The organism is Methanobacterium sp. (assembly GCA_039666455.1).
Taxonomy (GTDB): domain Archaea; phylum Methanobacteriota; class Methanobacteria; order Methanobacteriales; family Methanobacteriaceae; genus Methanobacterium_D.
Genome location: JAVSLW010000041.1, coordinates 1 through 40,621, shown reverse-complemented (window position 1 = coordinate 40,621; position 40,621 = coordinate 1). Strand labels below are relative to the sequence as shown.

At 34.5% G+C, this 40,621-nt stretch carries 44 protein-coding genes; 18 read left to right on the top strand and 26 right to left on the bottom strand.

Going from position 1 to position 40,621, the window contains the following annotated elements:
* Window positions 1–495 precede the first annotated feature (495 nt).
* The 3 genes from PQ963_10350 to PQ963_10340 are packed head-to-tail and all read left to right on the top strand — an operon-like array spanning window position 496 to window position 1,909.
* On the top strand, window positions 496–927 hold the full coding sequence (locus PQ963_10350; GenBank protein MEN4030059.1) for a spore germination protein GerW family protein: 432 nt from the start codon (window positions 496–498) through the stop codon (window positions 925–927).
* A 49-nt stretch (window positions 928–976) separates the two neighbouring features.
* Complete coding sequence (locus PQ963_10345; GenBank protein MEN4030058.1) at window positions 977–1,564, top strand: DUF2953 domain-containing protein; 588 nt, start codon at window positions 977–979, stop codon at window positions 1,562–1,564.
* Window positions 1,565–1,567: 3 nt separating this feature from the next.
* A complete protein-coding gene (locus PQ963_10340) occupies window positions 1,568–1,909 on the top strand; it encodes a hypothetical protein (protein ID MEN4030057.1) in 342 nt (113 codons plus the stop codon).
* A 13-nt stretch (window positions 1,910–1,922) separates the two neighbouring features.
* Here the strand turns inward: PQ963_10340 and PQ963_10335 are convergent, their stop codons facing one another.
* Window positions 1,923–2,414 carry an Lrp/AsnC family transcriptional regulator gene (locus PQ963_10335; protein MEN4030056.1) on the bottom strand — a complete coding sequence of 164 codons (492 nt, stop codon included), beginning with the start codon at window positions 2,412–2,414 and terminating at the stop codon, window positions 1,923–1,925.
* A 147-nt stretch (window positions 2,415–2,561) separates the two neighbouring features.
* Entirely contained in the window at window positions 2,562–3,275 is a 714-nt protein-coding gene (locus PQ963_10330) for a DUF4013 domain-containing protein (GenBank protein ID MEN4030055.1), read from the bottom strand.
* 500 nt (window positions 3,276–3,775) lie between these two features.
* Between PQ963_10330 and PQ963_10325 the strand changes: the two genes are divergently transcribed.
* Window positions 3,776–4,471 (top strand): hypothetical protein, encoded by a 696-nt coding sequence (locus PQ963_10325; GenBank protein MEN4030054.1) that lies wholly within the window; start codon window positions 3,776–3,778, stop codon window positions 4,469–4,471.
* Window positions 4,472–4,600: 129 nt separating this feature from the next.
* Here the strand turns inward: PQ963_10325 and PQ963_10320 are convergent, their stop codons facing one another.
* Window positions 4,601–5,749, bottom strand: coding sequence for a tRNA (guanine(10)-N(2))-dimethyltransferase (locus tag PQ963_10320; protein ID MEN4030053.1), 1,149 nt, complete (start codon window positions 5,747–5,749; stop codon window positions 4,601–4,603).
* A gap of 155 nt (window positions 5,750–5,904) precedes the next feature.
* Here PQ963_10320 and PQ963_10315 point away from each other — a divergent pair, with 155 nt between their 5' ends.
* Complete coding sequence (locus tag PQ963_10315) at window positions 5,905–6,753, top strand: type II CAAX endopeptidase family protein (GenBank protein ID MEN4030052.1); 849 nt, start codon at window positions 5,905–5,907, stop codon at window positions 6,751–6,753.
* Window positions 6,754–6,881: 128 nt separating this feature from the next.
* Here the strand turns inward: PQ963_10315 and PQ963_10310 are convergent, their stop codons facing one another.
* The 7 genes from PQ963_10310 to PQ963_10280 all read right to left on the bottom strand — a co-directional run bounded on the left by PQ963_10310 (window position 6,882) and on the right by PQ963_10280 (window position 12,824).
* On the bottom strand, window positions 6,882–7,247 hold the full coding sequence (locus PQ963_10310; protein MEN4030051.1) for a hypothetical protein: 366 nt from the start codon (window positions 7,245–7,247) through the stop codon (window positions 6,882–6,884).
* Window positions 7,248–7,284: 37 nt separating this feature from the next.
* A complete protein-coding gene (locus PQ963_10305; GenBank protein ID MEN4030050.1) occupies window positions 7,285–7,983 on the bottom strand; it encodes a S24/S26 family peptidase in 699 nt (232 codons plus the stop codon).
* Between the two features lie 273 nt (window positions 7,984–8,256).
* Window positions 8,257–9,537: a hypothetical protein gene (locus PQ963_10300; GenBank protein ID MEN4030049.1), complete on the bottom strand. Its 1,281-nt coding sequence runs from the start codon at window positions 9,535–9,537 to the stop codon at window positions 8,257–8,259.
* Window positions 9,538–9,558: 21 nt separating this feature from the next.
* Window positions 9,559–10,314: a precorrin-4 C(11)-methyltransferase gene (gene cobM / locus PQ963_10295; protein MEN4030048.1), complete on the bottom strand. Its 756-nt coding sequence runs from the start codon at window positions 10,312–10,314 to the stop codon at window positions 9,559–9,561.
* Between the two features lie 5 nt (window positions 10,315–10,319).
* The gene (locus PQ963_10290) at window positions 10,320–11,219 is read right to left on the bottom strand and encodes a DUF166 family protein (GenBank protein ID MEN4030047.1); all 900 of its coding nucleotides are present in this window, start codon (window positions 11,217–11,219) and stop codon (window positions 10,320–10,322) included.
* Window positions 11,220–11,411: 192 nt separating this feature from the next.
* Window positions 11,412–12,362 (bottom strand): glycosyltransferase family 2 protein, encoded by a 951-nt coding sequence (locus tag PQ963_10285; protein MEN4030046.1) that lies wholly within the window; start codon window positions 12,360–12,362, stop codon window positions 11,412–11,414.
* A gap of 180 nt (window positions 12,363–12,542) precedes the next feature.
* Window positions 12,543–12,824 (bottom strand): DUF86 domain-containing protein, encoded by a 282-nt coding sequence (locus PQ963_10280; protein ID MEN4030045.1) that lies wholly within the window; start codon window positions 12,822–12,824, stop codon window positions 12,543–12,545.
* A 224-nt stretch (window positions 12,825–13,048) separates the two neighbouring features.
* Between PQ963_10280 and PQ963_10275 the strand changes: the two genes are divergently transcribed.
* The 5 genes from PQ963_10275 to PQ963_10255 all read left to right on the top strand — a co-directional run bounded on the left by PQ963_10275 (window position 13,049) and on the right by PQ963_10255 (window position 18,478).
* Window positions 13,049–13,321, top strand: coding sequence for a hypothetical protein (locus tag PQ963_10275; protein ID MEN4030044.1), 273 nt, complete (start codon window positions 13,049–13,051; stop codon window positions 13,319–13,321).
* The gene (locus tag PQ963_10270; GenBank protein ID MEN4030043.1) at window positions 13,318–13,695 is read left to right on the top strand and encodes a DUF6516 family protein; all 378 of its coding nucleotides are present in this window, start codon (window positions 13,318–13,320) and stop codon (window positions 13,693–13,695) included. Before PQ963_10275 ends, PQ963_10270 begins: the two co-directional genes overlap by 4 nt.
* A gap of 584 nt (window positions 13,696–14,279) precedes the next feature.
* Window positions 14,280–15,596, top strand: coding sequence for a tetratricopeptide repeat protein (locus tag PQ963_10265; protein ID MEN4030042.1), 1,317 nt, complete (start codon window positions 14,280–14,282; stop codon window positions 15,594–15,596).
* A 387-nt stretch (window positions 15,597–15,983) separates the two neighbouring features.
* Window positions 15,984–17,123, top strand: a complete 1,140-nt coding sequence (locus PQ963_10260) for an NDP-sugar synthase (GenBank protein ID MEN4030041.1) — start codon at window positions 15,984–15,986, stop codon at window positions 17,121–17,123.
* A 53-nt stretch (window positions 17,124–17,176) separates the two neighbouring features.
* Entirely contained in the window at window positions 17,177–18,478 is a 1,302-nt protein-coding gene (locus PQ963_10255; protein MEN4030040.1) for a phosphomannomutase, read from the top strand.
* Between the two features lies 1 nt (window position 18,479).
* Here PQ963_10255 and PQ963_10250 read toward each other — a convergent pair whose 3' ends face one another.
* Entirely contained in the window at window positions 18,480–19,334 is an 855-nt protein-coding gene (locus tag PQ963_10250) for a TIGR00269 family protein (GenBank protein ID MEN4030039.1), read from the bottom strand.
* Between the two features lie 194 nt (window positions 19,335–19,528).
* Between PQ963_10250 and PQ963_10245 the strand changes: the two genes are divergently transcribed.
* Window positions 19,529–19,834 (top strand): MTH1187 family thiamine-binding protein, encoded by a 306-nt coding sequence (locus PQ963_10245; protein MEN4030038.1) that lies wholly within the window; start codon window positions 19,529–19,531, stop codon window positions 19,832–19,834.
* Window positions 19,835–19,857: 23 nt separating this feature from the next.
* On the opposite strand, the gene PQ963_10240 is transcribed toward PQ963_10245, so the two are convergent.
* Both PQ963_10240 and purE read right to left on the bottom strand, forming a co-directional pair.
* A complete protein-coding gene (locus PQ963_10240) occupies window positions 19,858–20,955 on the bottom strand; it encodes a DegT/DnrJ/EryC1/StrS family aminotransferase (GenBank protein MEN4030037.1) in 1,098 nt (365 codons plus the stop codon).
* 238 nt (window positions 20,956–21,193) lie between these two features.
* Window positions 21,194–22,246: a 5-(carboxyamino)imidazole ribonucleotide mutase gene (gene purE, locus PQ963_10235; GenBank protein MEN4030036.1), complete on the bottom strand. Its 1,053-nt coding sequence runs from the start codon at window positions 22,244–22,246 to the stop codon at window positions 21,194–21,196.
* 166 nt (window positions 22,247–22,412) lie between these two features.
* Here purE and PQ963_10230 point away from each other — a divergent pair, with 166 nt between their 5' ends.
* Genes PQ963_10230 through PQ963_10215 form a run of 4 tightly spaced genes read left to right on the top strand, consistent with a single transcriptional unit; the run spans window position 22,413 to window position 25,231 of the window.
* Window positions 22,413–22,610 (top strand): ferredoxin family protein, encoded by a 198-nt coding sequence (locus PQ963_10230; GenBank protein MEN4030035.1) that lies wholly within the window; start codon window positions 22,413–22,415, stop codon window positions 22,608–22,610.
* Window positions 22,607–23,818, top strand: a complete 1,212-nt coding sequence (locus PQ963_10225) for a 2-oxoacid:acceptor oxidoreductase subunit alpha (protein MEN4030034.1) — start codon at window positions 22,607–22,609, stop codon at window positions 23,816–23,818. The genes PQ963_10230 and PQ963_10225 overlap by 4 nt, the downstream gene beginning before the upstream one ends.
* 4 nt (window positions 23,819–23,822) lie before the next feature.
* Complete coding sequence (locus PQ963_10220) at window positions 23,823–24,677, top strand: 2-oxoacid:ferredoxin oxidoreductase subunit beta (GenBank protein ID MEN4030033.1); 855 nt, start codon at window positions 23,823–23,825, stop codon at window positions 24,675–24,677.
* A gap of 11 nt (window positions 24,678–24,688) precedes the next feature.
* Window positions 24,689–25,231: a 2-oxoacid:acceptor oxidoreductase family protein gene (locus tag PQ963_10215; GenBank protein MEN4030032.1), complete on the top strand. Its 543-nt coding sequence runs from the start codon at window positions 24,689–24,691 to the stop codon at window positions 25,229–25,231.
* Window positions 25,232–25,348: 117 nt separating this feature from the next.
* Here the strand turns inward: PQ963_10215 and PQ963_10210 are convergent, their stop codons facing one another.
* The 12 genes from PQ963_10210 to hisS all read right to left on the bottom strand — a co-directional run bounded on the left by PQ963_10210 (window position 25,349) and on the right by hisS (window position 37,007).
* Window positions 25,349–26,431, bottom strand: coding sequence for a hypothetical protein (locus tag PQ963_10210; protein MEN4030031.1), 1,083 nt, complete (start codon window positions 26,429–26,431; stop codon window positions 25,349–25,351).
* Window positions 26,432–26,584: 153 nt separating this feature from the next.
* The gene (locus PQ963_10205; GenBank protein ID MEN4030030.1) at window positions 26,585–27,451 is read right to left on the bottom strand and encodes a DUF1002 domain-containing protein; all 867 of its coding nucleotides are present in this window, start codon (window positions 27,449–27,451) and stop codon (window positions 26,585–26,587) included.
* Window positions 27,452–27,542: 91 nt separating this feature from the next.
* Complete coding sequence (twy1, locus tag PQ963_10200) at window positions 27,543–28,457, bottom strand: 4-demethylwyosine synthase TYW1 (GenBank protein MEN4030029.1); 915 nt, start codon at window positions 28,455–28,457, stop codon at window positions 27,543–27,545.
* A gap of 148 nt (window positions 28,458–28,605) precedes the next feature.
* Window positions 28,606–29,265 carry a stage II sporulation protein M gene (locus PQ963_10195; protein ID MEN4030028.1) on the bottom strand — a complete coding sequence of 220 codons (660 nt, stop codon included), beginning with the start codon at window positions 29,263–29,265 and terminating at the stop codon, window positions 28,606–28,608.
* The gene (locus PQ963_10190) at window positions 29,259–30,365 is read right to left on the bottom strand and encodes a tryptophan--tRNA ligase (GenBank protein MEN4030027.1); all 1,107 of its coding nucleotides are present in this window, start codon (window positions 30,363–30,365) and stop codon (window positions 29,259–29,261) included. Before PQ963_10190 ends, PQ963_10195 begins: the two co-directional genes overlap by 7 nt.
* Before the next feature lie 88 nt (window positions 30,366–30,453).
* Entirely contained in the window at window positions 30,454–30,957 is a 504-nt protein-coding gene (gene endA / locus PQ963_10185; GenBank protein MEN4030026.1) for a tRNA-intron lyase, read from the bottom strand.
* A gap of 25 nt (window positions 30,958–30,982) precedes the next feature.
* Window positions 30,983–31,570 (bottom strand): 6-phospho-3-hexuloisomerase, encoded by a 588-nt coding sequence (hxlB, locus tag PQ963_10180; GenBank protein ID MEN4030025.1) that lies wholly within the window; start codon window positions 31,568–31,570, stop codon window positions 30,983–30,985.
* Window positions 31,571–31,587: 17 nt separating this feature from the next.
* Window positions 31,588–32,301 carry an NADPH-dependent F420 reductase gene (gene npdG, locus PQ963_10175; GenBank protein MEN4030024.1) on the bottom strand — a complete coding sequence of 238 codons (714 nt, stop codon included), beginning with the start codon at window positions 32,299–32,301 and terminating at the stop codon, window positions 31,588–31,590.
* A gap of 372 nt (window positions 32,302–32,673) precedes the next feature.
* The gene (locus PQ963_10170; GenBank protein MEN4030023.1) at window positions 32,674–33,390 is read right to left on the bottom strand and encodes a sugar phosphate isomerase/epimerase family protein; all 717 of its coding nucleotides are present in this window, start codon (window positions 33,388–33,390) and stop codon (window positions 32,674–32,676) included.
* Window positions 33,391–33,445: 55 nt separating this feature from the next.
* A complete protein-coding gene (locus PQ963_10165) occupies window positions 33,446–35,269 on the bottom strand; it encodes a PINc/VapC family ATPase (protein MEN4030022.1) in 1,824 nt (607 codons plus the stop codon).
* Between the two features lie 43 nt (window positions 35,270–35,312).
* Complete coding sequence (gene hisI / locus PQ963_10160) at window positions 35,313–35,708, bottom strand: phosphoribosyl-AMP cyclohydrolase (protein ID MEN4030021.1); 396 nt, start codon at window positions 35,706–35,708, stop codon at window positions 35,313–35,315.
* Between the two features lie 12 nt (window positions 35,709–35,720).
* A complete protein-coding gene (gene hisS, locus PQ963_10155) occupies window positions 35,721–37,007 on the bottom strand; it encodes a histidine--tRNA ligase (GenBank protein ID MEN4030020.1) in 1,287 nt (428 codons plus the stop codon).
* A gap of 644 nt (window positions 37,008–37,651) precedes the next feature.
* On the opposite strand from hisS, the gene PQ963_10150 reads away from it, so the two are divergent.
* Window positions 37,652–37,837, top strand: a complete 186-nt coding sequence (locus tag PQ963_10150; protein MEN4030019.1) for a hypothetical protein — start codon at window positions 37,652–37,654, stop codon at window positions 37,835–37,837.
* A gap of 41 nt (window positions 37,838–37,878) precedes the next feature.
* Here the strand turns inward: PQ963_10150 and PQ963_10145 are convergent, their stop codons facing one another.
* Window positions 37,879–38,541: an RNA ligase partner protein gene (locus PQ963_10145; GenBank protein ID MEN4030018.1), complete on the bottom strand. Its 663-nt coding sequence runs from the start codon at window positions 38,539–38,541 to the stop codon at window positions 37,879–37,881.
* Between the two features lie 137 nt (window positions 38,542–38,678).
* Here PQ963_10145 and PQ963_10140 point away from each other — a divergent pair, with 137 nt between their 5' ends.
* Both PQ963_10140 and PQ963_10135 read left to right on the top strand, forming a co-directional pair.
* Complete coding sequence (locus PQ963_10140) at window positions 38,679–39,527, top strand: shikimate dehydrogenase (protein MEN4030017.1); 849 nt, start codon at window positions 38,679–38,681, stop codon at window positions 39,525–39,527.
* 38 nt (window positions 39,528–39,565) lie between these two features.
* Window positions 39,566–40,417 carry a TatD family hydrolase gene (locus tag PQ963_10135; GenBank protein ID MEN4030016.1) on the top strand — a complete coding sequence of 284 codons (852 nt, stop codon included), beginning with the start codon at window positions 39,566–39,568 and terminating at the stop codon, window positions 40,415–40,417.
* Window positions 40,418–40,621: the final 204 nt, after the last annotated feature.

The window sequence follows — 40,621 nt, the reverse complement described above, 5'->3', positions numbered from 1 at the left end:
AAATATGGGCAGCAAACAAAATAGCATAACCGAATATAAACTGGTCCAGGCTGAACTTAGCCCCCATTAATGTGGCAAATAATGCTCCAAGGCAAAAAAATAAGAATCCTCCAAATACAAAATGTAGACGCCCTAATTTGATGATTTTTACTATTTTTTTGCCATTTGATTTCATAAAAATCTCCTGATTTCAATAGTATTAATATTTATAGATTGTTAGATTACTATTTTTTGGTTTAATGATTCTTAATACACATTTAATCAGGAAACTGAAATTCTTTTTTTGCTTTTATCTGCAATTTGAATCATATAAACAATTTTAATGAGATTAAATTCAATAATACCCACAATTATCCAAAAAATATGTTTTAAAACTTTTTATTTATTTAAATGAAAAATAAATGGTTAAAAAATAATAATATTAACAAATTATATATATTTTCTATTACATAAGAAAGAGTATGTTATTGAAAACCATTTGGAGGTAGGATTAGCATGGCTGAAGAAATGATAGGAAATGTGACAGATATGGTTAAAACAACAGTTGATGAGCTTTTAAAAGTTTTGGCCACTGATAACGTAATAGGAGAAACAATGGAAATAGGAGACAAGGTAATAATTCCCATAACTAAAGTTGGTCTGATGTTTGGAGCTGGAGCAGGAGGGGATATGAAAGAATCAGGCGGCGGTGCAGGCGGCGGTGCAGGAATAGAGCCCCAATCTGTAGTAGTAGTATTTAAAGACATAGAAGGTCCGGAAGGAGTTCAAATATTATCTGTAGCAGGAATGGGTCCACTTTCCAAGATAGCAACAGATATAGGCCACGCAGCAAAGCAGATGATAGAAAAAGAAGGTGGACCTGGTGAAATGATGAAAAAAGGAATGAAAATGACTGGCAAAAAGAAAGAAGAAGAAGAATCTGAATAATTTAAAGAAACCAGGTCATGAATGTAATGGGTCAAAGAGTGGATCTTAATTGGCATACATTGAAGTATCCATCATTATCCTTATTATTGTTTTAATTATAATGGGGATTATGGTGGTTCCTTTTCAAATTTCATTACAGCTTTACAGAAAAGGTTCTGTAAATGAGGGATATTTTAAACTAAGCTGGCTAAAAATAAGGTTAATTCATCAAAAGATTCCTTCAGATAAAATGAAAGAAAAACCCAGAGAAGAAAAAGAGCAGAAAATAGATTATAAGCGTATTCCACATATAATTTCACTTTCTATAGAATCTTTACCCTACCTTCTTAATATATTCAGGGCGTTTTTAAAATCAGTTTCTGTTAATAAAATTTCAGTTGATTCTACCATTGGGATGCATAGCGCAGCAGACACAGCAGTTGTAGGTGGTTATTTATGGGGAATATCTTCAATTATAAATGTCTTCCCTAACGTGTACCTGAATGTGAAACCTGATTTTTATAAAGAACGTTTAGACGGCTCTTTTTTAATAGAAATTAAAATAATGCTTTTTTGGATCATAATTGAATCATTAAAAGCTTTAACGAAAAAACCAGTTAGATCACTTGCTGGTGAGCTTAGAAAAGTTAGAGGATGAAAAATGGATCTGATTAAAAATCCGGGAAAAATGTTTAAAAAAGCATTTAATTTAGAAAAATCAGAGGATAAAATAATAGATGTAATAAATAGTATTATAGAACCAGAAATAGATATAAATATTGGAAAACCGATTAAATTTGCTAAAAGGACAATTTATCCCGTAGTACAGACTTCAGTAATTAAAAATGAAAGAAGAGAATTCATAGCAGCAGAAATATTTCCCATTGCTTTATTAATTGAAGAACCACAGGGAGAATATGTTATCTCTTTAAATGAGGATGAAACAATTTCGAAAGAATTGATCAGAAAAATTATCCCGAGAAAGGGTAAAAACAGTTTATGAAAAAATCACAGGTTTAATTAATTATATCCTCTTCTTTTAATATATCTAAAGAGCTTAATTCTTCCTTTACAATGTTTAAAACGGTTTGAGTGTAGGTTCTCTGCACGTCTGGTTCTTTAAGTAGTCCTTTGATAAATGAATCGAGCTCAGTAGTATCTTTAAATTTAGCAAGTAATATAGCATCGAATTCTCCTGTAACATCGTAAATTCCAAGAACATTTTTATGATAGGCAGTTTTGTTCTCCCAGTTTCTTAAAACTCCTCCTTTTACTTTTACACCTATTATGGTGGTTAATTTGTAACCGAGTTTGGAATGGTCTATCTGGGGTATGAATTTTTTTATAATGCCTGATTTTGCAAATTTATCCACCCTATTGTGAACTGTACCCACAGATACATCCAGTTCTCTTGATATTTTTCGATATGACATTCTCCCGTCTTTACTTAATAAATTAAGGATTTTTTTATCAGTTTCATCTATTTTAATTGATTCTTCTTCACTCATTTTATCACGGCAATATCTACAAAAATTGAACAATGTTTATAGATCTAACCTTTATAATATAAATAGATTATATATTTTAAACAATTTAGATAAAATTAATACAAATTTAGAAAGATTCAAAATAAAAAATAAAAAAGAGTTTTCTATTTATTCTGAGGGGGCTGATTCTTGTGGAATAACAGTTGATGTGCCGTCTGATATGAATAACAATGCTAAAGCCCTTGCATAGAGCAAGTATGTGTAAGGATACACTACTAATACAAGGATTAACCAGCCGAGTATTGGAATAATGCCTAAAATACTTGCTATGACTCCTATAACCACTCCTATAATGATCATAACTATATACCAGATTATGTAATCTGTCCATCCAATTTGATTTATTTTTTCAAGTATTTCACCGAATCTAAATGCAGCACCAAGTTCGCTGTTATAGTAAGCCATATTAGCTAACGCGATTGTGGCTATTAAACCCAGTATAATGGCTAATATAATTCCGATTATGGCAGTTACACCTAATACTCCGAAAGCTAAAGCAGATGGGTCTGCAGCTAAGCCCTGCATTGCTGCTATTGATGTCCACATTCCTGCAAAAATTATAATCGCTGGAACAATGAAATATACTAACTGAACTATAAATACCTTGATCCCGTCTACAATCATTTCGCCCCATTCTTCAAATTCTGGAAGCTCATCTGAACCGGCAATTGATGCTTTCAGTGTCCTAAGAAAATATCCCATTGCAATAAATGCAGGAATAATTAAAAAGCTCAAAAGGAACATGACACCAAATATAAGTACCTTTTTCCAGTCCTGTGAGGGATACCTAACAGCATCCCCAACTATTTCTCCAATATCCATGGTCAAACCACCTCTTTTTTTATTTTTGACATAATATCAATATTGTTTATGGACATTATTTAATATAAATATTTTACTAAAGAAGAAGGAAATGTCATAAAGAGTGAAAAGTAATAAAATGATGGAACAGCGTATTTTTTTAGTAGCGGGTTTTATGAGATTTATTATTTTTGAGAATAATGGTTTTCAACAAGTTTTATATCTTATAAAAGGCAGCATATCCTGAGTTATATGTATGGTTATGTTTACGGGTTTTTTGATTGTCTGCAAATGCATAGTGCTTGTTAATCATACTTTCTAAATACCATTAAACTGTTACAACTTACTAAGTGCCAATAAGGGTTTAAAATAAACTGTGATAAAGGGGGGACAAAGTTTAATTACTATGATATTTAATAGGATACATTGAAATAAATAGAAATAAATAGAAAAGATTGAAATTTAACTTAAGTTTTATGAAATTATAGCAAAATTAGGAGTTATAATTTACAGGTGAATAAATGAGATGGGGAATAGTTATTGTAGTTATCCTCCTGTTACTTGGAGGTTATATTTACATCACGGGTTTAAATGGAGATATAGAACCTTTAGGAAGGCTTGCATTTGTTAAAGTTGCAAATCCAGATATGTATCCGGGGCATCCTCATTCCCAGGTCCTGGCAAAATATGCAGAAGAGAGAAATTCTAAGTGTGCTCTGGTTGTGCACTTTGCAGGAAGTTCAAATTATCGAAGTTATAGGGATGGAGACACTTTCATAATTCAAATGGCATTTATCGATACTCAGGGTACTTCTGATTCATATAATAAAATTCAGTGGATGGATTCAATTAAGGTGGCTATTTTTGGGGTTCCTGATGGCAGATATAAATATAAACTTGATGGGAAAATATTCAACAGCTATGATGAAGCAATGGCCTATGTTAACAAATTAGCTAAGCAGCACGGTCAAAAAGGCCCAATTCCTATGGTATGGCATGGAACAGCAAGAAGTGGAAATCCGGTGATAATGCAGGGCTGCGGGTTTCCGTTGTATTTTGATGTGGCAAAGAGAGAGTATGGAATAATTCCAGCATATTATTATTTAATAAAAGGAATGATTTTCCCTTACTTCAGCCTCCCCTACCGAAATTTCGAATTACAGCATGCTTCAGAGCTTCAATATTATTACACTCATGGGATGCTGGATTACGAATAAATAGTTTAATTATTTTTTATATTATTTTTTTATGGCCAGAGGCCGTCCAGTAATTCAAAATTCAGATTCATGGGACTTTTAAACCCATAAATAAGCAAAACACAGGGGTCAAAATTAAGTATAAGAGTATCAAGTCAGGCTTAAAAATATCTTTTTAATCTCATCTACTGGTGCACTGGTCTTAATTCCGGTTGGTTTAAAATGAGTTCTTGATGCAAAATAGCCTTTTTCTTTTAGAGAATCAATGACATCCATAAGCTTCGGTGCACTTATTTTTAAATTTCTACAGATTTCATGGAGGTCGTAATAAGTAACAGGAGCATTAGATTCTTCATACGCAAAATTGATGAGTTTAAGTGCTTTATTTTCCTGATTTATTTTAGTATTTTTTAGATTATTCCTCATTCCTTTTATGAAATCTTCTTCTAAAATAGCGCCGCACCACAATGGGCCTGCAGTTTTGAATCTTCCTCCACATACAGGGCAGTCCCTACCAATTTGTGGAGTAATGCCCCTGATCATCATTCGGTTAAGACAGTTATGGCAGTGTAAAATGTATCCAATATTTTTTAAGGACTCGTCAGTTATTTTAGCTCCTTTACGCACCACTGCATAGATTCTCATGTAATGTTCGCTGCTGTGTGCGAATTTTACTTCAATACATTTTCTAAACTTGGATAATGTCCTTGCAATGAAACCTGTAAGAATTCTGATACCTAATTCATGACAATATTCAGTTTTAAGAGGCATAGCGCCATATTTTCGAATGCATGGTTCTTTGTATGTTCCGCATAAAGCTGAAGTATCTGTAGCAGTTGCACATAACATTCCACCTGCTTTTAAGCTTATTCCTGCAGATTCAATGAATGGAGAAGGAGTACCAAAAGGATCAATGTCTACAACATCAAATTTCCCCCTGCATTTCCTTAGTAGAATGTTTGCATCCTCTTTAAAAACCTCAACATTACTTAATCTGTTTAATTTTATATTTTTTTCTGCAAACTGGACAGCGATTGGATTTATATCGCTGATAACAACGTTTTTAACAGTATCAATCTCTTTTGCATATCTTACACCTCTGATACCGCTTCCTCCAAATGAATCGCAGATACTGATTTCACGCCTTAATTCTTCTTGATACGTCTTTATTGCAAGTATTGATAAGTCTCTGTTTAGCTCCATTACTGGATTGTAAAATACGGGTGCTTTTGATGATATTCTATCAAATTCAGGTGTTTTAATTTTTACAAGTCCTTCGTGAATAATTTTAATGTCCATAATCTGACCTTAAAAATTGAATTTAATCATTGTATTTAAGTAATGATATATACTATTAAATATTTAAGAACAGATTCTATTTAGCTTAGGAAGGTGTAAATATTTCGAATATTCCGTTTCTATACAGTGCAGAGGCAGGTAAAAATAAAGGGTGGATGTACCTTATAACAATTTTATTGACATTTTTACTTCCTGGAATAATTTCTGCAGTAATTTTAATGATTTACATGCTTATTGTAACTTTACAGTCTGGCCTTGATGGACTTCAAGGGATGGGAAACATTCTTGATCACCCATTTACACTTCTTGTATTAGTGGGAATATATTACACATTCAGCTTTTTGTTTTTCTATATTGCAATGCGTTTTATTCATAAAAGGAGCCTGATATCTGTAATTACAATCAGATCAAAGATTAACTGGAGAAGAATTTTTAAAGGAGCAGCTTTGTGGGTTTCTATTTTAGCCATATTCACAATTATCACTCTTTTTATAGATCCTGGAATATATAAATTCACTTTCAAACTCGAATCATTTATAATTCTCCTTATTTTAAGCTTGATCATATTTCCAGTACAGTCATTCTTTGAGGAGCTATTTTTTAGAGGGTATTTAATGCAGGGATTTGGAATTTTAAGTAAAAAACCGGTTATTCCTCTTTTAGCTACTTCAATCATATTTGCAAGCTTGCACTGGTTTAACAGTGATAATTTTATATTTAGTTTGCTTATACTTTTTAATACATTCATTGTTGGATTAATGCTTGGAATAATAACTCTGGGCGAAAACAGTATAGAAACTGCAGCAGGAATACATATAGCTAATAATATTTATGTTTCACTTATAGTTAACATTCCTGATGCAGGACTTGGTGATTTACCCTCAGTATTTTCAGCACCTCTTGACCCGGCCAGTAATATACTGGGAACAGTTTTAGCAGTTTTAATTACATTAATAATAATATTTTGGGGTAAAAAAGATAAATTAATGGATATAGCCCTATAGATTTTATGAAATTCATGGGGAAGAGATTTTAAATGAGACTAAGACGTACATAAAACAACAAGGTAATAAATTGGGTTAAAATGTGCTTATTTTAGATTTAAAAGATGTTTAAACCGTTTCTAAATAGTTCACTTCCCATCAACACGTGCTGGAGGCTCATCTTCAATGTCAAGAGAGGATATGTTACCCATTTCTTTAACTCTCCTGCAGACCAGATTTTCAAATTCTTTGGGACTTAGTCCTAACTCTCTGGCACGGTCACGTATAGCTTTAGGGTCATGTGCCATGTGCTTAATATAATAAGCAGCAAATCTTGAAAGGTATTTTTCAAGTATTTCTTCACTTTTAAGCTCTAAAATTTGAGATGTATCATCTGAAAGCATGTTTAAATCTTTTAAGGGGATTCTAAGAGGCATGAATCTAATTACTATATCTCCTGTATGTTTATCAAAAACAATACTCTCTATTTTCATATCTAAACCTTTTAAAACCATTATACCACCTTTTTAGTTAAAAAGATTAATAGAGGCCCTAAGATTTTACCACAGCTATTATATTCTTTTTCGGCTGCCAGGTATCAAGCGGAGTTTTTTCAGTAGTTTCAATTTCTACAACCCCGCCTGGAAGGATCTTTTCGTTGTTTATTATTTCCACATTTCGATTATCACTTTTTAAAAGAACCTTCCCGTCACTGATGGATGCTACGCGTTTGATTATGAGCCCATATTCTGGATGGCGGGCTATAACTATATCTCCTACTTTGAATGATGTTGTCTTTAGCCCTATTACATTTTGACCGTCTTTTAATGTTGGAAGCATGGAAGTTCCACTTACAGTAGCTGGAAATGGCAGTTTATCAGTTCCAAACTGCGAAATCAAAGTAACATGGGCAGTGTAATTATATTTTTGAGCAATGGCATTTATATTAGCTTTTAAGCTTGTAACTGTACTTTTATCACTTAAAACATCTACATCTGCTTTATGTATCATTTCTTTTATCATTGCATCTGGAATTTTTCCAGATCCGGAAACAGGTGTTGCATTAATGCCTGTACTCTTTCCATCAGTCTTTACAGTTATATTAACCACATTTGGCTCTGTTTCGCTTTGTAAGGTTTGGTTTAGGGGTGTTACTTCCACATGACTTTGAGGCATAAAAAATGCCAGTGAAACTGCAGCAGCTATTATAATTACTGCACCAATCAATATTATTACTGTTTTTATACTCATCTGTACCATCCAATTTAAATTAAATTTTATATCAATAATTTCATATCAAAAATCATAAAAAGGTTTTTTTCATTCTTATTCATACTATCCAGTTAATTATAATATTTTATCCTCTTTTTTATGTAATTTAATGTATATAAAGTCTTCATTATTAATTATTTTTGTTTTTATCTATCAGGTTTAGTGATTTATCAAAAAATTGTAAAAACATGTTTTTGTCCACATAGTGAAGGGATCTATGAGCTTCATTTTTGAACTGGAAATGAATTCTTTTCACATTAGATTAAAGCTTTGAACTGTCTTTTCAATTAAATAATCATTTTTTTCATAGTAATTTCCCTCAACCATCAACTGCAGTTCAAAAACATCCACATCATTCTTTGTAAGTGTTGTTCTGTCAATATAAAATGGGGCAGGAATGTCGTTGGAAAATACAGGGTTTTGCTGGCATTTATATATTACCCTAATTCCCTTCACATCCCTGTAACTAATTGTCTGCTTGAAAAGTTCGGTAGCCCCCCACCATGAACGTAAATATTTATCCTGAGTTTCTTTATAATCTTCAATGGAACTTGCAAAACTAACGTTTTGCGCATTCGAAATCGAAGATTTTTGAGAGCTTCCAAATTCTTTGCCAATTTTCCCATACCAGACAATAGCTTCAACACTGTTTCCATAAACCAGATAAAGCCTGGCATCTTTACCTGCATCCTTATAGGATCTTTTCTGCCAGAGATTAGGGTAACTCAATGAAAAATATTTTCCAGAGTAATTCTCCATTTTGCTGTTATTTAAATCTTCACCAGTATCAAAAATGGTGTATACTGGAGGAAATACTTCAAAATCCCTGGTGATATTTTGATACTGTACTGATCCCCTTTTACCTGGAGATTTGGCTGTAATATTAAAAAATGCAAATGTAGAATTTGAAGGCACCTGAAATTCCTGCTTGAAATTTCCATTTGAATCAGCTTTTATTGTTATATTGCCTATTACAGGGTCATCAAGAGCTGTTTCAATATAACTTCCAAGGTTAAGATTATTTCTAAGGGTCATGTTGGAAACTATGGTTATGTTTGCATCTGCATCGCTTTGCCCTTCAATTTCAACCTGTGTATTACCATATTTAAGCTTATCAAGAGGTTTTATTGAAAGAAAAGTTAAAGGACGTTGTATTTCAATATTTTGAACTGTTTCATATTTTTTAGGGGCTTTAGAGGTAACAGAAACTTTTGCCTCCACCACTTCAACTGGAACATTCAGATTGTACTCAAAACTACCGTTACTGTTTACAGCAACCTGAATTCTGTCCATGTTTAATTCAGACGAACTTATAAAAATTTTAGAATCAGGCTCGCTTTGACCTTTTATAATTACGGTTGCAGGTTTTTCATCAATCTGGAAGCTATTTCTCTCTAATGATAAAAAAGTAATATCTGGGACCAGTAATCCTGTAATCAGAACAAATAAAAGGCCAAAAATACAGGCAGCAGTAAGTCCATAAACTGCTTTATCAGTACTGGTCTGTTTTGCCCACCATTTTTTTATATCCATTTTAATCAGTTATTATTCAGGTCATTTTCTGTATTCATGGGTAAATTCAGCATCATAAAGTTTAGAAGGGGTAATATCACCAGGATCAAGCACTTTACCTACCACAATCATGGCAGTTTTTTTAATTCCAGCATCTTTCACTTTAATTGCAATATCTTCTAAAGTCCCCCTGATTATCTTCTGGTCTTTCCAGGAAGCTTTTTTTACCACTGCAACAGGAGTGTCTGGTGAGTAATGACTTAGAAGGTCTTCAACAACTTTTTCAATCATCTGGATGCCTAAAAAGATGCACATTGTAGCTTCATGCTTTGCCAGATTTTTTACTGATTCTTTTGATGGTTTAGGTGTTCTTCCTTCAGGCCTTGTTATTATTACAGTTTGTGAAATCTCAGGGAGGGTTAACTCTGATTCAAGAGCTGCAGCAGTTGCAAAAAGAGAGCTTACACCTGGAATTATTTCAAAAGATATCTTTTTCTCCCTTAAAGCTTCAATCTGTTCACCTATGGCGCCGTATATTGAAGGATCCCCTGTATGAACTCGTGCAACTGTCTTTCCATTCTCTGTTCCTTCTTCCATTACTTCAATTATTTCCGGGAGGTTCATGGTGGCACTGTTGTATATTTGAGCATCCCTGGGCGCATAACCTAAAACTTCTTTATTTACAAGCGACCCTGCATAAATAATGATATCTGATCTTTGAAGTGTATTTTTACCCTTTATTGTTAAAAGTTCAGGGTCTCCAGGCCCTGCACCAATAAAAACTACTTTTCCTTTCATTTTATTCACTTTTTTATTTTGATGTTTCCCTCGATTTTAATGGCTTTAAAGGGACATTTCTGGACGCAGATCCCGCAGTACCCGCAGTACCTTGGGTCTATTTCCACCCGGCCATTTTCTTTAATTATAATGGTTTCCGCCGAAAAATCACCTGTTTTTAAAGTTGGGCATACATCTTGGCATATATAATTACAGTCATCACCACCCCTGCAGATATCTTCATCCACAACAGCAGACCTTGCAGCTATACCCAGCTCTTTTTTTAAAGCTTCCTTTATTTTATAGCCTGCAATGTGCATTAATGTATCGCCAATTAGAGGGTCAACACTCATGGATGCAAGGCAGGGATAATTATGATAAAGTCTTCCAGCTTCAAACTCTGCGTCTTCAGAGGCAATATTTATCAGCATATCTGCTACAAACCATGTTGAACCGCAGGGCGCACCCCTTTTAACTTTAACACGCCTTATTAGATTATTTGCTTCTATTTCCAGTTCAGGTTTTCCAAATGTTTCTGCAAACTCATCTATATATTTATCGCCCACTGGTTCCAGTGTACAGAAAGGTCTTGGAAAAACAATTTTTGCATCTCCTGATTCAGCCTCTATTTCCTTTTGAAGACCAGGAGGAATTTGTTTAGGGTCATGAACAGGGACAATAATTGATTTTGCACCTGTTTTACGGGCTACAATGGGTATTATCATATTTATATCACCGTATAATCCAAGTGAAAGAATTAAATCAGCTTCTTTAAGGTTTTCAGGGACGAATTCTTCCACATTGTCTATAAATTCCGGTAAGTTATCTGGAACTTCATGAATTCCAACAATTCCTGATGCCAGGCCCATCCGGGCAATGTTATTTATGATTCTTGAACCATATTTTCCTGAAGTTAATATGTACATGCGTAGCATTTTATAATCCTTTGTAACCAGAAATTTAATATAATTACTTATTTACCAGTATTTTTTAACTTATTATCTTAAAACCTCTAAATATAGATTTCGGGTGATTAAAGATGGGTTTTAAGATTTTAATGAAAAAAAAAACAGCACCATGTATGCTGATATATTGAACACAGATATACTTAAAATAAATTATTTTCCTGATTTTCTGCTTCTATTTAAATGCACACTGAAGCCTGTCTCTTTTAAACCATCAGGATATTTTTGGGTTAATCTGAAAAACATACGGGATATTGAATCTAAAATTATTCCAGTAAGCGCCAGAAATCCGCCGCAGCAGGTTAGGAGAATTGCAAGAATTGTGGGTGCAATGCTTGTGGTTGTCCTTGCCAGATACTCTCCAAAGAAGTTGAGTCCTAAAACCAGTCCAGTGACGATTATTATAATTCCAGGTAACGTGAAGTAATATAAAGGCCTTTTAAATTCAATTTCATTTATTATTTTCATTAAAACTTCTAATCCATGGCTTACAGGACCTTTAGTGGAACTATCAACATCGTAGCGTACTCCAATTTCAACCTCTTTTATGCGCAGCCCTGCATTTGCCGCATCCATCAGCATTTCGCTTTCAATACCAAAATTAGAAGAATAAAATGTGAATGCGGGTATGGTATGGGCTGCAAACGCTCTAAATCCGCTTTGACTGTCGGTGATATCTAATCCACTTCCAATATTGGTGGCCTTATCCAGCACTGTCTGACCAATTCTTCTATAGGATGGAGTATCACTCTTTTTTCCGTTTAAGTACCTGCTGCCGTTTACAAGATCAGCTTCACCGTTTTCTATGGGTGAAACCAGTTTCTTTATATCTCCAGGATTGTGCTGCCCATCAGAGTCCATGGTTACTATTATATCTGTATCTCCAACAGCTTTAAAACCGGTTTTAAGTGCAGCGCCCTTTCCCTGATTGGAAGAGTGTTTTATCACTTCAGCACCTGCAAGTCGGGCTATTTCTGCAGTATTATCTGCGCTACCGTCATCAATGACAATTACATTATCTGCATGCTTTTTAGCACCGATTATCATACTGCCTATTGAAACTTCTTCATTATATGCTGGTAATATAACAGTTATTTCAGTCATGTCTCTCTCCATATTTTAAATTAATATGATTTTCAAAAAATCTGATATTACTTATTTTTTTTTATCTGGTATAAATAATTTATGATATCCCTTTAAAAACCGGCTTTTTAAATAATAATTATTAATCATGTGGAATTATCATTTTTTGCCCATCTCCTGTAGTAAAATACAGCTTTCAGTTTAAGGGGTGTGCTTTTTTAAAGACACAAGTATATTTCTAAAGCCTTTCATTAGCTTTAGCTTTTCTTTCATTTCGTTGCTTAAAACTTTGTTTTCAACCAGATTATCTAATATCTCTTTATCATCTGCAGGGATTCCAAGTTCAAGGTCAGCATTTATTATGGCGCATATATCGAAAACATTTTGGATTGCAAATTCCATTCTCAGTAGTTCGTAAAATGATTTGTAAATATGGCTTAAAAAGCTTTTTGATGCATGAGAAACATTCGTTTCTCTGCCCAAAAACTCCCTCAAAAAAATGTCAAAACTGAAAGTTTTGACGCCCAAAAACTATGTTTTTGGTGGCTTCGAATTTTGAGGAATTTTTTTCGGTGGGTTTAATATATCTGTGTTCCATATTTTATTGTGCAGGGTGTTTTTATTTCTCATAAATATCATATGCTCTGCAGTTCTACTATACTTACCATGTACTGATAATAGCATGAAGAAAATAAAAGGTGATTAGAATGAAAGTGTCTTTGGCAAAAGAAGAGGTTTCAATCGTTAAAGAATCGCTCCAGAGAGAACTTATATTATCGAAATCAAAGGTAAATTTATTAAAGGAAGAAATTAAAGGTTTTGAGAAGAAATATGGGATGTCCTCGGAGGAATTTATGGAGAAATTTGAACAGGGCGAACTTGGAGATGATCAAAACTACTTCGAATGGTGGGGTCTGTTAAGAGGTATTAAAAAGATAGAAGAAAAGATAGGCAAAATAAAGGCGGTGCTATCCTATTGATTATCTCTGATTACTTTAAGGAAGTTGAACAGAAAATAGTGGAAACGAAGATCATTGCAGAGAAAAAAATCGATTACAAAGAATTCAGCAGCGACGAGGGCATGATACGAGGCAAACTGCTTTTCATAAATGGATATGTACTTGAATTCATGGAATATGTATGCATTGGGAAAGAAAGACCAAAATACAGGTTCAATTTGATGGATAAAAATGGCAGAATAATTTTCAGATATGATAATGCACCTCACCATAATCACCCTAATATTTCGACCTTTCCTCATCATAAACATCTTCCTGGAGAGATCGAAGAATCAAAGGAGAAAGAGTTCATTGAGGTTCTAAAAGAGATTGAAACGTTGGCGTTAAAAATTTAATTGCTGCAAAATGAGAATTGCATACAACTACGATGTGATGCATCCATTATAAACTGCTGCAAGTTCTTATAGATTCCATCTTTTACAAGCCCCATATTTACAAATTCCCCAAAAACAGGAGGCAGATGCCTTTCTACCAATCCAACGCTTTTTCGATTTCTTTCATCTTCGTTCTAATAATTTTTTCTCTAAAGGCTTTTTTTATTATGGGGAGTCTTCAGTGATCTTCATGTTAATCACATTTATCATTTGGAGCTGGATTTTAGAGCAGATACATGATCTTTGAGTGTGACCTGTCTTTTTAATTATATCTTTTTATCTTTATCTATTTATTCTGTAAAAGACATGCTAAATAAACAGGTTAGTTGCAAACATGATTTTTACCTGATTCAGTAATTTGTTTAAAACTGCGTTTATAACTGATTAATGGTTTCTACAATTTTTTTTGCAATCCCAGATAATACATAAATTTAATTAGAAACTATTAAATAGATAAAAAGACTTAAATTAGGATTTAATCAAAAGATGTTTCTTAATAAAGATTATTTCAAATACCATTTTTTTAAGTTAAATAAGGTGCGATAATGGATAAAGAAGCTAAGTTAGCATTTGACATGGGATCCAGGTATTACATTGAGGGAAAACTTGAAGAAGCTCTTTCATATTACACCCGGGCGCTGGAACTATTTCAAAAAACGGATAATCTGCAAAAAGAAGCAGATATACTTCTTGAAATTGGAGATATTCAGGTAGAATTAGGTGATATTGATAATGCTCATTCAAACTATGAAAAATCACTGAATCTGTTCAATCAAATCCATGACTATGCTGGTGCAGGCTATTCCTTAGCAGGCATTGGTATAATAGCTGAAAAATATAAAAAGTATGAAGAAGCCAGGGATTACTACGAAAAAGCTATTAAAATGTTTCAAAAGGCCAAAGATTACGTAAGGGCGGGAATAGTATCTAACCTGATAGCAAATACCTATGAAATGCAGGATGCACTTGAAGATGCTTTGGTAGATTATGAAAGGTCACTGGAACTGTTTGCCAAAGTTAAAGACCATTCAAGGGAAGCTGAAATATATGGTGCCATGAGTAAAATTGAAAAGAGAAGATACAAATACAAGTCCTCTAAAAAAGATTTAATTATTTTAACAGGATATCTCTCTGCACTTATTGCAGCTGAGTTAACAATAACCTTTTTCAACATGGAATTGGGGCTTGTAGCAGAAACTGTCATATTATTTGCTTTATTATTCCACTCATCATTAATTGAATCCTACAATATTTCCAATCTTTTAAGATCAATGATGGTTCTTCCAATGATACGGATTGTAGGGTTATCATTACCTATCATGCAGATACCTCCCCTTTACTGGTTCCTCGTAATATCAATACCATTATTTGCTGCATCATATGTTCTAATACGGGAACAGAGACTTAACAGGAAAAAGGTCGGTTTGATTTTAGGTAATATTCCAGTACAGCTAATCATTGGGTTAAGTGGGTTATTATTAGGATTTATTGAATTTTTAATTCTTAAACCGCAACCCCTTATTTCAACATTTAGCCTGGTACCGCTTGTTACTGGAATTATAATAATTACCATATCCACAGGACTTGCAGAAGAATTACTCTTTAGAGGAATAATTCAAAGAAATGCTGAGAACATGTTTGGAGGAGCATTTGGATTGTTATATGCTTCATTATTATTTACAGCTCTTCACATAGGCTGGCATTCATTTTTAGATCTTGTATTTGTATTTATAGTGTCTATGTTCTATGGTTACATGTTCCAGAAAACAGGGAGTATATTTGGAATAACTTTAGCTCATGGCATATCTAATTCTGTGCTGTTTCTGGTAATGCCTTTTGTAGTATTCCACTTTCCATTTTAACTCATTTTATCTAAAAGTCAGAAAATCCATTGAAAACAAAGTTTTCGGGGCCGCAGAACGTAGTTCTACAGGTTCCCTGCAAAGCAAGGGGTAGTTCACAGTAATGTATGAGATCTGCGGACATTTAGGCTTTAAACGCAGCTTGCAAAGCCGTGAATTTCAGTACTGGAAGAAGAACGACACCATGGCAACCGCGAATGCCCCTAAACTCAGCAGCCCGACAATACAATTATTTTTAAATATAAATCAGAGTAATAAAATAGAAGTAATTTAATAATATTTTATGAAAATGGAAAGCCATTGAATTCAAGTCTTTGCAGGTGATTTTAACCAAAAGCTTTATCTGGTCTAATAATAATATTATTACACATGATAAAGGCTATAATAATGGCTGGTGGAAAGGGAACAAGAATACGTCCATTAACACTGATTCGCCCTAAACCAATGGTTCCAGTAGCTAACCGTCCCCTTATGGACTATGTGATTGAAAAAGTAAAAAACGCAGGATATAAAGATATTATTTTAACTTTAAATTACTTACAGAGTCAGATTAAAAGAGATGTCCAGAAAAAATACAGAGGACTTAACATAACATATTCTGTAGAAAAACATCCTATGGGTACTGCAGGCGGTGTAAAAAAAGCTGGAAGGCATGTGGATGACACTTTTTTTGTTTTAAGTGGTGATGTACTGGTTAATGTAGATTTAAACAAATTATTAAAGTTTCACCGGGAAAAAAAGGCCATAGCCACCATGGTATTAACACCTGTAGATGATCCAACTCATTTTGGAATTGCAGTTATGGATGATAACAACAAAATCATTAATTTTCTGGAGAAGCCGTCCCCTGGTGAAGTATTCAGTAATGTTGCAAATACTGGTACTTACATTTTTGAACCAGAGATACTTGATTATATAGACACTGGAAAAAGAGAGGTTGATTTTTCCCATGATATATTCCCTATTTTAATTGAGGAAGAAGCAGGTATCTATGGATACAAATTCAATGGATACTGGAACGATGTTGGAAGGCCAGAAACATTTCTTCAAGCCAACTATGATGTTTTAAACCAGGAAATAGCCCCGCAACCTCCTGGAGAAAAAATCGAAGAAAGTGTGGACAGATTAGGAGACATATGGATAGGTGAAAATGTCCATATTGATGAAAAAGTGAGGATAAATGGACCTGTGACTATAGGAGACAACTGTGTAATTGAAAAGGGCTGTAAAATAGGTAAAAACACAGTTATTGGAAAAAATGTGCATATAGAAAAAAATACAAACATTAAAGGTTCAGTGCTATTTTCAAACAGTATTATACATGCCAATTCTCATCTGAAAGATTGCATTGTTGATACTCACTGTGTAATTGATAGGGGCAGTATAATTGAAAGTGGAGCCATCCTCGGAAACATGGTGCGCATTGGTTTTAAAAGTGTGGTAAAATCCTCAAGATCCATAACTCGTAAAACAAAGATTTCACGTGATTCAATCATAGATACTGATTATTCACTAACCGCCGAATAATTTTTTTTAAGCGCTAAAAATTCTAACTCCAGAGGAATAAGGGAGGTCTATCATTGTCTAAATATGTCCATGACATAAGGGGAATCGTTAATTTGGAGATCACCAATGGATTTGCCTCACATTTAGGAACAGTCATTGGTAATTATGTTGGAAAGGAAAAAAGTGTTGTAGTTGGTAGGGATTTCAGTGTCTCCTCCCAGATGATTAAAAGATCATTAACCACAGGATTGATGGCCGCAGGAGTTAATGTAATTGATTTTGGAGTGGCCCCAATACCAGTTATACACTACAATATGGATTTATATAATGCTACGGTGATGATAGCAATCACTGCGTCACATCTTCGTCCTGAAGATGTGAATATTAAGATATTCAGTGATCATAAAATTCCTTTAGAACAAAGACATGGTGAAAAGGCTCCCTGGAATCAGATAGGTAAACTCAAATATGTTCATGACTACATCGATAATTATATAGGCGCAGTTCTTCAAAACACAGATACCGAAATGATAAGGAAAAAATGCTTCATGATAGTGGCTGACTGTGAAAAGGGACCATCCATGCCCATTACTCCAGAAATACTGGATAAATTAGCATGCCATACTGTAGTTGTAGAATCTAAAGATATTAATATAGAATCTGCTTTTCCAGAACCAAATCCTGAGCGTCTATCCATTGTATCTGACCTTACTGTTACTTTAGGGACTAATATGGGCATAGTCCTGGATAATGATCAGGATCGGGTTATTTTCATTGACGAGAAGGGGAATATAGTTCGAGATCAGACTGTACTTGGCATATTTGCCAAAAATGCACTGGAAGAATCACCAAATGGCACTGTAGTATCTTCAGTTGTTGCTTCTCTTTCTCTTGACGATATAGTATCAAAATATAATGGTAGATTATTGAAAACTTCTGTTAATAATGTGTTGAAGGGTGTTGTAGAGGAAAATGCCATTTTTGGCGGTGACGAACCTGGAATGTATAGTTTTCCCCAGTTTCATCAGTGCTTTGATGGAATATTTTCAGTGGTTAAAATGTTGGAAATCCTGGCCAGGCATAATACTACCCTTTCTAAGCTGGCCCTGGAAATATCAGAGTATCCGCGAACAGTTTTTACCATAGGGTGTGAACATGAGGAAAAAATGAAGGTTATTGATACTATTGAAAACAGCTTCCAATCAAAAGGTAAAATAAGCACTGTTGATGGTATAAGGGTTGATTTAGAGGATTCGTTCATACTGATAAGGCCGTCACGATTCGAACCTTTAATTAGAGTTTATGTGGAATCTAAGGACCATGCAAAGTTGCAGGAATTAACTACAGATGTCAAAAAGTTGATTGAAAATGTTTAAATTAATCCTTTAAAAGAAGTTGGTTTATCTTATCAAGCATTTCACACGCTTTGCAGATATTCAAGGATGATGGTTCGCCACAAACTTCACATTCATACAAATTTGCAGCCATTTTTTTAAATTGAAATGATTTATCAAAGGATTTAAGTATATTTGTTTTGGTTCCTTTCCGCATTGACTCCATTTTATTTAAAAATTCCTTAATTTTAGATCTTGCAGACATATAGGAGTACGGACACTCTGCAAAATGCACGTTAATGTTATTTAACACTGCCCATGTTCCAACATCTTTTTCAGATACTTTCCAGAGCGGTTTTATTCGCGGAATGAGCTTTGGATGAATTGCATCCAGTTTAGGTCCAAACTTTGCAAACCTTCTAAAATCTGCCCTTCCAAAACTCATAATAAATGACTGTATTTCATCATCCATATTGTGACCAGTTGCAATTTTACTTGCACCAGCTTCGTATGCAGTTCTATTCAGCAGGTATCTTCTAAAAACGCCGCATGGTATGCATGCACTTTTGTAATTATTGAAGATCTGGTCAAGGCTAAAATTGAATTCATCAAGAAAAGACTTTTCAATTAATTTAATGTCTGTTTCTTCTGCATTCTGCCTTGCTATTTTTACCCCTTCATTTCTGTATCCGGAAATACCTTCATCAATAGTTATAGCTACTAAATCAATATTAAACTTATTTTTGAGTTTATTCAGGATATGGAGGGTTAGAATACTATCTTTTCCACCAGATAGAGCTACCGCTATCTTATCACCTTCTTCAAGCAGTTTATATTCTTCAATTGTTTTTGTTACTCTATTTTCTATTTTTTTGTTGAAGTCGTCCTTTGTAATCATGTGATCAGGAATTATGAATTATTTACTGATCTTAAAATAATTTGTGTTTAGAAAAATTAAATTAAATAGCTTTTTGATTTAAATTTTAGCTATTTAAACTATTTATAAGAGATAAAAGGTAAAAAACTGATTTTTACAGGTTTTTTTAAAAAGATGAATTAATATTTTATATTAGTTAATACATAATAGTGATCATGATAACTGCAGAACTCACCGTAATTCCCATTGGAACTCAGGATACAAGTATAAGCAAATATGTGGCTGCTGCTGTGTCAATATTAGATCAAATGGGGATGAAATATAAAATAACTGGAATGGGAACTTCCATAGAAACAGATGACTCTGATAAACTTTTTGATGCTATTAAAGCTGTCCATGAAGCCGTATTTAAAGAAGGGGCAATGAGAGTTGCAACTCACCTGAAAATAGATGATAGGCGTGATGTTGAAAAAACAATGGACGAAAAAGTGAAATCAGTTGAGGAAAAACTTTCCTTATAAATCAAATGTTTATCTTTGAAAAATCAGCTTAAAAATCTATCTGAAGCATCTTCAAGAACAGATACTATTTTTCCAAGGTCTCGAGCACTTAACGCAGGGTTTACTGGAATTGAAAGGACTTCTTCTGCAGCTTTTTCTGCTTCCAGACAGTTAGCTGTAAAACCTAAATTTTCATAAAGTTTTTGCCTGTAAATAGGCTTTGGATAGTGTATTCCCGTTCCTATTCCTTCATTATTTAAAAAGTCCCTTAATTCATCTCTTTTTCCATTACCCACTCTTATAGTGTATTGATGGAAAATGTGTTTAACACCATCCTGTACAAATGGAGGTTCAATTCCATCAATATACCTGATATGCTCTGTAAGATATTCAGCGTTTTCAATTCTCTTTTCATTGAATCCATCAAGTCTTTTAAGCTGAACAACTCCTATTGCAGCTGCTATATCAGTCATTCTGAAATTATAACCCAGAATAACATGCTGGTATCTTTCACTTTCACCATGTGCCCTTAAAGCACGTGCATCATGATCAAATCCATTATTATCAGTTGTGATCATGCCCCCTTCACCTGTAGTGATGTTTTTTGTTGGATAAAAGCTAAAACATGCCATATCTCCCAATAAACCCACATTTATACCTTTATATACAGCACCGTGAGCCTGTGCAGCATCTTCAATCACTTTTAAGTCATGATTTTTGGCTATTTTATTTATAGAGTCCATATCTGCAGGCTGGCCATAAAGATGAACTGGCAGTATGGCCTTTGTTTTATCGGTTATAGCTTCCTCAATTAATTCAGGGTTTATATTATATGTTTCAGGCTCAATATCTACAAAAACAGGCTTTGCACCAGCATAAAGAACACTGTTTGAAGTAGCAGCAAAGGAAAAGGGAGTTGTTATCACTTCATCATCTTTATCTATCCCTGCACAAAGAAGGGCAACATGCAGTGCAGTAGTTCCTGAACTTGTGGCAACAGCATGGCGAGTTCCAATGTAATCTGCAAACTTTTCTTCAAATTCAGCTACTTTTGGCCCCTGTGCTATAAATCCAGACCTTAAAACAGATTCTACTTCATTTATTTCCTCATCACCGATAAATGGCTTGGCAATTGGTATCATCAGTTATCACCTACACACTAAGTTTAAATTGAAGGCATTTTTATCTTTTATTATTCATTATATGATATATATCAACATATTATTAAAAACTTAAATAGTTAAATGGGATGAACCACTCATTCCTTAGGAAGGAGCCTGCAGAACTACGTTCTGCGACCCCGAAAACTTTGTTTTCGATGGATTCTTGATATATGTTATATTTTAAAAATAACTGTACTATTTTTGGACATGAAATAATTTACCTTATATTTATAAAATCTACCATTTCGCTTAGATTTTTTCTAAATGAGGTTAATTTTTCCTTTAATTTTTTATTATCTACTGCAATTATTTCAATTGCTAAAATAGCGGCGTTTTTTCCATTATCAATTCCAACTGTTGCTGTTGGAACACCTGGCGGCATCTGTATCATGGTAAGAAGAGAATCCAGACCTCCCAATTTTACACTGTGGGGCACAGATATAACTGGCCTGTCGGTATGTGCAGCTACTGCTCCTGATACAAAACCAGATAATCCAGATACACATATGAACACCTTTGTTCCGGAAATAGTTCCATTAACCACTGCTTTATGCAATTTTTGAGGATATCTGTTGGGGGATGCTATTTCGATTTTATACTTTATGTCAAAAGATTTCAGGGTTTCAACGACAGATTCAACTATTTTTATGTCTGAATAGCTTCCAGCCACTATAAGAACATCATTTTCATTTTCACCGATGGTTTTTTCATTTCCATATATTTTAAATTTCTCTTCCACGTCTGCAAGGGGCTTTCCATAACTCCTGGCTATTAAATATTTCCCGCCAATTTCTTTTCTTATGTATTCTTGATCCTCATCTATTTTTTTAACCATGGCTGATTTATAATCAAGGACCTTTTTTCTAACATCTTTATTATAAATACCTATTATTTCAGCGGCCAGTATCGCTGCGTTTTCACCTCTATCAATCCCAACCGTCGCTACAGGGACACCTTTGGGTGTTTGGACACAGGCAAACAGTGCATCTAAACCATTTAATTTAGATTCCACAGGGACGCCTATCACTGGTCTGGTTGTATTGGCCTTAACAATTCCAGGTAAATGTGCGGCCAGTCCTGCAATTGCTATAAATGCCTTTGTCCCATTTCTTGTGCTTTCAACAGTTATATCTCTTACTCGCTCAGAAGTCCTGTGTGCGGATGCTATTGTTATATCATAAGTTATACCAAAATTTTCAAATATATCAACTGCTCTTTTTGCTATATTCATATCTGAGGAGCTTCCCATTATAATTACAACATCTGACAAATGATCACCAACTTTTTTTTATTTTATTTACTTTTACTATAACTTTTATTTTTAATTAATCACATACCATTATAATACATAACGACAACATTTATTTATGTGTAGTATATACACATAATATGTGATACAATCACATTATAAAAAAAAATCAGTTTCTGGTGATGATATGATATCCATACATGAAGAACTATGCAAAGGGTGTTATATTTGCATAGAGTCCTGTCCAAAAAATATATTCAAGGTTTCTAAGGATTTAAACAAAAAGGGGATTTACCCCTCAATAGTGGAAGATATTGAAGAATGTAATTATTGTGGTATTTGTGAAATAATGTGTCCTGACCAATCAATTGTGGTGAAAAAATGACGATAGATAACAATGGAAAACTTAAACCTGGTAGCTATTTTATACAGGGTAATGAAGCATGTTCTGAGGGCGCCATAGCAGTAGGGTGCGATTTTTTTGGAGGTTACCCTATAACTCCATCATCTGAGGTTGCAGAAAGAATAGCAAAGCGTCTGCCTCAAATTGGAAAAGCATTTATTCAGATGGAAGATGAAATAGGAGCATTAGCAGCGGTTATTGGGGCATCATGGGCTGGTGCAAAGGCAATGACTGCTACAAGTGGACCGGGGTTTAGTTTGATGCAGGAGCACATAGGCTATGGGGCAATGACAGAAACTCCATTTGTTATAGTCAATGTACAGAGAGGATCTCCTTCAACAGGACAACCTACAATGGCATCTCAAAGTGATATGATGCAGGCAAAGTGGGGTTCTCATGGAGATTATCAAATAGTTGCCCTGGCACCTTCCTCAGTTCAGGAGTGTTTTGAATTTACAGTAAAGGCATTTAATCTTTCTGAAAAATACAGGGTTCCAGCATTTGTAATGAGTGATGAAATAGTGGGGCATATGCGGGAAAAACTAATCATACCTGAAGAGATTGAGATAATCGAAAGAAAAGAAGGGCTTAATAAATTTCCATTCTATCCAGAAGAAGATTTAATTCCTAAAATGCCCACATTTGGTAAAAGACATAAGTCACACATAACTGGATTGACTCACAGTGAAAAAGGATATCCTGATGCAGCATCGAAGCCTGATGAACATCATAAATTAGTGGAAAGATTGAATAAAAAGATATTAAACTATGCCCATGAGATATATTCCTTTGAAGAGAAATATCTGGATGATTGTGGGGATGTTGTGGTAGTATCCTACGGGGCGCCATCAAGGTCTGCAGAGACTGCTGTAAATGAGCTCCGTGAAAATGGAGTTAGTGCAGGCTTTTTCAAATTGGAAGTTGTCTGGCCATTTCCAGATAATAAAATATTAGAAATTGCCAGAAAAACAGAAAAAATTATAGTGCCTGAGATGAATTTTGGTCAAATTGCAAGAGAAGTGGAGAGGGCTTCAAAAGGATTCTGTGAAGTAACATTACTTCCAAAGACAGGGGGAGAAATACATTTCCCTGAAGAAATTATTGCTATAGCATCAGGGAACGAAAAACGACGTAAAAATTCATTGGTTCAAAGATTAGAAGAAATTATTGCTACAACAACAGGGAGATAAAATTATGGAACAACATTTTGCTTTAAAATATTTAAGAGAAGACAGATTACCCCACATATTCTGTTCTGGATGCGGAATTGGAACAATTATAAACTGTGCAAGCAAGGCATTCGATGATTTAAATGTGGATATGGATAATACAGTAATGACATCAGGAATAGGCTGTTCTTCAAGAATTCCAGGATATTATAACTGTGATTCATTGCACACAACTCATGGAAGACCAATCGCATTTGCAACAGGAGTTAAATCATACAATCCTGATCTAGATGTTGTTACATTTACAGGTGATGGAGATTGTGCAGCAATTGGAGGAAACCATTTCATACATGCATGCAGAAGGAACATCGATATTACAATCGTATGTGTAAATAACTACATATATGGTATGACTGGAGGACAGGTCTCCCCAACAACGCCGACTGGAAAAAAAGCCACTACCACACCCTATGGAAATCCTGAAAGGCCTTTTGACTTATGTAAGGTAGCTGAAGCTTCTGGAGCTTCCTATGTTGCAAGATGGACTACTTCCCATCCATTTCAACTGTCAAAATCCATTAAAAAAGGAATGGAAACCAAAGGACTGGCATTTATTGAAGTGATGTCTCAGTGCTATACCTACTATGGAAGAATGAATAACATAAAATCCAACACAGATCTTATGAAATTAATTAAATCAAGCACAGTATCAATAAATAAAGCAAAAAGACTAAAAGAAGAGGAATTATATGGGAAACTTATAATCGGGGAGTTTGTAAATATAGAACAGCCTGAATTTACTGATGAACTATATAAAATAATAGAAAATGAATGTTTAATTGAGTATCCATCGATATCAAAAACATCTAAAGAATATTAAAATGTGATATTATGAGAAAAGAAATAAGATTTGCAGGATTTGGAGGGCAGGGCATACTTTTATCAGGTATAATATTGGGGAGAGCTGCTGCACTGTATGAAAACAATTATGCCTTTCAAACCCAATCAATAGGTCCAGAAGCCAGGGGAGGAATATCCCGTGCAGAGGTGGTAATCTCTGATAATCCCAAGGATTATCCAAAAGTTAGAAATTTAGACATACTGATAGCGATGTCCCAGGAGTCTCTGGACACATATATAAAGGACCTGGATTCTGGAAAAATCCTTATTTATGACCCGGATATGATGATTAATTTCCCTGACAGAGAGGATATAGATATATACACAGTTCCTTCCACTCAAACTGCCTATGATATTGGAAATAAAATAGTTGCCAATGTTGCAATGCTTGGGGCACTGGTTAGCATTACAAATATAATATCAAAAGAATCTTTAAAAAATGCAGTGTCTGATGCTGTGCCGCCGAAATTTAAGGAATTAAACTTAAAAGCTCTTGAAAAAGGATTTGAATTAGGGCAAAAAATAAAAGGATGATATCTTGTCTGGTGACTGGTGATTATCTATTTAATAGTATCCACCTCAGTACTTAGATATCCTTTTCCATTTTTTATCTGTTTTTTATTTTTCACTTAGAGGTTCATTAGGAGTGCACTACAGTGTTCGTTTTATAGTCACAGAGTGGGCCATAACTAATGCTGAAAGGAATATAAATGCTATCATTGCAGCACCATTAAAAGTCCTGTTAAATATAAAAAGCCCCACAATTGCCTGGGTTATGAATGCTGAAAGTGCCCCCACAAGCAGAGCTTCCCTTCCAAGATACATACGGCTTCTGTTTCTTCTTTTACTCCTGTATTTCCTTAAAATATGGAAACCTGTGCAAACTACCACCAGAATCCATCCCATAAGTGCCAGAAGAGCTACGTATCCAAAATCAAATGAGATTCCAAATACTCCTGGGAGCATATAGTCGATATAATCCTTCTTTGTAACTAAAACTCCGTAAAACAGAGGGAAAGGTAATGTTAAAAAGTGGATAATACCCATTGGCAGGGAAACATATCCGTCTGAACCTCCAAGGCATTGAGCACCCCAGTAACATGACCCCTGAACATGGCCCCAGAGAGTTGTGTTCTTTAAAACCATTACAATACTTGGAAGAGAATATTCTTCAATCCTTGAAATCCTTAAAAGTGGACTTAAAACAGTTGCATTAAAAACCCGAGATAATGCCTCAAGAATTCCAAAACCCGCTAATGCAGCAACACCCGCCATTAAAACCCTTTTTGGAGTTAATTTTGAACTTCTTTTGAAGCTTTTGGACATTATAATTGCTCCAACTATCCATCCAAGGAACCATAGAATTAAAAATGATCTGTGCATTAACCCACCTGCAATAGCTATTACAACAAATAAAATAAGAGATAATGCATGAATTGATGTGGATTTGATTTCTACTTCACTTAAAAGACTTGCAGATGCTGCAAGAGTTACCCATGCAAAAACTGCAATGGCACCAAATGGATGTGTGAATTCATGATGGGATACAAAGGGAAGGAAAAGAAAACCTGCATCCACTCCAAATACCACTGCAAGAAGAACTGTTAGAACAAGTGCAATGAAAAGTACCATGCTTAGGGGTATTGAAATGATATTGAAAAGTAGTATCACTCCCAGATGTATAATGATTGCAAATTCCAGTATAAGTTGAAGATGATTCTCTGCAATTAACATGCTATCACTGATTTCCAGATAATTTTCATTATATTTTTGTAGTAATCTTGTTTTTAGTAGGATATAATCTTATCTAAAAAAAAGGAAATTGTGACTGATAGATGGTATGTTTTGGCCCTATGTTGTCTACTGCACCTTTCAATCAAAAATTATTCACTGTCCATATATCAATCCTTTAATATAATCCACGACTGCCTGGATGTAGGCCATTATTTGATCTAAAATCCCTCCAGACTGACTAACCTGGCTTGAAACATTTTGAAGCTGTTGTTTAAATTCTGCAAGATCAGCCTGAACTTTCTTGGAATTTGAAATGGCATCTGCAATCTGCTGGGCCTGCTGGTCGTTTATATTAATGTTCATATTGTTTGCAATGTTAATTACAATTATCTTAATTTGAGCTGGATCCTGTAAATCCTGTTTTTGAACTTCATTTTTAACCTGTTCAAAAAGATCAGCGATTTTATCCGGATTTTGACCGGTTTGATTTGCTATTCGTTCAGAGGTATAAAGCTCTTCTGTTGCTGCCTTTTTAGCACTTTCAGGGATTGGTGTACCTACAGCAACTTCATAAGATTTTAATACTCCAGTCAAAGCAGCTTCTCCAGAGGATTGAACTGGGGCCGTGACCACAACATATCCATTTTCAATTCCAGAGGATTTTAATGCATTTGCATACATTTTCGGTGTGACCACACCTATTTTATTTTTATCTACAATTATTTTTATTCCCTGATTATAGCTTAAGTCAACCATGGCACATGAAAATATCTGTTTTGAAGAATATGTTCTCCCAGTGATGCCTTTAGCTATCTGGTTTACCTCAGATGCTGTTATAACCTTAGTTGTAGCATCAGTAACTTTTTTATCAGTATGTGACTGGAAATAGTCCAGTGTTGAACTTTTCCATTGAGGATTAGCGTAAGTAGTTTCTCCAAATGTTATTGCAAACCCTGAAGCTCCGTATATGGGGTTTAAAGCCATTAATATGAGCAAAATTCCTGCTATCAGTTTTTTCATAAAACCACCTCTTTAAACTTCTTTTTATACGGTGCCTAATAAAAATATGGTTTTTGGATATGATTTTAATAGTTTCATTTATTATCAAAGTTTAGCCCAAAAGCACAACTCTACTTTCAAAAGCTTTATCCATAATTTCAAGGCCGCATTTATCTTTAACAGAATCTGCAAACTCATATATTTCCTGGTTTGAGGGCATATTTTCCCATTTTAATCTTCTTCTGGAATATCCTACAAACATATATGCTTTGATTTCAACAAAGTCAGGATTGCTTTTTTTAATAATATCTGCATATTTTTGAGCATTGTTCATATTGAAATCCTTAACACATGTCATTCTAAGCACTTTCCTGCAGTTAAAGCTTGAAAGCAGGTCAAGACTTTTATTTAGATTTTCCCAGCCATTTTTAATTTGAGGATTGCATAACTTTTCAAATATCTTTTTATTCGGTGCATCAAGAGAAATATAAAGCTGTGTAGGTTCTTCTTGTAAATTTTCAAGCTTTTCTGGAGCCATACCATTTGTAACCAGAAAAGTTGTAAAGTTTCTTCTGTGAAACTCCTTAATTAAACCATCAATTTCTGGATAAAGCATTGGCTCACCTGCAAGGGAAATTGCAGCATTTACGGGATCCTGTGACTCATCCAGCTTCTTTTTATTGGCATTTTCATTTCCAAAAAACCCGCAGAGAAGCTTTCTCTGGGCAGCTATGCATCCATCTATTATTTCCCCTGGATCATCATAATCTCCTTTCCACTGAGTTTCAGTAACTGAAAGATCTCTCCAGCAGAATAAACACTTTTGATGACAGAAAGGAATGCTTGGAGACATTTGCAGACATCTATGGCTCTCTATACCATAAAATTTTTGTTTGTAACATTCTCCCTCATCTAAGATACTTTTTTTTGTCCAGTGACACACTTTAGCTGCAGCATGCCTGTTACTGCCAACAAATCGGTATCCCATTTTTTCCAGTTTCTGGAGGTTCCAATCTGAAAGTGACATGGTCATGATATTACTCCCTGTTGTTTTATGAAATTTTGGCTTTGTAAAAATCCTGTAAGATGATGGGATCACTTATTTGAATATAGCAAAAATCAAGTGATTCCATGAATGTTTAGAGCTCTTTAATCCTTACAATACTGATTTTCCATTATAACACACCTTTAATGAAACTACCCCATGTTAAAGTAAAGTTAGCTTCAATAAAAGCACCTATAAGAATCAGGACCGATGCAATTATAAATAATACCAGAGATTCTTTAAATTCAGGGTAATTAATATTTAGTATATTTTTTAACTGTTCCTCCAAAGGCATGTACCTTTTGATGTCTAAAACATCCCTTATAATGTTTATAATTGTGCTTGCAAGCCTTAAACCAGCAGCACCGGCGATTACAATACCTGGAAGTTCGAATATTCCATGAGGTATTGTATAAATTATAAAATCTCCTATAGGAAATTTAGACGCCACATATCCAATAAAAAGGCCATTATAAGCCAGCAAGTATAATGTGGTTACTCCAACAAGGATTCCGCCACCATAAAGGTAGAATGCAATTTTTATGTTGTTGGTAAATATTGAAACAGTAGTGAGTTGAATCTGGCCCCTGCTAATGCTCTCTTTAAATGATCGAAACGTGCCGGCCATTATCGGGTCTACAAAACCTGCTAAAAAATAACCTGCAAACAGCGAGCCAAAAAATACCGCTGCAGAAATTATTAATAAAAATTCATTGCGTTTATACAGACCCCAAAAAAATCCGTGAAATTTTTCCTCATCTGAATATCTTCCAGAACGTCTTCTTAACATTTAAACCTCCTATCCAGTAGTTTTAGAGCTTCTTCTTTTGCTTTTTTCCTTTTTTTGGAGAATCTTTCAAAGAACTTTTTCATCATAGCTGCAGCCTTCATTTTACATTCGCCGCACATGATATTTCCACTTTTGCAATTATGATACAGTTCTTCCAGTTCTTTATCTGACCCTACAAGATGATACACCAATAACTCATAAACAGTGCATTCTTCAGGAATTCCGCCCAATTCACGCTGTTCCTCCAGACTTTCTCTTCCCCCAGATTTAGCAGATTTAATCTTCTTTTCTACAGTTTCAGGAGAGTCGCTTAAAAATATAGCTGTTTTAGGCTTGCTGCTTGACATTTTATCGCCTGTAAGTCCTGTAATAAACCTGTGATATGTTGAGGATGGCGTTATAAACCCATACCTGTTTTTAAACCTTTCTGCAATGTCCCTGGTAAGCCTTATATGGGGGTCCTGATCAGGCCCTACTGGAACCACTGTTGGCTTTGGACCTCCGTATTCCTTAATTTGAGGATGCAAGATGTCAGCAACCTGAATTAATGGCACGTACATGTGAGCAAGATTGGTGCTTCCTGAAAAGCCGTAAATTGCTTTCATTTCATTGAAATTAACTCTTTTTGCCAGTATATATGCTAAATCTCCCACAATTCGGTTTTCAGATTGAAGGTAAATATTTATATTTTCTTTTTCAAAGTCCAGACCCAGTGCAATATAGCTGGTTATGTATTCTGAGATTGCAAGCTTCCTTGACTCTTCAAAATCAATTCCTCTTGCAGAATATGCTTCCATGTCAGCAATAGGGATGTAAATATCTGCCCCCTTTTTCTGATACCATATAAGTTGGTCTACAATCATTTTATGGCCTATGTGCATTTTACCGCTTGGCATCATCCCACTTACAACTGCAAATTCTTTTCCTTCCCTCATGGCCTTTATTATTCTTCCATAATCCCTATGTCCAAATATTACACCCCTTTTCATTAAAATATGGGGGTCTTTTATCTCTTTTTTAAATTCTTCAAATGGTTTAATGCCAAATTGATCTGTTAATTTCTCATAATCGATTATGGCGGAACTCCATGGATCTATCAATTGACCACCTTTAAAATACCTCTTACAAATTTCAAGAGTTCATAAATAATATAATTTTTCATTTTATTAAAAACATCGTAAAGTCAGGCTATGGCCTGGTCCATTCAACATTATAGTATGTTATATCATTTTCCTCGTCAACTACAGCAAAAAGAAGCTTTTTATTAACGCCGTGAGCTACTCTAACATAGCTTGAAAAGTCTGAGGATTTGATTTCATAGTCTTCAGAAATCACTTTTACCAGATAATCAGAATGGCCGTTTCCAGGAGACTTTCCACGTTCATAAAGCCTGAATTCTGATCCATATTTGAACCCGGTCTTTACTATATAACCTCTATTCCTGAGGTCGCTATAGACCAGATATTTTGTTAATAAATCTTCCCTTCGAATTATTTGAAACATTTCTTCGATTGGAACCTTTTTTCCATCCCTTAAAATGCTTATTTTTTCTCCCTCTGCCAGATAGAGAGCTTCTATAAGTGAAAGCTGGAGCCCTTCCTTAATAATATTTCCATAGTGACTTTTCTGGTGAAGCTTTATTCCTTTTTTATCCCTGACAATAACTAAATTTCCAGATAGCTCTGAATTCATTGTTTCTCACCATAGATTCAATCATTTATTTTTCTATTATAGCATGTCTTCTTTTTAGGTCTATTTCTTTTTTGCCTAAACGAGCCATGAACTCTGCAATAAGCCCATCAAGGAACAGGTGAGCAGTATCTTCAAATAATGTCCCCATAGGCGTTAAATCATCATAATGGCCCTTTAATACATTGGATGTATAATATTTCCACGGTTCTTTGGTTTTACTTTCTATGTTTATCTTTACATCAAGGCTCTTGCTTAAAGTAGATTCCAGATTTCCAGTTATTCCAATAACCTTAGCAGATACCTCTTTAGCTGTTTCTGCTGCAAGTGTAACTGTTTTTGTTTCTCCAGAGCCAGATATAGCAATTAAACAGTCATTTTTTTTAATTGCAGGAGTTGTAACATCTCCAACCACGTGAACTGTAAAACCAAGGTGCATAAGTCTCATTGCAAACATTTTTCCAACAAGTTCAGATCTTCCAGTACCCACAATAAAGACACAGTAAGACTTCTGAATTATGTCTATCATTTTAGAGACTTCATTTTCATTTATTTTCCCTATAACTCCAAGGGCATGTGATGTTATTTCCTTAGCTGTCTTTTTTACGTATTTCATCTTAATTCCCTGATAATTCATATTTTAAGGCCAGTGATTCTAATACCTGCAAATTTAGCTCTATTTCTAAAATTGAGATTTATAAGTAAAGGAGTGATCTTTTCTACAATTCTTGCATTTTCAAGAGGACCACAATCTACAGCCCTAACACCGGGAATCTTTTCTGCAAGTGCCATCACTTCTTTTTTAGCTTCTGCATCATCACCAGATACTAAAATATCACATTCCACATTTTCATTCACATTTAACAGGCTTGCAGCACATACATTGTTAAAAGCAGATACAACCTTTACGTTTTTAGATAAAAATTCAGCAGCACGCTCAGCTGCAGACCCCTGCCAAACTTCTATATATTTCCTTGGATCTCCACCAATACAACCATCTAAAGGAACTGTAGCGTCAATAAGTATTTTTCCATCTAAATTATCCTTTATACTTCTAAGAGTAACAATCTGGGCTTGAATAGGAACTGTTAACACTGCAATATCACATTCTGCTGCTGCTTCATCATTGGTCATTCCAACAATATTTTTGATATCATCACCAGAAAACCTTGAATGACGTTGTTTGTCATTCAAGGTTTTATCTAACATATTTTTTATCATATCTACAGTATTTTCAGCCTTTTTAGTATCTCTCGATCCAATTATTACAGTTTCACCTGCTTTAACAAACCTTAATGCCAGTCCAATACCCTGATCTCCAGTTCCACCTATTACTGCAATTTTCATAAAAAACCTCCAAATTATAGTTAACTACTGAATGTTTTTAACCTATCACCCTATGATACTTTACTGAAATCTCCAATTATATTAATTACCTGATGTTTTTAACTTATACCCTGAATACATTACTGAATATAATTTTTCCATATAATTAAGGGTAATTATTTAGAATTGTATTCAAATGCAGGTTAAATATATTACGTTCTTCACCAGGCTTATTTCAGCTTAGAAATCTCTGTTTAAACTAATTATTTAAGGATAGATAAATATTCCTATTTAATTTTTCCAAAATTATAAGGGATTGATTCTGGATTTTTTCTATAAAAATCTCTTATTTAAATATTTAATAATTTATTCAGCCCATAAAATGAAATTCAGTTAATAATTCAACTTTTTAATGTAATCAAGACTTTCTAAAATTTCATCCTGCTTTTTAACCTCTATTACACATACGCCATCGAATTTTATCCTTTTTAGCCCTTTAAATAATGATTTAAAGTCTATGTTTTTACTGCCGATTGCATCGTGGTTATCAAAAGAACCGTCATTGTCACTTAAATGTATGTGCCCAATATTATCGTATTTAAGCATTTCATCAATTGATAAACCCATGCTATGGGCATGGCCAACATCAAGGGCCATTGAAACCCCTGTTTTTTGAGTTAGCTCATAAAGCTCTTCAAGACTCTTACAGATCATCCCATCCATTTCAGGCATGTTTTCGACGCATAATTTTATACCATATTCTTCAGCATGTTTTAAACATTCTTTAAGGGATTTAAGGCTGCTTTGCATTAATTCATCCTTGAATTCCCTTACCAAAAATGCCATGTGTCCGGGATGAACAACCACCACAGAAGCATCTATTTTAGATGCCAGATCAATTGAATCTTTAATTTCCCTGACTGATGCTTTTCTTATGGATTCGTTTAAAGAGGCAATATTAATATCTGAAAGAGGAGAATGAACACTTGTTTTAAGATCATAAGAATTTATTAAATCTGAATCAATTTCATGATAAGGATATTCCATTATTATTTCAACATATCTTATTTTAATGCTTTCTATGTAATCCAGGATGTCTTCAATGGACATTGGAAATAGTGCCAGTGTTGATACTCCTATTTTCAGTTACATCACCTCAAAAATATTATTCGTTCCTTATCCTTGCTTCTATGGGAATACCTGTTTTAATGGCATCCAGTATAATGGCTGCAAGTTCAATGTCTTTTTTAATTTTTATGGTTCCCTTTTTACCCACAGTGGCAGTAAATATGTAGTCACCATCCACTAAAATGTCAAAAGGTGTTCCTATGTTATCCTTCCCAAAATTAAGAACCACATAATTTCCTGCAATTTCAACATCCACGCCAAATTTTTCCTCAATCTGTCTTACCTGGAATGGTTCAACACCAATACTGATTCCAATTCGTTTTTCAACCTCTTCAATGGTCTTTCCCTTTTTACCAATGAGTCTTGGAATATGTTCTTCGTCCATCCAGACTGTAGCACGTTTATCAGATTTCATATCAACTTCAATGTATGCACCAGGAACGGTTTTTTTAATTTCCTTGATTATTTCACGTTCTGCAATTTTTTGAACCGGTGTTTTTTCGTAGGATGTTGCCTTAACTTCCATTACAATTGTTTGTTCACCGTATGTGTATATCTCGTTTACAAGGTCACCGGTGTCAAAATCTCTGATTTCTATCACTGGCCTTGCCAGATCTGCTTCTATCATCCCGCTTGGAACTTTCACAGTCAGTGAAACATCATATACTGCAGCAACATTCCCATTGTTAATGAAAATAGTTGTATCAACAATTGAAGGTATAATTCCAAGTTCAACTCTTCCAATAACCCTTTGAATAGCATCTATAGGTCTTGTAGCGTGCACAACACCTATCATCCCTACTCCTGCAAGTCTCATATCTGCAAATATCTTAAAGTCCCTTGTTTTTCTTAATTCGTCATAGATTGTATAATCTGGACGCACAAGGAGTAAAATATCTGCTGTTTTTTCCATACTACGTTCTAAAGGGGCGTATTGTGTAATTTCTGCCCCTACCTGAAGATCTCTTGGAGATTCCATTGTTTTAACAACTGAATTAAGGTCATGACTGTAAAATTCTGCAACTGCCTGGGCAAATGTAGTTTTTCCAGCTCCTGGTGGCCCTGAAATTAGTATACCTTTAGCTCTTTCCCTTAACCTTCCAATAAGTTTATTTGGAAGGCTGTAATCACTTAATGAGACCTTTGCTACAGGTCTTACAACTGTAATTTCAAATCCATCAGAAAATGGAGGCCTTGCAATGGAAATACGATATTCTCTAAACTGTACAACTGTAGCCCCTTCTCGCTCTATTTCAATAAAGCTTTTAAAGTCACTCTTAGCTCTTTCAACAATTTCTCTGGCCATGCCCTCAATTTCAGGATATGATAAGGGTTTTGAGCCTATTTTTGTAAGTTTTATGTTTCCAGGTGTCCCTTTCTTTGCCATTGGAACCACGTCCTCTTTTAAATGGACAGACATGGTGTTTTTATCGAAATACCTGGTTATTTGCAGATCTTTATATTCAACCATTTCTGGTTTTAGATAAATCACTTCAAGCCCATGGGCTTTTGCCACTTCCATCTGGACTTTATCACTTGTAATCAGGGTTGCATCGTTATCCTGAGCTGTATCTCTGATCATTGCATCTATTTCTCCACCCCTTGCAAGAGAAATCTGCTCAAGTGTTGGTCTTTTTCCAACATATATCAGGTCAATCTTACCTTCACTGTATAATTCCTGCAAGTTTTTTAATTCTTCCAAACCATTGAACCCTGTTTCTCTTCCTCGATTTGCCTGGTTTTCTAATTCAGATACAACTGCTTCAGGGATCACTACTTCACAGCCTTTAAATTCATCTTCCTGAACTATCTTGGTAATTCTCCCATCTACAATAACACTGGTATCTGGAACTATTCTCATTATTTTTCTCTCCATAACTTTTTAAATTAAATAACAATTAATTTTAACCTTTATTATATACTTCATCAGGATCAAAAACCCTATTTCCTACAATTTCCAATTTACCATCTTCCAATTTCCTGAAAAAGCATGACTCATACCCTTCATGACATGCTCCACCCTTTTGACTTATCTTCAAAAGAATAGCATCCTCATCGCAGTCTACAAGTATTTCATGGACTTCCTGGAAATTACCAGAGCTTTCACCTTTGAGCCAGATTTTTTGTCGTGAAGTACTCCAGTAATGGGCTTTTTTTGTCTCCACAGTCTTTTGGAATGCTTCCCGGTTCATATATGCTGCCATTAGAACTTCATGTGTTCTATAATCCTGGGCTATTGCTATTACAAGTTCCTGGTCTCCTGCTTTGTGTCTGAAATTTAAATTACATTCAGTACCCATATAATCATTCCATTAAATTTCATCCTTTAATTCCTGAGATATGGTGTCTATGTCGACCAATCTTTGATCTCCAGATTCCATGTTTCTTATTGTAACTTTTCCTGCTTCAATATCTCTTGCTCCAACCAAAACGACATATTTTGCCCCCAGGTTATCAGCATATGTCAATGATTTCTTTAATTTTTTTCTTGCAAGGTCAACATCAGTGGAAATTCCATTTCGTCTTAACTCCTGGGCTATTTTAAATGCATGTTCCCTCATATCAAAGGATAATGGAGCTACAAATGTATCTACATGCCCGTCAACTGGAATAGCTGCTTCCTGTATTTTGAGGGCTTCCATAACCCTGTCAAATCCAAAAGCAAATCCTGTGGATTCTACTGGCTCACCGCCAAATATCTCTATTAAATTATAGGTTCCCCCACCACTTATTTGTTTTTGTGCTCCCAGGCCACGGACATAAATCTCAAACACAATTCCAGTGTAATAATCCAATCCCCGTGCTATTCCGAGATCTACAACGTAATCAGTAAATCCAAATGTTTCAAGAAGATTTAAAAGTTCTTCAAGATCGTCCAGGGATTTAAAAGCACCTTTACAGTTTTTAATGATGTTTCTAACTTCATCTATAACTTCATTATGTCCTTTAATTCCAATTAATTTTAAGAGGATCTCTTTAAGTGATTCAGGAAATTTTGGATTATTTAAAAGGTTTTTAAGTTCTTCTACATCTCCTTTATCAATTAAACTCATTATCTGCTCCTCGCTGCTATCAGGAATATCTGCGTCTTTTAAAAGGCTTCTGATGATCCCGAGGTTTCCAATGTGAAACTCATAATTTTTTAAGCCCATTTCATCAAGGGCATGAGCTGCCATTGCCATAACTTCTGCTTCAGCTTCTGGAGATTTCCCTCCAATAAGTTCACACCCAAATTGCCAGAACTGTCTGAATCTTCCAGCCTGCGGCCTTTCATATCTAAAACAACTGCCGAAATAGTACATTTTAATTGGTTTTACACTTTTTTGAAATTTATTAAGATAAAGACGTGCCACTGGAGCTGTTAATTCCGGTCTGAGTGCTAAATTCCGATTTCCTTTATCCTTAAAATGATATATTTCTTCTTTAATTGCTTCTCCAGATTTTTCAGTGAAAAGTGTTAAATCTTCAAATAAGGGAGTTTTAATTTCTCCATAGCCATATCTTTCAAATACATTTCTTAATATGGTTTCAACATGTTTTCTCTGTTTCATATCCTTAAATAAGAAATCACGTGTTCCTCTGGGTCTTGATATTTCCATTAGCTTCACCTTGCGAAATTCATAGATAAAACATAATTTTAAGAAGTAATATTTTTTGTGCGTCTTAATTTATTTCTTTATCTTTCAATCAATAGGTTCCTTTTTATTATTTTAAATTTTAGGGTTTATATCATTGATCGTGATCCCTGTTTAAAAAGTGCAATATTAAAACAACTTGAAGTTATTTAAATTGTAAATGGTAAATGCTTTCAGTTTATAAGTTAATTATTTATCCTGTATTTGTCTCCCAAATATCTATAAAATGAATGAAATTTTATATTTGCATTAAAAAAGCATGAAATTAAAGTCGTTGATCCATATAAAAGAATTTATGAATTAGGGATCGACGATAACAATGTATTTATGGCAGAAAAGTTAAAATTAGACTATTTTAGGATTGAAATCTACCTGTGATAGATAAATATATATGCACAAAAAAGTTAAAAAATAAACTAATTTCAGCGCTCAAAAAAACTGAAGATTTTTTTGGCGTTGAAGGAAACTCTCAAACCGAAGGTTTTTGGAGCACAAATCGAAAGATTTGTTAGCTCCGTTTCCTGAACCGCAAAACTATGTTTTTGCTGGCCCCAAAAATTCTTTGAATTTTTGAGGGATTGAAATTCCTTTAAAAATATGGTGAAAAAATGATAGAAATGATAAAAGGTTTGTTTGATGTACAAAGACCTGAAAACGGAATAAACATAATTTCCCAAACCTGGCAATACACACAAACAAAAAAAGTTTATAAATGGGTTAGAAACTCTATCTGCAACACTAATGATGAGATGTGTGACAGAAGATCTTTTATTATGGGTCTAAAAAAGAGGTAGATGAGTTAAAATCAACCATTTCAAGATCAAAAGATAACATTTCATTCATAATATTTTAAATATTCTCCAACCATTTTTGGGAATGATTTTGCACTTAAAAACCTTAATCCAAGTCTTTCTGCCCAAACTCTGATACCTTCATCTGCTGCTACAACACCTGCACCCAATTCCTTGGCCAGAAGGAGCACATCCAGATCAGGAGCGCTGTCAAGGGTACCTTTTCTTAATGCAGCCCTGTATTTTTTCCTGAAGTCTTTAATTGCAGATCCAATAATTTCAAGCTCAATATCTGATTTTTTATTTCCTTTGGATAACATGACCATTGACTCTACAGCAGTTTCCCATAATGCATTTTCGGATATTCTCATTCCTTTATTCATCCGCTCCCTCATATCCTGTACATATTCATAAAATATTTCAGAGGGGATTTTGGTTTCGTATCTATCAGGAGTTTTTTTGACGATCCATGTCTCAGTTTTCACCAGTACTTCTTCAGGGCATTCATATCTGGTTAAATAATTTATAAGTTCTTTATATGTTATTGGAGGCATGTGACAGCTCATGTTAAGCTTTATCCGTGACTTGGCAATTAGATCTATCAGTAAATTTACTGTTTCTGTCAGGCTTTCGTTTCCAAATTCTTTTCTAAGCTGCATATCTGTAAATGCAGTTGTATCCAGAACAAATCTTTGCTTTACAGCCATCAAATTTCTCCTCTATTTTCAAACTTTAATGTTTCTCCCATTTAATACACCAATCTTTATTATCTGATACAATATAAAATATTCTATTGATATGTTCATAAGCAGATTAAAAAATCAATTAAGATTAAGAGGATAAAATGATAACTGGTAAGACCAACGTTACTGGAATAATTGGAAATCCTGTAGAGCACAGTTTATCCCCACTAATGCATAATGCTGCTTTTAAGTATTTAGGCCTTGACTATATCTACGTGCCTTTTTTAGTGGCTGAAAATGCTCTTGAAGATGCAATAATGGGGTCAAAATCTTTAAACATAAAAGGGCTTAATGTGACCATTCCCCATAAAACAGAAGTTATTAAGCACCTTGATTCTGTAGATAAAATTGCAGAGCTTATCGGTGCTGTTAACACCATTAAATTCAATGGAAATCACGCCAAAGGATTTAACACAGACGGTATTGGTGCTGTTAAGGCCATTGAAGAAGTTAGCACTGTGAAAAATAAAAAAATTATTATTTTAGGTGCTGGAGGAGCAGCACGTGCCATTGCATTTCAAATACTCCTTGAAGGTGCAGGATCACTTGTAATTGCAAATAGAACTCCTGAAAACGCCCTTAACCTTCAAAAAAATATTGTTGAAAAACTGAATTTAGATGTTAAAACTGCAGATTTTGGTAAAAGGCTTGAAAATGAGCTTTTAGATGCTGATATTCTGATTAACACCACTCCCATTGGAATGTATCCCCATACTGACGATGAACCGATTGTTAAATCAGAGATGATGCATGAAAATCTCATTGTTAATGATATTGTTTATAATCCCTTGAAAACAGGTCTACTAAGAGAAGCTGAAAACTGTGGAGCAAAAACTGTATCTGGCATTAAAATGTTAATTTATCAGGGAGTTGAAGCCTTTAAAATATGGACAGGGATTTATCCTCCCGTAAGTATCTTTGAAAATGCTCTAGTGATGAGTAGAAAATAGAATAAATTTTTTACAGATAAGCTCTCTGAGGCAATTCTATGAAAGATCTGATTATTACAGATAACCATATACATGTTGACCCTTTAAACGGCGAAGGTCCTGTTGAAGTTGCTAAAAAATTCCAGAGGGCCGGAGGAAATGTTATGATCATTCCAAATAAACCCACATGGACTGCCCGAAGATCATGTAGCTTTAATGAGGCTATGGAGCTTGTCATAAAATGCGTGGGTAAAATAAATGCCGGGGTTGATGTAAAAGCGTTTGCAATTGTTGGACCTCATCCTGCAGAACTTTCAAGACGCATTGAAAACTGTATGGAACTTTCCATCGCTGAAAAAATGATGAGAGAAGCTCTGGAATCAGCGCAGAAACTGGTACTGGAAGGTGAAGCCATTGCAATGGGGGAAATAGGGCGGCCACACTATGAAGTTTCAAAAGAAGAGCTTGAAGTCCACAATAAACTTATCCTGTACGCAATGGAACTTGCTGCAGATGCTGATTGCGCTTTACAGCTCCACACTGAAAGTGCTGGTGAAAAACAGTTTTTAGAATTTGCTGAAATGGCTGATAAAGCAGGAATTGATAGAAAACGGGTCATAAAACATTTCTCAGGGCCTCTTGTTAGTGAAGAGGAAACCCATGGTTTAACACCATCTTTAATTGCAACAAGAAGCGTTTTAGTTGAGGGATTAAAAAAGGGAAATAATTTTCTAATGGAAACAGATTACCTTGACATGAAAAGCCGTCCAGGGGCAGTTCTCGGTCCAAAAACAGTTCCAAAACGTACTAAAGAGCTTTTAAGGGACGGTATTTTAACTGAAGAAGATGCTTACATGATTCATGTTGAAATGACTGAAAAAGTTTATGGAATTTCTGAAAGAGTACTATGATTTCTATAAGTCATTAGATGAATTTTCAGATTAATACTTAAATCAAAGGGTTAAATACTGTGAAAACATAATTATAATAAATAATGAAACCAGAATTAGACAAAAACGATGAAAACCGTAACTAAATCCTATAAATATAGAATATATCCGAATAAAGAGCAACAGGATATATTAGAATTTAATATGGGCAGCGCACGCTTTGTT

What these genes read in the sequence shown, in the direction of transcription:
- endA (MEN4030026.1), bottom strand. Translation starts at nt 30,957, where the DNA reads ATGAATTCAGAGCTATCTGGAAATTTAGTTATTGTCAGGGATAAAAAA.
- hxlB (MEN4030025.1), bottom strand. Translation starts at nt 31,570, where the DNA reads ATGAAATACGTAAAAAAGACAGCTAAGGAAATAACATCACATGCCCTT.
- PQ963_10225 (MEN4030034.1), top strand. Translation starts at nt 22,607, where the DNA reads ATGACGATAGATAACAATGGAAAACTTAAACCTGGTAGCTATTTTATA.
- PQ963_10325 (MEN4030054.1), top strand. Translation starts at nt 3,776, where the DNA reads ATGAGATGGGGAATAGTTATTGTAGTTATCCTCCTGTTACTTGGAGGT.
- PQ963_10310 (MEN4030051.1), bottom strand. Translation starts at nt 7,247, where the DNA reads ATGGTTTTAAAAGGTTTAGATATGAAAATAGAGAGTATTGTTTTTGAT.
- PQ963_10250 (MEN4030039.1), bottom strand. Translation starts at nt 19,334, where the DNA reads ATGATTACAAAGGACGACTTCAACAAAAAAATAGAAAATAGAGTAACA.
- PQ963_10300 (MEN4030049.1), bottom strand. Translation starts at nt 9,537, where the DNA reads ATGGATATAAAAAAATGGTGGGCAAAACAGACCAGTACTGATAAAGCA.
- PQ963_10330 (MEN4030055.1), bottom strand. Translation starts at nt 3,275, where the DNA reads ATGGATATTGGAGAAATAGTTGGGGATGCTGTTAGGTATCCCTCACAG.
- PQ963_10170 (MEN4030023.1), bottom strand. Translation starts at nt 33,390, where the DNA reads ATGTCCATTGAAGACATCCTGGATTACATAGAAAGCATTAAAATAAGA.
- PQ963_10285 (MEN4030046.1), bottom strand. Translation starts at nt 12,362, where the DNA reads ATGACTGAAATAACTGTTATATTACCAGCATATAATGAAGAAGTTTCA.
- PQ963_10320 (MEN4030053.1), bottom strand. Translation starts at nt 5,749, where the DNA reads ATGGACATTAAAATTATTCACGAAGGACTTGTAAAAATTAAAACACCT.
- PQ963_10145 (MEN4030018.1), bottom strand. Translation starts at nt 38,541, where the DNA reads ATGGCTGTAAAGCAAAGATTTGTTCTGGATACAACTGCATTTACAGAT.
- PQ963_10275 (MEN4030044.1), top strand. Translation starts at nt 13,049, where the DNA reads ATGAAAGTGTCTTTGGCAAAAGAAGAGGTTTCAATCGTTAAAGAATCG.
- PQ963_10240 (MEN4030037.1), bottom strand. Translation starts at nt 20,955, where the DNA reads ATGATACCAATTGCCAAGCCATTTATCGGTGATGAGGAAATAAATGAA.
- hisS (MEN4030020.1), bottom strand. Translation starts at nt 37,007, where the DNA reads ATGGAAATATCAAGACCCAGAGGAACACGTGATTTCTTATTTAAGGAT.
- PQ963_10290 (MEN4030047.1), bottom strand. Translation starts at nt 11,219, where the DNA reads ATGTACATATTAACTTCAGGAAAATATGGTTCAAGAATCATAAATAAC.
- PQ963_10220 (MEN4030033.1), top strand. Translation starts at nt 23,823, where the DNA reads ATGGAACAACATTTTGCTTTAAAATATTTAAGAGAAGACAGATTACCC.
- PQ963_10165 (MEN4030022.1), bottom strand. Translation starts at nt 35,269, where the DNA reads ATGAGAATAGTTCCAGATACCAGTGTTATTGTAGATGGGAGAATTACC.
- hisI (MEN4030021.1), bottom strand. Translation starts at nt 35,708, where the DNA reads ATGGGTACTGAATGTAATTTAAATTTCAGACACAAAGCAGGAGACCAG.
- PQ963_10140 (MEN4030017.1), top strand. Translation starts at nt 38,679, where the DNA reads ATGATAACTGGTAAGACCAACGTTACTGGAATAATTGGAAATCCTGTA.
- PQ963_10260 (MEN4030041.1), top strand. Translation starts at nt 15,984, where the DNA reads ATGGCTGGTGGAAAGGGAACAAGAATACGTCCATTAACACTGATTCGC.
- PQ963_10210 (MEN4030031.1), bottom strand. Translation starts at nt 26,431, where the DNA reads ATGTTAATTGCAGAGAATCATCTTCAACTTATACTGGAATTTGCAATC.
- PQ963_10230 (MEN4030035.1), top strand. Translation starts at nt 22,413, where the DNA reads ATGATATCCATACATGAAGAACTATGCAAAGGGTGTTATATTTGCATA.
- PQ963_10340 (MEN4030057.1), top strand. Translation starts at nt 1,568, where the DNA reads ATGGATCTGATTAAAAATCCGGGAAAAATGTTTAAAAAAGCATTTAAT.
- twy1 (MEN4030029.1), bottom strand. Translation starts at nt 28,457, where the DNA reads ATGTCACTTTCAGATTGGAACCTCCAGAAACTGGAAAAAATGGGATAC.
- PQ963_10350 (MEN4030059.1), top strand. Translation starts at nt 496, where the DNA reads ATGGCTGAAGAAATGATAGGAAATGTGACAGATATGGTTAAAACAACA.
- npdG (MEN4030024.1), bottom strand. Translation starts at nt 32,301, where the DNA reads ATGAAAATTGCAGTAATAGGTGGAACTGGAGATCAGGGTATTGGACTG.
- PQ963_10335 (MEN4030056.1), bottom strand. Translation starts at nt 2,414, where the DNA reads ATGAGTGAAGAAGAATCAATTAAAATAGATGAAACTGATAAAAAAATC.
- PQ963_10265 (MEN4030042.1), top strand. Translation starts at nt 14,280, where the DNA reads ATGGATAAAGAAGCTAAGTTAGCATTTGACATGGGATCCAGGTATTAC.
- PQ963_10245 (MEN4030038.1), top strand. Translation starts at nt 19,529, where the DNA reads ATGATAACTGCAGAACTCACCGTAATTCCCATTGGAACTCAGGATACA.
- cobM (MEN4030048.1), bottom strand. Translation starts at nt 10,314, where the DNA reads ATGAAAGGAAAAGTAGTTTTTATTGGTGCAGGGCCTGGAGACCCTGAA.
- PQ963_10135 (MEN4030016.1), top strand. Translation starts at nt 39,566, where the DNA reads ATGAAAGATCTGATTATTACAGATAACCATATACATGTTGACCCTTTA.
- PQ963_10305 (MEN4030050.1), bottom strand. Translation starts at nt 7,983, where the DNA reads ATGAGTATAAAAACAGTAATAATATTGATTGGTGCAGTAATTATAATA.
- PQ963_10195 (MEN4030028.1), bottom strand. Translation starts at nt 29,265, where the DNA reads ATGTTAAGAAGACGTTCTGGAAGATATTCAGATGAGGAAAAATTTCAC.
- PQ963_10315 (MEN4030052.1), top strand. Translation starts at nt 5,905, where the DNA reads ATGTACCTTATAACAATTTTATTGACATTTTTACTTCCTGGAATAATT.
- PQ963_10150 (MEN4030019.1), top strand. Translation starts at nt 37,652, where the DNA reads ATGATAGAAATGATAAAAGGTTTGTTTGATGTACAAAGACCTGAAAAC.
- PQ963_10205 (MEN4030030.1), bottom strand. Translation starts at nt 27,451, where the DNA reads ATGAAAAAACTGATAGCAGGAATTTTGCTCATATTAATGGCTTTAAAC.
- PQ963_10215 (MEN4030032.1), top strand. Translation starts at nt 24,689, where the DNA reads ATGAGAAAAGAAATAAGATTTGCAGGATTTGGAGGGCAGGGCATACTT.